Annotated in this window: 49 protein-coding genes (2 of these 49 only partly in view); 21 read left to right on the top strand and 28 right to left on the bottom strand. The window is 44.4% G+C overall.

Annotation, left to right across the window (positions count from 1 at the left end; genetic code table 11):
* From ACFOEK_RS15285 to ACFOEK_RS15240, 10 genes are all read right to left on the bottom strand, one after another.
* A protein-coding gene (locus ACFOEK_RS15285) for a glutamate synthase subunit beta (RefSeq protein ID WP_386722324.1) crosses the window boundary here: on the bottom strand, positions 1–14 show its 5' portion. The gene continues 1,399 nt to the left of window position 1, outside the view; the window shows 14 of its 1,413 coding nt (coding positions 1–14); its start codon is at positions 12–14; the stop codon falls past the left edge of the window.
* 61 nt (positions 15–75) lie between these two features.
* Positions 76–4,527 carry a glutamate synthase large subunit gene (gene gltB / locus ACFOEK_RS15280; RefSeq protein WP_386722323.1) on the bottom strand — a complete coding sequence of 1,484 codons (4,452 nt, stop codon included), beginning with the start codon at positions 4,525–4,527 and terminating at the stop codon, positions 76–78.
* A 255-nt stretch (positions 4,528–4,782) separates the two neighbouring features.
* Complete coding sequence (locus ACFOEK_RS15275) at positions 4,783–6,333, bottom strand: AAA family ATPase (protein WP_386722322.1); 1,551 nt, start codon at positions 6,331–6,333, stop codon at positions 4,783–4,785.
* Positions 6,334–6,388: 55 nt separating this feature from the next.
* Positions 6,389–7,462, bottom strand: coding sequence for a 3-dehydroquinate synthase (gene aroB / locus ACFOEK_RS15270; RefSeq protein ID WP_386722321.1), 1,074 nt, complete (start codon positions 7,460–7,462; stop codon positions 6,389–6,391).
* A gap of 30 nt (positions 7,463–7,492) precedes the next feature.
* Complete coding sequence (aroK, locus tag ACFOEK_RS15265) at positions 7,493–7,996, bottom strand: shikimate kinase AroK (protein WP_386722358.1); 504 nt, start codon at positions 7,994–7,996, stop codon at positions 7,493–7,495.
* A 23-nt stretch (positions 7,997–8,019) separates the two neighbouring features.
* On the bottom strand, positions 8,020–10,251 hold the full coding sequence (gene pilQ, locus ACFOEK_RS15260; protein WP_386722320.1) for a type IV pilus secretin PilQ: 2,232 nt from the start codon (positions 10,249–10,251) through the stop codon (positions 8,020–8,022).
* A gap of 33 nt (positions 10,252–10,284) precedes the next feature.
* The gene (locus ACFOEK_RS15255; protein ID WP_386722319.1) at positions 10,285–10,752 is read right to left on the bottom strand and encodes a pilus assembly protein PilP; all 468 of its coding nucleotides are present in this window, start codon (positions 10,750–10,752) and stop codon (positions 10,285–10,287) included.
* 84 nt (positions 10,753–10,836) lie between these two features.
* On the bottom strand, positions 10,837–11,472 hold the full coding sequence (gene pilO, locus ACFOEK_RS15250) for a type IV pilus inner membrane component PilO (RefSeq protein WP_386722318.1): 636 nt from the start codon (positions 11,470–11,472) through the stop codon (positions 10,837–10,839).
* Entirely contained in the window at positions 11,469–12,056 is a 588-nt protein-coding gene (locus ACFOEK_RS15245; protein ID WP_386722317.1) for a PilN domain-containing protein, read from the bottom strand. The genes pilO and ACFOEK_RS15245 overlap by 4 nt, the downstream gene beginning before the upstream one ends.
* Entirely contained in the window at positions 12,056–13,120 is a 1,065-nt protein-coding gene (locus ACFOEK_RS15240) for a pilus assembly protein PilM (protein WP_386722316.1), read from the bottom strand. The genes ACFOEK_RS15245 and ACFOEK_RS15240 overlap by 1 nt, the downstream gene beginning before the upstream one ends.
* A gap of 108 nt (positions 13,121–13,228) precedes the next feature.
* Here ACFOEK_RS15240 and ACFOEK_RS15235 point away from each other — a divergent pair, with 108 nt between their 5' ends.
* The gene (locus ACFOEK_RS15235; RefSeq protein ID WP_386722315.1) at positions 13,229–15,730 is read left to right on the top strand and encodes a penicillin-binding protein 1A; all 2,502 of its coding nucleotides are present in this window, start codon (positions 13,229–13,231) and stop codon (positions 15,728–15,730) included.
* A 95-nt stretch (positions 15,731–15,825) separates the two neighbouring features.
* Here ACFOEK_RS15235 and ACFOEK_RS15230 read toward each other — a convergent pair whose 3' ends face one another.
* The 3 genes from ACFOEK_RS15230 to rpmE form a co-directional block, all read right to left on the bottom strand.
* On the bottom strand, positions 15,826–17,088 hold the full coding sequence (locus ACFOEK_RS15230) for a malic enzyme-like NAD(P)-binding protein (RefSeq protein ID WP_386722314.1): 1,263 nt from the start codon (positions 17,086–17,088) through the stop codon (positions 15,826–15,828).
* Positions 17,089–17,247: 159 nt separating this feature from the next.
* The gene (locus tag ACFOEK_RS15225; RefSeq protein WP_386722313.1) at positions 17,248–17,871 is read right to left on the bottom strand and encodes a thermonuclease family protein; all 624 of its coding nucleotides are present in this window, start codon (positions 17,869–17,871) and stop codon (positions 17,248–17,250) included.
* A 151-nt stretch (positions 17,872–18,022) separates the two neighbouring features.
* Positions 18,023–18,238: a 50S ribosomal protein L31 gene (gene rpmE / locus ACFOEK_RS15220; protein WP_386722312.1), complete on the bottom strand. Its 216-nt coding sequence runs from the start codon at positions 18,236–18,238 to the stop codon at positions 18,023–18,025.
* Positions 18,239–18,430: 192 nt separating this feature from the next.
* On the opposite strand from rpmE, the gene ACFOEK_RS15215 reads away from it, so the two are divergent.
* The 5 genes from ACFOEK_RS15215 to ACFOEK_RS15195 all read left to right on the top strand — a co-directional run bounded on the left by ACFOEK_RS15215 (position 18,431) and on the right by ACFOEK_RS15195 (position 23,814).
* Entirely contained in the window at positions 18,431–20,680 is a 2,250-nt protein-coding gene (locus tag ACFOEK_RS15215) for a primosomal protein N' (RefSeq protein ID WP_386722311.1), read from the top strand.
* Positions 20,681–20,744: 64 nt separating this feature from the next.
* On the top strand, positions 20,745–21,392 hold the full coding sequence (locus ACFOEK_RS15210) for an SPOR domain-containing protein (protein WP_386722310.1): 648 nt from the start codon (positions 20,745–20,747) through the stop codon (positions 21,390–21,392).
* Between the two features lie 79 nt (positions 21,393–21,471).
* Positions 21,472–21,996: an ATP-dependent protease subunit HslV gene (gene hslV / locus ACFOEK_RS15205; RefSeq protein WP_386722309.1), complete on the top strand. Its 525-nt coding sequence runs from the start codon at positions 21,472–21,474 to the stop codon at positions 21,994–21,996.
* Positions 21,997–22,029: 33 nt separating this feature from the next.
* A complete protein-coding gene (hslU, locus tag ACFOEK_RS15200; RefSeq protein WP_386722308.1) occupies positions 22,030–23,379 on the top strand; it encodes an HslU--HslV peptidase ATPase subunit in 1,350 nt (449 codons plus the stop codon).
* A 63-nt stretch (positions 23,380–23,442) separates the two neighbouring features.
* Positions 23,443–23,814, top strand: a complete 372-nt coding sequence (locus ACFOEK_RS15195) for a gamma-butyrobetaine hydroxylase-like domain-containing protein (protein WP_386722307.1) — start codon at positions 23,443–23,445, stop codon at positions 23,812–23,814.
* Between the two features lie 12 nt (positions 23,815–23,826).
* On the opposite strand, the gene ACFOEK_RS15190 is transcribed toward ACFOEK_RS15195, so the two are convergent.
* Both ACFOEK_RS15190 and ACFOEK_RS15185 read right to left on the bottom strand, forming a co-directional pair.
* Positions 23,827–25,032: a patatin-like phospholipase family protein gene (locus ACFOEK_RS15190; RefSeq protein ID WP_386722306.1), complete on the bottom strand. Its 1,206-nt coding sequence runs from the start codon at positions 25,030–25,032 to the stop codon at positions 23,827–23,829.
* A 44-nt stretch (positions 25,033–25,076) separates the two neighbouring features.
* Positions 25,077–25,694 carry a phasin family protein gene (locus ACFOEK_RS15185; RefSeq protein WP_386722305.1) on the bottom strand — a complete coding sequence of 206 codons (618 nt, stop codon included), beginning with the start codon at positions 25,692–25,694 and terminating at the stop codon, positions 25,077–25,079.
* 309 nt (positions 25,695–26,003) lie between these two features.
* Here ACFOEK_RS15185 and ACFOEK_RS15180 point away from each other — a divergent pair, with 309 nt between their 5' ends.
* The 3 genes from ACFOEK_RS15180 (at position 26,004) to ACFOEK_RS15170 (ending at position 28,840) form a co-directional block, all read left to right on the top strand.
* Positions 26,004–26,873 (top strand): hypothetical protein, encoded by an 870-nt coding sequence (locus ACFOEK_RS15180; RefSeq protein ID WP_386722304.1) that lies wholly within the window; start codon positions 26,004–26,006, stop codon positions 26,871–26,873.
* Positions 26,874–27,148: 275 nt separating this feature from the next.
* Positions 27,149–28,051 carry an alpha/beta hydrolase gene (locus tag ACFOEK_RS15175; RefSeq protein ID WP_386722303.1) on the top strand — a complete coding sequence of 301 codons (903 nt, stop codon included), beginning with the start codon at positions 27,149–27,151 and terminating at the stop codon, positions 28,049–28,051.
* Positions 28,052–28,093: 42 nt separating this feature from the next.
* On the top strand, positions 28,094–28,840 hold the full coding sequence (locus tag ACFOEK_RS15170) for an FFLEELY motif protein (RefSeq protein WP_386722302.1): 747 nt from the start codon (positions 28,094–28,096) through the stop codon (positions 28,838–28,840).
* Positions 28,841–28,922: 82 nt separating this feature from the next.
* On the opposite strand, the gene ACFOEK_RS15165 is transcribed toward ACFOEK_RS15170, so the two are convergent.
* Positions 28,923–29,198 carry a polyhydroxyalkanoic acid system family protein gene (locus ACFOEK_RS15165; protein ID WP_386722301.1) on the bottom strand — a complete coding sequence of 92 codons (276 nt, stop codon included), beginning with the start codon at positions 29,196–29,198 and terminating at the stop codon, positions 28,923–28,925.
* A gap of 162 nt (positions 29,199–29,360) precedes the next feature.
* Here ACFOEK_RS15165 and ubiE point away from each other — a divergent pair, with 162 nt between their 5' ends.
* The 7 genes from ubiE (at position 29,361) to tatC (ending at position 34,450) form a co-directional block, all read left to right on the top strand.
* Positions 29,361–30,113 (top strand): bifunctional demethylmenaquinone methyltransferase/2-methoxy-6-polyprenyl-1,4-benzoquinol methylase UbiE, encoded by a 753-nt coding sequence (gene ubiE / locus ACFOEK_RS15160; protein ID WP_386722300.1) that lies wholly within the window; start codon positions 29,361–29,363, stop codon positions 30,111–30,113.
* Positions 30,114–30,127: 14 nt separating this feature from the next.
* Positions 30,128–30,817, top strand: coding sequence for a ubiquinone biosynthesis accessory factor UbiJ (locus ACFOEK_RS15155; protein ID WP_386722299.1), 690 nt, complete (start codon positions 30,128–30,130; stop codon positions 30,815–30,817).
* A complete protein-coding gene (gene ubiB, locus ACFOEK_RS15150) occupies positions 30,804–32,450 on the top strand; it encodes a ubiquinone biosynthesis regulatory protein kinase UbiB (RefSeq protein ID WP_386722298.1) in 1,647 nt (548 codons plus the stop codon). The genes ACFOEK_RS15155 and ubiB overlap by 14 nt, the downstream gene beginning before the upstream one ends.
* 124 nt (positions 32,451–32,574) lie before the next feature.
* Positions 32,575–32,904, top strand: a complete 330-nt coding sequence (locus tag ACFOEK_RS15145) for a phosphoribosyl-ATP diphosphatase (RefSeq protein ID WP_386722297.1) — start codon at positions 32,575–32,577, stop codon at positions 32,902–32,904.
* A gap of 15 nt (positions 32,905–32,919) precedes the next feature.
* The gene (gene tatA, locus ACFOEK_RS15140) at positions 32,920–33,144 is read left to right on the top strand and encodes a Sec-independent protein translocase subunit TatA (protein WP_386722357.1); all 225 of its coding nucleotides are present in this window, start codon (positions 32,920–32,922) and stop codon (positions 33,142–33,144) included.
* 65 nt (positions 33,145–33,209) lie between these two features.
* A complete protein-coding gene (tatB, locus tag ACFOEK_RS15135; RefSeq protein ID WP_386722296.1) occupies positions 33,210–33,680 on the top strand; it encodes a Sec-independent protein translocase protein TatB in 471 nt (156 codons plus the stop codon).
* Complete coding sequence (tatC, locus tag ACFOEK_RS15130) at positions 33,677–34,450, top strand: twin-arginine translocase subunit TatC (RefSeq protein WP_386722295.1); 774 nt, start codon at positions 33,677–33,679, stop codon at positions 34,448–34,450. The genes tatB and tatC overlap by 4 nt, the downstream gene beginning before the upstream one ends.
* Before the next feature lie 86 nt (positions 34,451–34,536).
* Here the strand turns inward: tatC and ACFOEK_RS15125 are convergent, their stop codons facing one another.
* Both ACFOEK_RS15125 and dtd read right to left on the bottom strand, forming a co-directional pair.
* Positions 34,537–34,719 (bottom strand): hypothetical protein, encoded by a 183-nt coding sequence (locus ACFOEK_RS15125; protein ID WP_284383936.1) that lies wholly within the window; start codon positions 34,717–34,719, stop codon positions 34,537–34,539.
* A gap of 174 nt (positions 34,720–34,893) precedes the next feature.
* Positions 34,894–35,331 (bottom strand): D-aminoacyl-tRNA deacylase, encoded by a 438-nt coding sequence (gene dtd / locus ACFOEK_RS15120; protein ID WP_386722294.1) that lies wholly within the window; start codon positions 35,329–35,331, stop codon positions 34,894–34,896.
* Positions 35,332–35,501: 170 nt separating this feature from the next.
* Here dtd and ACFOEK_RS15115 point away from each other — a divergent pair, with 170 nt between their 5' ends.
* Positions 35,502–38,276, top strand: coding sequence for a S8 family serine peptidase (locus ACFOEK_RS15115; RefSeq protein ID WP_386722293.1), 2,775 nt, complete (start codon positions 35,502–35,504; stop codon positions 38,274–38,276).
* Between the two features lie 94 nt (positions 38,277–38,370).
* Here the strand turns inward: ACFOEK_RS15115 and ACFOEK_RS15110 are convergent, their stop codons facing one another.
* The 4 genes from ACFOEK_RS15110 to thiI all read right to left on the bottom strand — a co-directional run bounded on the left by ACFOEK_RS15110 (position 38,371) and on the right by thiI (position 44,846).
* Positions 38,371–40,005, bottom strand: a complete 1,635-nt coding sequence (locus tag ACFOEK_RS15110; RefSeq protein ID WP_386722292.1) for a methyl-accepting chemotaxis protein — start codon at positions 40,003–40,005, stop codon at positions 38,371–38,373.
* A 95-nt stretch (positions 40,006–40,100) separates the two neighbouring features.
* Positions 40,101–41,078, bottom strand: a complete 978-nt coding sequence (pip, locus tag ACFOEK_RS15105; RefSeq protein ID WP_386722291.1) for a prolyl aminopeptidase — start codon at positions 41,076–41,078, stop codon at positions 40,101–40,103.
* Positions 41,079–41,278: 200 nt separating this feature from the next.
* On the bottom strand, positions 41,279–43,096 hold the full coding sequence (gene typA, locus ACFOEK_RS15100) for a translational GTPase TypA (RefSeq protein ID WP_386722290.1): 1,818 nt from the start codon (positions 43,094–43,096) through the stop codon (positions 41,279–41,281).
* 277 nt (positions 43,097–43,373) lie between these two features.
* Positions 43,374–44,846: a tRNA uracil 4-sulfurtransferase ThiI gene (gene thiI / locus ACFOEK_RS15095; protein WP_386722289.1), complete on the bottom strand. Its 1,473-nt coding sequence runs from the start codon at positions 44,844–44,846 to the stop codon at positions 43,374–43,376.
* Between the two features lie 396 nt (positions 44,847–45,242).
* On the opposite strand from thiI, the gene glnA reads away from it, so the two are divergent.
* The 4 genes from glnA to glnG all read left to right on the top strand — a co-directional run bounded on the left by glnA (position 45,243) and on the right by glnG (position 50,034).
* Positions 45,243–46,649: a glutamate--ammonia ligase gene (gene glnA / locus ACFOEK_RS15090; RefSeq protein ID WP_386722288.1), complete on the top strand. Its 1,407-nt coding sequence runs from the start codon at positions 45,243–45,245 to the stop codon at positions 46,647–46,649.
* Between the two features lie 126 nt (positions 46,650–46,775).
* A complete protein-coding gene (locus ACFOEK_RS15085) occupies positions 46,776–47,324 on the top strand; it encodes a DUF4124 domain-containing protein (RefSeq protein WP_386722287.1) in 549 nt (182 codons plus the stop codon).
* A 206-nt stretch (positions 47,325–47,530) separates the two neighbouring features.
* Positions 47,531–48,604, top strand: coding sequence for a nitrogen regulation protein NR(II) (gene glnL, locus ACFOEK_RS15080; RefSeq protein WP_386722286.1), 1,074 nt, complete (start codon positions 47,531–47,533; stop codon positions 48,602–48,604).
* A complete protein-coding gene (gene glnG, locus ACFOEK_RS15075) occupies positions 48,601–50,034 on the top strand; it encodes a nitrogen regulation protein NR(I) (protein WP_386722285.1) in 1,434 nt (477 codons plus the stop codon). The genes glnL and glnG overlap by 4 nt, the downstream gene beginning before the upstream one ends.
* Before the next feature lie 96 nt (positions 50,035–50,130).
* Here the strand turns inward: glnG and ACFOEK_RS15070 are convergent, their stop codons facing one another.
* The 6 genes from ACFOEK_RS15070 to ACFOEK_RS15045 all read right to left on the bottom strand — a co-directional run.
* Complete coding sequence (locus tag ACFOEK_RS15070; RefSeq protein WP_386722284.1) at positions 50,131–50,730, bottom strand: TatD family nuclease-associated radical SAM protein; 600 nt, start codon at positions 50,728–50,730, stop codon at positions 50,131–50,133.
* A gap of 118 nt (positions 50,731–50,848) precedes the next feature.
* Positions 50,849–55,720: a DUF6701 domain-containing protein gene (locus ACFOEK_RS15065; RefSeq protein WP_386722283.1), complete on the bottom strand. Its 4,872-nt coding sequence runs from the start codon at positions 55,718–55,720 to the stop codon at positions 50,849–50,851.
* Positions 55,721–55,823: 103 nt separating this feature from the next.
* Entirely contained in the window at positions 55,824–56,258 is a 435-nt protein-coding gene (locus tag ACFOEK_RS15060) for a hypothetical protein (protein WP_386722282.1), read from the bottom strand.
* A complete protein-coding gene (locus ACFOEK_RS15055) occupies positions 56,255–57,172 on the bottom strand; it encodes a type II secretion system protein J (protein WP_386722281.1) in 918 nt (305 codons plus the stop codon). Before ACFOEK_RS15055 ends, ACFOEK_RS15060 begins: the two co-directional genes overlap by 4 nt.
* Before the next feature lie 12 nt (positions 57,173–57,184).
* A complete protein-coding gene (locus tag ACFOEK_RS15050; protein ID WP_386722280.1) occupies positions 57,185–57,661 on the bottom strand; it encodes a prepilin-type N-terminal cleavage/methylation domain-containing protein in 477 nt (158 codons plus the stop codon).
* Positions 57,658–57,671 carry the 3' end of a Tfp pilus assembly protein FimT/FimU gene (locus ACFOEK_RS15045; protein WP_386722279.1) on the bottom strand. It continues 463 nt past the right edge of the window, so the window shows 14 of its 477 coding nt (coding positions 464–477); its start codon lies off the right edge, out of view — the gene reads right to left on this strand; it ends in the stop codon at positions 57,658–57,660. The genes ACFOEK_RS15050 and ACFOEK_RS15045 overlap by 4 nt, the downstream gene beginning before the upstream one ends.

The raw sequence follows: 57,671 nt of genomic DNA, 5'->3' as shown, positions 1-57,671 counted from the left end.
AAGCGTTCAGCCATTTCCGTTCAACCTCTTTTCTCAAGCTTCGTTCACGGGTTCTTGTCGAGATAACTCGCGCCCTTATTCAGGACGCGACTTCATGTTATCTAACAATTTACCCAGGCTTGCTGCTTTTGGTTTTACCAACCAGAACTTACCAACGAAGCCATCAAAATCATCTAGAATCTGCTGACCCCATGCACTACCAGTTTCAGCAACATACTCTTTAACCACCTCTCTCAAGTGACTACGATACTCTTCCATAGACTCTTGAGTAATACGGTGAATGTCGATCAACTCATGGTTATAGCAATCAACAAATGTGCGGTCTAAATCCAGTACGTAAGCAAAGCCGCCTGTCATACCTGCACCGAAGTTCACACCGACATTGCCAAGCACAGTTACGAAACCGCCTGTCATGTATTCACAGCAGTGATCACCAGCGCCTTCGATAACCGCATGGGCACCAGAGTTACGTACTGCAAAACGCTCACCAGCAGTACCCGCTGCAAATAATTTACCGCCAGTAGCACCATACAAACAGGTGTTACCAATGATCGACGTTTCTTGGGTTTCAAACTGACTACCTTGAGGAGGTCGAATTACTAGCTTACCGCCAGCCATGCCTTTACCAACATAATCGTTTGCATCACCTTCAAGACGCATAACCAAACCGCCAGCGTTCCAAACGCCGAAGCTCTGACCCGCAGTTCCTTTCAAATTCAAGGTTACAGGTGCATCAGCCATACCTTGGTTGCCGTAACGCTTAGCGATTTCACCCGACAAGCGAGCACCGACAGAACGATCACAGTTAGTTACTTTGTAGTCAAACTCACCGCCTGATTTAGCTTCAACAGCCGCCAACACATCCTCTACGATTTGAGCATTCTTAGCTGCTTCATCGTATGGTGCATTTCGCTCAACAGCACACGTTTGAGGCTTGTCAGCAGGTACAAAACTATTATCAATTATTGGGGTTAGATCCAACTTACCTTGACGCTCTGTAATACCATCCAGAACTTCCAGCAAATCAGTACGACCAACCAACTCTTCCATCGACTTCACGCCCATATCCGCCAATAGCTGACGAATTTCCTGCGCTACGAAACGGAAGTAGTTCATAACCATTTCAACGGTACCGATGAAATGCTTATCACGAAGCAGATCGTCCTGTGTTGCCACACCGGTCGCACAGTTGTTCAAGTGACAGATACGAAGAATCTTACATCCCAAAGCAACCATCGGAGCAGTACCAAAGCCGTAGCTTTCAGCACCTAGAATCGCAGCCTTAACTACGTCCAAGCCGGTCTTCATACCACCATCAGTTTGAAGACGAACTTTGTCACGAAGGTCATTGAAACGAAGAGCCTGATGCGCTTCACTCAACCCAAGCTCCCATGGAGAACCTGCGTGCTTAATAGAAGTCAGAGGACTAGCCGCTGTACCACCGTCATAACCAGAGATGGTAATCAAGTCGGCATACGCTTTTGCAACACCAGCAGCAATCGTACCTACGCCTGGCTCAGAAACGAGTTTTACAGATACATGCGCATCTGGATTCACTTGTTTCAAATCGAAAATCAACTGAGCCAAATCTTCAATCGAATAAATATCATGGTGTGGCGGAGGTGATATCAACGTCACGCCCGGCACGGAATAACGCAAACGAGCAATTAGGTCGTTTACTTTACCACCAGGTAGCTGACCACCTTCACCCGGTTTCGCACCCTGCGCAACCTTAATCTGAAGAACATCAGCATTCACTAAATAATGAGGTGTAACACCAAAACGACCAGAAGCAATTTGCTTAATCTTAGAACGCTTTTCTGTACCGAAACGAACAGGATCTTCGCCACCTTCACCAGAGTTTGAACGACCGCCCAGGCGGTTCATAGCTACGGCTAACGCTTCGTGTGCTTCAGGAGATAATGCACCCAAAGACATAGCAGCGGAGTCAAATCGAGGGTAAATACTTTCTAACGGCTCCACCTCATCAATAGAGATAGGGTTCACACCGGTTTTTACTTTAAACATGTCACGAAGTGTCGCAATCGGACGCTCGTTAACAAGCTCGGCATATTTATCGTAAGCACGCTGATCACCATTTTGAACAGCATCCTGAAGCAGTTTAACCACATCAGGGTTATAAGTGTGGTATTCGCTGTTATGAACAAACTTAAGGAAACCACCCTGCGTAATAGGCTTACGTTTACGATTAGCTAAATCAGCAAGCGCTTGCTGATCCGACTGTAAGTCAGAGAAATCAGCACCTTCAATACGACTTGCCACGCCAGTAAAGCACAAATCAACCACAGACTTACTCAAACCTACGCACTCAAATAACTGAGCACTACGGTAAGAAGCAATCGTTGAAATCCCCATCTTAGATAGGATTTTCAACAAGCCTTTATTGATGCCTTTGCGATAGTTCTTCTGAGCTTCGATAGGATCCATCACCAACTCACCAGAACGCACAAGATCACACAATGTCTCGTACGCCAAGTAAGGATGGATTGCCGTTGCACCAAAACCAATTAACACAGCACAGTGATGAGAGTCACGCGCCCAACCCGTTTCTACAACGATATTGGAATCACAACGTAAACCTTCGTTAATCAAACGATGGTTAACGGCACCCGTTGCCATGAAGGAGTTCACTGGCAGCTTACCTTCTGATATTTCACGATCAGAAAGGATAACTATGGTCACGCCAGATTTAACCAAGTCTACAGTTTCATTACAGATACGATGAACTGCAGCTTCAAGACCTTCATCCGCTGAGTACTCTAGTTTGATAGTCCCAGCAGTAAAGCGACTATCATCAATAGACTTCAGCTTATTAAGCTTACTGCTTGATAGAACTGGCGTAGAAAGAACAATTCGTGACGCATGCTCAGGAGAGAACTCAAAGACATTTCTCTCTGCACCAATACACGTCTCTAGTGACATTACGATAGTTTCACGTAATGGATCGATTGGTGGGTTAGTAACCTGAGCAAATTTCTGACGAAAGAAGTCACTCACTGGGCGGATTTTCTGAGAAAGCACTGCCATAGGGGTATCATCCCCCATTGAACCAACAGCTTCCTGACCACCCTCAGCTAGAGGACGAAGTACCTGATCACGCTCTTCAAACGTCACCTGATACATTTTCATATTCGCTTTCAGGACTTCTTGATCCAAGCTCTCTGCTTGCTGAAGCTCTTCACTCATCGAAGATTCGATACGAATCGCGTTCTCTTTCATCCACTGCTTATATGGATTTGAGTTTTTCAAGCGTTCGTCAACATCTTTTGTATGCAGAACTTTGCCAGAATCGGTATCAATAACCAACATCTGGCCAGGGCCTACACGACCTTTGGCTACGACATCTTCTGGTGCATAATCATATACACCGATCTCAGAAGCCAACGTAATATAACCATTCTTAGTCGTAACCCAGCGTGCTGGACGCAGACCATTACGGTCAAGCATACATACCGCATGACGACCATCAGTCATTACAACGCCAGCAGGACCATCCCATGCTTCACAGTGCATAGAAGTGTACTCATAGAAGGCACGTAAATCAGGGTCCATAGTCTCTGCATTTTGCCATGCAGGTGGAATGATTAGACGCAGAGCTTGAGCCAAATCCATACCGCCTGCCAACAACAATTCCAACATGTTATCCATGCTAGAAGAATCAGAACCAGTGGTATTAACAACAGGTTGAAGATCGTTCAACTCAGGAATAAGAGGAGTCGCGTACTTACTGCCACGCGCTTTAGCCCAATTACGGTTACCTTCCACGGTATTAATCTCACCATTGTGAGCCAAATAGCGGAACGGCTGAGCCAAAGGCCAACGAGGCAATGTATTCGTTGAGAAACGCTGGTGAAATACACAGATAGAAGTCGTTACACGCTCATCACCAAGATCCAAATAGAAGCTTGGTAAATCAACAGGCATCATCAAGCCTTTATAAGACAGAACTTCTGATGACATGCTACAGATATAGAAGTTCTCATGGCCTAGATTAGCCTGTTCTGCACGACGTTTAGCAACGAATAGCTTAACCATAAGCTCTTGTTGCGTCATACCTTCAGGCGCTTCGATAAACAACTGTTCGAAACGAGGCAACACATCGATAGCCATAGGACCAAGACAATCATTATTAGTTGGCACTTCACGCCAACCAACTAAATTCAGGCCTTGTGCCTTAACGGCATCCTCGACGTTTGTTCTTTGCTGACTTGCTAATGTTTCATCCAAGTCCAAGAACAGCATAGCAACAGCATATTGATCAGCTAAGCTTTTTCCAAACTGTTCATTTGCTACTTCTCTGAGGAAGGCATCCGGTTTTTTAATTAGGAGACCACAACCGTCACCCGTTTTCCCGTCTGCCGCAATACCACCACGGTGGGTCATACATGTTAGAGCTTCAATTGCCGTCTCTAACAAGTGGTGGCTAGCTTCACCGTTCATGTGAGCGATTAAACCAAATCCACAGTTATCTCTGACATCCCCAGGATGATAAAGACCTTTACTCATAAGCCACTCTCACCTAGCTAATCCAATTTCTGACAGAACCTTATAATAATATTTAGGTTCAAAATGCCTGCAAAATACTTCAGCGCAGGCAAAGGGGCGACAATTTTACACAAAACAGGAGCCAGTAACAAACTTTTACGTAAGATCTGTACAAAAATGCGACGAGTCTATTCAAATATGCGACTTAAATAGGAAGGAATAAAACAAGAGTAAGACTGGAAAATACAGCTCAAATTTCCTAATTTCTTTATTAAACTAGCGAATCATCTCCTTTTGAATTGCTGAAAAATCGCGAACCCAAAGGTCTTTCAAGCCGAGCTCCTCACCAGCTTTCTTGGCTTCTTGACGATTTTCATAGCTACCATAAATTAACACAAACCAAGGCTGGCCTCTCAAAACACCTTCATAAATGTGAAGTTTCTGGGTATCCCCTTTGAAACCATCAACATAGCCTTCTACATTTTTTTGTGAATGCGCGCCTAATATTTGAATAGTGTAATGATTTCCAGGCTGAGCAGAGATCCACTGCATTGACCCATTCCCCTCTGTCATCACCGCATTTGAGATCTTAGGCGAGGAAACGACGTTCTGTTCACTCTGAATATCATTAGAACTGACAGATTCAATACTTTCTACAATATCCGTTGTGGTAGCAGAAACTTCAGGCTCACTTTGTTGAACACTCTGCGCACTACCCTCTTTAACTGGATCATTCTGAACAGGCACAATCTCACGCTGCGCCAATAGTTCTTCTTGTTTCTTTCGCAACTGTTCCAATAAGCTGCTTGAAGCAGTAGGAGCACTTTCAGTAGAAATACTATCAACAGAATCATCTCCTACTCTATCAGGTGCAGAATCATCCGATCGAATCTCTGTAACCTCGGGAGCTAGCACCTCACCTTCAATAGAAAACGTCTCCTCAGCTTCTTTTTCCGATTGATAGAAAAAGATGACACCTCCCAACACCAAGATCACCAGACCAATGACTACATATTGATAAACAGGCATAAACGAGGATTGCCTACGAACAGACGGAGATTCTTTTTCAAGAAGTGACCTAATTGCAGCATTAACCTGCCCCAATCTCCCCTCAGACAACTGATGAATCATATTGATATCAGAACCAGAATACATAATACGTTCTGATTCCGGCTTAACAGCCTCTAAAAACTGTAGATACTCAGATAACACCTCCTGATCAACAGTCGGCATTTTCAAAGTAAAAACTTGCTCCCCACCAGCATCTTTGACAGAAGGATTAGATAGATGTTTTTCAATATAAGGCTCAGAAAACAAAACACACTTTACAGAATCACTATGTTTTTTATCTTGAACCACTCGAAACAGTGCTCTTAATCCTTCTTCACTGATTTCATGAGCATCATCAATAAGAAAAACGACTGTACTACCTGAATCAGACAGCCTAAGCAAATAAGAACTAATCAGTGAAAACAGAGACTCTTCATCACTGGTAGCTGGAAAATCAGGCAGATCGTGATGAAAACGATTAGCCATCAATTGGTGCAACAGCTGATTTAACAGTTCGGAAGCAGACATCAAAAGCGAAGCCTGGACCTCGACCGCATTCCCAGGAAGTGATGACTTGAGCGCATGAAGCAAGTGGGTTTTTCCTGTACCCGTATCACCACAAACATTAATCGTTAATGAACCAAAGCGAGTGAGATGAAGAACCTGATCTAGTAAATCACTGCGTTGACCACCAGAAAAAAAACGATTTATCTTAGCAGGCGGCACCACTTGCTCAGTTTTAAATCCCGTCATTTCCGGCTGGGTCGCTGTAGTCATACCACTGTCCTTAGCTCAACTGTTTCTCGCTAGATTAACACAATCTTTTCAATTATTAACAATCAGAGAGTGTCTTTAGAAAACTCTCTTGAGGGTAATCAGCCGTAATAAAAGCTTCACCAACACTCTTAAGCAACACTAAACGAATTCTATGATCCAAGTTCTTTTTATCCAGAGACATATAAGATATGAAATCATCCTTGGTCATCGATTCTGGGGACTTAATAGGCAACTTGGCACTCTCTACGACTTCGGAAACCCTCTGGAAAGCAACTTCATCTAGCCAGCCTAACTCTTTAGACATGTAAGCTGCCATTATCATACCGGCACCAACAGCCTCACCATGCAGCCAATTCCCATACCCTTGGTGAGCCTCAATCGCATGTCCAAAAGTATGCCCTAAGTTCAATAAGGCACGACATCCAGACTCAAGCTCATCTTCTGCAACAATTTCTGCTTTATTACGACAGGATTCATGTATCGCTTTAGTTAACACTTCAGGATTGCAAGCCAGCATATCGCTCATATTATCCTCAATCCATGATAAGAATGCCTCATCACGAATCAAACCGTACTTTATTACCTCAGCAATGCCTGCAGATAATTCTCTTTCTGGAAGAGTTTTAAGTGTATCTGTATCAGCTATAACAACTTTAGGCTGATGGAAAGCTCCTATCATATTCTTGCCTAAAGAATGATTAATCCCTGTCTTCCCACCAACAGACGAATCCACCTGAGATAATAGAGTTGTCGGAACCTGAATAAAATCAACTCCTCGCTGATAGGTTGCAGCAGCAAAGCCACACATGTCACCTACAACACCACCACCTAAAGCAATTAATGTGGTTTTTCGGTTATGGCGCTTCTTCAGTAACTCGGAGTAAATGAGATCAATGCTTTCAGAATTCTTATATCTTTCACCATCAGGAAGAATAACTTCGTCTACCTGAAAACCAATCAAAGAAGATTTCAACTTCTCTAGGTATAAAGGTGCTACCGTTTCGTTGGTAACAACCATAACTTGCTGACCAGCAATATAAGGAGTAATAAGCTCTGGATTCCCCAACAGCCCTTCACCAATAAAAATAGGATAAGATCTCTCACCCAAATCTACGTTTAGAGTTTTCATATACCTGACACTTAGAAAGTACGACTGATTCTAAATATTTAACACTCGACAAATTTCAGAAACTACAAGCTTAGGGTTTCTTTTATCCGTGGTTACCACATGATCACAGACTTCCTGATACAAAGGATCTCGAATATCCATTAGCTTTTGCAAAACCTGGGTTGGATCTTCTGTTTGAAGAAGTGGACGATTTTTATCCTTACGAGTTCTTTCGATCTGCAATTCGACAGAAGTCTTTAGATAAATCACAGATCCTCTTTCTTTAAGATAACTACGGTTTTCAGACTTAAGTACAGCACCTCCGCCTGTAGCAAGGATAATATTATTCTGACAAGTTAAGTCTGCAATTACAGCAGTTTCACGATCACGAAAGCCCGCCTCTCCCTCGACATCAAAAATCCAAGGAATATTAGCACCAGCTCGCTCTTCAATAACTTTATCAGAATCAAAAAAAGGAAGATCTAACTCTGTAGATAAGAGTCTGCCGATGGTGCTTTTTCCTGCTCCCATCGGCCCAACTAAAAAGATATTAATAACTAACCCCTTGAGAGCCCTTATTAACGAACAGACAAGGTATCCTTCACTAATTTAGGCGTAATAAACATCAACAACTCAGCTTTGTCTTCAGTTTGAGTTGTCCTTCTAAACAAAGCACCAATATATGGCAAGTCACCCAAGAATGGAGTTTTCTCAACTTGCTCTACATCCTCACCTCGGAATATACCACCAAGCACAATGGTTTCACCATTTTCTACAATCACTTGTGTTTTAAGGGCTTGTGTATCAATACTTGGTATACCATTGAAAATTTCACCTACTGAATCCTGGTTAATCTCCAAGTCCATGATAATACGATCATCAGGCGTAATTTGAGGTGTTACTTCCAAAGATAAAACTGCATCTTTAAAAGATGTCGTTGTTGCACCACTAGACGAAGCTTCCTGATATGGAATTTCTGTACCCGACTCAATTCGTGCTGTTTGACCATCTGCTGTGATAATCTTCGGCTGTGAAATAATTTCACCTTTACCCTCTGTTTCCAATGCAGATAACTCCAGATCAATCACATAATCAAAGGCTGCTATACCAAGAGCAAAAGTAGTTGCATTAGAATTAGTTGCGGCAAGATCTACCACCATACCATCATCAATTTCACCATCTTCATAGCCTTTCAACTCAACAAAATCAGGAACCGTCGCTGTACCCGCAGCCAAATCCTGTAAAAACTGATTTTGAGCCTCCAAAATACTTTGCTGATTTTCAAAATCTGTTTTATTTGTACTGTTATATATTTCTTTAGCTGAATTCAATCCTGTTAGATTTCCCGAAATGCCTTTGAACGTGTCAGAGTCTTGATCCCAGGCAGCACCACCCCAGCGAACCCCCAACTCTTTCCCTAGGTTTTTCGTTGCAATTACAATTCGAGCTTCAATAAGCACCTGACGAACAGGAATATCTAAAACCTTCATTGCATCACGAATTTCATCAAGTTTTTTAGCTGTATCCCGAACGATAATCGTGTTGGTACGTTCATCAACACTTGCACTACCACGCTCTGTAAGCAAACCCTGGTCGGCTTTCAATAAATTAACTACATCTGCAGCTTTAGCATACCTAATTTGTAAAAAGTCAGTTTCCAAAGGCGCCAGCTCAGCAACTTGCTTTTGCGCTTCTAACTCAAGCTTTTCACGTGCTGCAATTTCATCAGCTGGCGCAACTAGAAGCACATTACCAATCTTACGCTTGTCTAGGCCTTTAGTTTTCAACACTAAATCCAGAGCTTGGTCCCAAGGTACATTTTGAAGTCTTAACGTAATTCGTCCTGCAACTGTGTCACTTGCCACAAGATTAAGACTGGTAAAATCGGCAATCAACTGCAATACAGATCGAACTTCGATATCCTGAAAGTTCAATGAAAGTTTCTCACCACTATAAGGAAACTTCTGCTTACGACGTTCTTCAGCCTCCTCTTCAGTTATTGGCTTAATATTGATAGTAAGCAGGTTATCCGTTTGATAGGCAAGATACTCATGTGTCTGAGCCGTCTCGATGGTCAGCTTTGGCACACCATCTTCTTTTAGCATATCAACAAAGGTTACGGGGGTTGCAAAGTCAGTAACATCCAAACGACGCATTAACTCAGGTGGCACATCACCATCAGGAAAAGTAACAAATATTTTACTACCCAATGACTCCATATCCACCGCTAATGACGGATCTGAGACAGTAATCAACACCCGCCCTTCACCAGATTCACCACGTCTGAAATCAATATCCTGAATAACCTTCTTAAGATCATCAAACTGATGTTGACGCTCTCCTTTTGATAAAGAATCCTGAACAGTATCTCGTTTATCCCCACCGCCTAAAGCAAGAATCAAACTATTACCCGATACGGTTGCTTTATACTCAACCAGCTCTGTTAGATTAACAATAACCCGAGTTCGATCTTTCGCTTCAATTACTGTTAGGCTTCTTGCATTCCCAAAGCCAAGCTTATGATACTTTTCCTTTAAACCACTCTGAACACCCATGAGATCAAGTGAGATACGCGCAGGCTTTTCAATTGTATATCCCTTAGGTTGAGGAGGCGCTCCATCAAAGCTAAGCCGAACCTCTACACCTTCATTTGCTAATGAAGATACATCCAGTTTGTTGAGACTCACCGCATTAGCAAATGCAGATACTCCCAACGAAAAACACGTCAACAACATCCATTTAATGAACGAGCCCACACCTTCAGACTTATTCTTCATATTCATTGAACCGAACCCACCATAAAATTTCATAGCCATCACCGAATCTCAACTGTGGCACATTATTTATTCTTCTAATCCTTCAATCTGAATAGCACGAGGTCTCTGAATCCATCCCCCATCACCATCAGGAATGATTTCCAGAACCTGAATACCTAATTCAGTCACATCAGTAATCTGGCCATGATTTTGCCCTAGATAATTACCCACTTTAACTCTGTGCACATCACCATTTTCATCACTAATTAATGCCCAAAGAAAGCCTTGCTCTCGAGATAACGTGCCCACCATGGACAGAGTAGTAATAGCAAATCTTTCCAAATACTCTTTTGTACGGTCGAAATCAGGAAACAAATTTATACTTTCCTTCACTGTAGTTTCCATAACCTCAACGACAACCGGTTTAGAAAAGGGAGATCTTAATTCATTTGCTTGATAAGTGAATGCCTCATAAGCATGAAACTCAGGTAAAGGTTCAATTTGACCATGGGGCTTACTTTTAATATCAGCCATATAGGCTTTAATATCGTTCAAACCTTTCTGACCATAACATCCAGCCAAAAACAATGTTAAAAATAACAAGGTAAAGCATCGAGGGAATAGAATATTGAATCTCACTTATTTCCCTCCCTTTTTATTTTTTTCATTATAGCGATACGTCTTCGCTAAAATATTCATCACCAAGACATCAGGTTTAGCGTTATCCGCCTTGCCATACTTAATATCTAGATCATGTAGAGTTACGATACGGGGCAACCCCGCAACGCCACTGACAAAAGACCCCAACTCATGATAAGTTCCCTCTACAGAAATTTTAAAAGGCAACTCAATATAGAATTCTTTAGTGATCTCTGGTTGCAAATCAATCGTCTCAAATTTAAGACCACTGCCCAAACCTGTATGAGTAATATCCTCAAGTAAGCCAGCCACCTCAGTGTCACTAGGTAATTGTCTTAACAAGGCACCAAAGGTTTCTTCCATTTCCACCATTTGCTGTTTATATGCTTCTAGGTTTGCAACCTTAAAGGCTTTTTGTTCAAAGTCATCTTTTAGTGTTTTTTCTTTACGAACCTCTGTTTCATAAGCCTCACCAAGGCCTTTGATATGAAACCAATAACCACAAAAGACAACTAATACCGAAATCAAAATTAGAACAAATAAGCGACCAGCTAAAGGCCAAGACCCCATATTATTAAAATCGATATCATTAAGATCGAGATCATTTAGCTTTTCCATAGTTTCAGCGAAACTCATGAGCGTTTCCTCCGACCTTTAGTTGCCTCTTCCTCTTCAGCATTTGGCGTAGTTTGGTTCACAGTTAAATTAAAGCTACTTGATGTATCAGAGTCTTCTTTGATGGCTTTAACTGAAGTCAGGTTCGGATCTTTAAACCACTGAGAGTCATCAAAATTACGCATTAGGCTTGAAATACGATTATTTGATTCCGCTACCCCTGATATATTCAAAACAGAGCCATCCAAACCAACCTCTTCGTAATACACCCCATCAGGTATTGTGCGCACTAGCTCATCAAACACCTTCACAATCACAGGACGATTACCCTGAAGCTCCTGAATCACCTTCATCCTGTCAATCAAACGTTTACGTTCTTGCTTTAACTTATCAATCTCTGCAATCTGCTCTTTCAACTTATCAGTTTCTTGTTGAATAAATCGGTTTCTAGAACGCTGATCGTCGATAATTCCATTAAGATACTGGTGCCAGAAAAATAGAACAGCAAATGACAGAACAAGCACACCAACCAATGTCACCATAAACTGTTGTTGCTTTTCCTGCCTTAACTCTTCACGCCAAGGTCTGAGGTTAATCTTCGCCATTAATCAAAACTCCTCAACGCTAATCCACACGCAACCATTAATGAAGGAGCATCATTTGATAGAGCTGTAGCATTTACTTTTGGAGCAATCGACATATCAATAAAAGGATTAGCAACAATGGATCGCGTTCCCAGCTTCTCCTGAACCATCTCATCCAATCCTGGAATAGATGCACTACCTCCAGACAAAACAATATAGTTCACATCATGGTACTGAGAACCATTGAAAAATAGTTGAAGTGAGCGACTAATTTGCTGAACAGCGGCTTCTTTAAACTGCTGCAGCACTTCTACTTCATAATCATCAGGTAAGCCACCTTGTTTCTTGGCCAAACCTGCTTCTTCCATAGATAAACCATAGCGACGCATGATTTCTTCGGTTAACTGCTTACCACCAAAAACCTGATCTCGGTTATATATGGTCTTGCCTTCATTCAAAACACTCAAAGTAGTCGTAGTCGCACCTATATCAATAATAGCGACTAACATGTCACTTATATCACCATCCAACTGACTTTGAATTAATTCAAGAGAGCGCTCTAATGCATAAGCTTCTACGTCAACAACTTTTGCTGTTAAGCCACCTAATGTACAAACGCCTTCGCGGACTTCAACATCTTCTTTGCGACAAGCAGCAAGAACCACTTCGATTAAATCATCATTATCAGGATGGGTGCCTTGCACTTCAAAATCGAGATAAACATCTTCTAATGGAAAAGGAATATGTTGATGCGCATCTAGCATGATCTTATTTTCTAGATCATCTTCGGAAAGGTTCGCATTTTCTTCAATGGTTTTTGTTATGACGGATGATCCAGACACAGCAACCGCAGCAGATCTTGCGCGACACTTAGCACGAGTAACTACTCTAGAAATAGACTCCCCTACAGCATCCGCATCCTGAATATTTTTCTCAACCACCGAGCCTTCAGGCAGAGGCTCTACCGCATAACTTTCTACACGGTAACGATTGCCTTGCTGCCCGAGTTCGATAAGCTTCACTGTTGTTGAACTAATATCCAACCCCAACAGTGTTGTTGTTTTTCTTTTAAGTAATCCGAACACCGAGAATTCCCTATTAGTACGAGCACTTACGAGAACAATATATTAATGTACATTAAATAACAGCTTTGCGGATATAGCAAACCTTGAACTAAAAAAATAGACCCCATAATGCTATCATTCCAGCTCAAAGCGAAATTTAAATTTTTATTCCTAAAACTAAATACAATTTCTATGATCCAGACCACATTTAAAACGTTAAAAATTACCGGTTATCTTGCATTTTCAGCCATATGCTTTGTCACTTTAATTTTTTCCGGTGTCACACTTTGCCTGATTCCCAATCTTCCACCCGTTGAAGAAATTCAAGACATCCAACTACAAGTTCCATTAAAAATATTCACTGAAGACGGGAAGCTCATTGCTGAATATGGAGAAAAGCATCGCTCCCCCATTGATTACCATGAAATTCCATCTAATTTCATAAACGCTCTTATATCTGCTGAAGATAATCGCTTCTGGGAACACCAAGGGGTTGACCTGATCGGCCTAGCAAGAGCAGCCACACAGCTAGCCACAACAGGATCCATACAGTCGGGCGGCAGCACAATCACCATGCAAGTAGCTAAAAACTACTTTTTATCCCGCGAAAAAACCTTTTCAAGAAAATTCAATGAAATATTGCTTGCTCTTCAAATTGAACGATCACTGACCAAAGAGCAAATTCTCGAGCTCTATCTCAATAAGATATACTTAGGGCACAGATCCTACGGTATTTCAGCCGCTGCCAGAACCTACTATGGCAAATCAGTACAAGACCTAACACTGGCACAAACAGCAATGATTGCTGGTCTACCAAAAGCTCCATCCGCCTTTAACCCCTTAAGAAACCCAGAAAGAGCTATTGAGCGACGAAATTGGATTTTGGAACGCATGTCCGCACTCAACTACATCTCCAGCTCCCAAAAGGTTGTAGCTCAACAAAGCCCAGTCACAGCCAAGTACCATGCACCAAAATCAGAAATAGACGCATTCTATGCAGCCGATATAGCCAGAACAGAAGCCTTAAAGCTCTTTCCAAAAGATATCTACACTGGCGGATACAAGATATTCACCACCATCAATAGCACACAACAACAGGCCGCACTAAACTCAATTGCCACCCATCTTGAAAACTACAGCAAACGACACGGTTATTTTGGACCTGAAAACAACATAGACATCTCAACTGTTCTTAACAGCCAAGAAAACTCTGCAGACGTGCAACCACTTACTGCATTACTAAAAGACTACCGTCAAATAAACCACCTTATACCCGCATTAGTTTGGGAAGTAACCGATAAAGAAGCGAACTTTATTACTCGTGACGGAGAACTTATTACCCTATCAACCAAACAACTCACCTGGGCAAGACAACACATTAGCACCAACAAGAAAGGCCCTCGAATCAGAAAAGCCAGTGATGTAGTAAAACAAGGTGACATTGTCCGAGTTTATCAAGACAGCGACAGTAACGACTGGAAACTCGGCCAGCTCCCGAAAGCGCAAGCAGCATTAGTTGCGATCAATCCAAATTCAGGCGCCATCAATGCCCTACAAGGCGGATTCGAGTTTTATGCCAGCAAATTCAACCGAGTCACATCAGCTCGACGCCAGGCCGGATCCGCATTCAAACCCTTCATCTATTATTCAGCATTAGAAGACGGCTTTACCGCCGCCTCCATAGTGAACGACGCCCCCGTGGTATTTCAAGACCGTCAATTAGAAACCGCTTGGCGCCCTGAAAACGCTGGCGGAAAATTTTACGGTCCAACAAGACTAAGACAAGCGCTATATCAATCACGAAATCTGATTTCGATACGCATTGTGCAAACTCTTGGAATTCAACAAACCATTAACACTATTAAAAAGTTTGGCTTCCCGGAACAACACCTCCCCAAAGACCTATCGATCTCATTAGGTAGCGCTGCCGTAACGCCATTAGAACTTGCCACTGCCTACAGCATCATTGCAAATGGCGGGAAGTCAATCACGCCTTACCTCATCGACCATATTGAAGACTTTAACGGCAAAATCATTTATCAGAATCCAAACGCACACAAAGCAATAACACCTATCACGCCAGAAAGCTCAGAGCAAATCACTGAGTCAACTGACAACACACGTTCATCTAAAACAAGCTCAGATATTGATCCGCGCAGCATCTATATTATTACCGACATGATGAAAGACGTAATCAAGCTTGGAACAGGTAGACGCGCCAAAGAATTGAGAAGAAATGATATCGCAGGAAAAACCGGAACAACCAACGATCAAGTTGACGCATGGTTTTCTGGATTCAATGGAGACCTAGTAACCACTGTATGGGTAGGCTTTGACACCCCATCCACCCTAGGCATCAATGAATACGGTGGACGAGCTGCGTTACCAATCTGGGTTGATTTCATGAAAAAAGCACTCCCCCCTTATGAAAACACCTTAAAACAGCCCGAAGGAATAGTAACAATCCGCATCAACCCAACCACTGGCCACAGAGCTCTACCTGGTGAGAAAGACGCTATCTTTGAAATCTTCAGAAGCGAGCATGTTCCACCACCACCAGAAGAAGACAACGCAAGACCCGTCCTTATCGATCAAGGCCATCCGACTGATGTACTCGATGAGCTGTTCTAACAGCTCATCAATTTCAATCTATATACCCCACCACCAAAATTAAGGCATAAAAAAACCTCCCGAAGGAGGTTTTTTATATCTTAAGAATCAATCAATTAGATATCTTCTACAGACTTAAGCGGGTAGTTTGCTGGAAGCTCTTTAGTAGCAACCCCAGAATCAATCGCCGCCTGTGCAACTGCATTAGAAACCGCACCAAGAAGACGCGGATCAGTTGGCTTAGGAATAATGTAGTCCTTACCAAACTCAAGAGAATCAACACCATAAGCAGTCAAAACTTCTTTCGGAGTCTCTTCTTTAGCAAGACCAGCAATGGCATATGCCGCTGCAAGCTTCATTTCTTCGTTAATTGCTGTAGCACGAACGTCTAGAGCACCACGGAAGATGAACGGAAAGCCAAGAACATTGTTTACCTGATTCGGGAAGTCCGAACGACCAGTAGACATGATCAAGTCATCACGAACAGCGTTAGCCACCTCAGGCATAATCTCTGGTGTTGGGTTAGAACACGCAAACACGATTGGGTTTGGCGCCATTTTCTTAACCTGATCAGCAGAAAGCAAATCCGGACCAGAAAGACCCAAGAAGATGTCAGCACCTTCAATCGCATCATCAAGAGTACGCTTGTCAGTTTCAACAGCGAACATTGACTTGTACTCGTTCAGATCATCACGACCAGAATGAATTACACCCTTACGATCCAGCATATAGATATTCTCTGGTTTCATACCAGCAGAAATCAATAGCTTAGAGCAAGAAATCGCTGCAGCACCTGCACCTAGACACACCATAGATGCATCTTCGATTTTCTTACCTTGAATCTCAAGCGCGTTCAGCATACCTGCAACAGTCACAATTGCTGTACCATGTTGATCATCATGGAAAACAGGAATCTTACACTGTTCAATCAAAGTGCGTTCAATTTCGAAACACTCTGGCGCCTTGATATCTTCTAGGTTAATACCACCAAAAGTATCAGCAATGCGCTTAACAGTATCGATAAATGCTTGTGGGCTTTCGCAGTCTACTTCGATGTCGATAGAATCAACACCAGCGAAACGTTTGAACAGAAGACTCTTACCTTCCATTACAGGCTTAGAAGCCAAAGGACCTAGGTTACCAAGACCTAGAATCGCTGAACCATCAGAAATAACAGCAACAAGGTTACCCTTTGCAGTGTACTTGTATGCATCTTCTGGGTTTTTCGCAATTTCTTTAACTGGCTCAGCCACACCTGGGCTGTAAGCTAGGGAAAGATCACGTGAAGTTTCAGCGGGTTTGGTTAGCTCTACGCTGATTTTACCTGGCTTTGGAATTGCGTGGTAATCTAGAGCTGCTTGTTTTAAATCTTCAGACATTGTGAATATATCCAATCTCTAACAATAAAAATGTCCGAGAAGCATATATAAATTGCGATTATTGAACAAGCGATAATCAAGAAGATTCCTAGAAATATGATATTTCTCAGACAATCATTAGAAATTTTTTCATTCAAAGAAAAAGTGCATTAACGAAAGTTAATTTTTTAATAGAATTTGAGGACTTCTAAGAGGCAGCATATAAGGCTCATAGCGTGTCTTTTTCCGATGAATAACCCAACCACGCAACTCAATTAAATCGCCCTTCTTTTTTGTCTCTATCCCTAACTCATCCAACCATAACTTAGGCACACGAACCACCCTGGAGTCAGACAAACGCCACCAGTAAAACTGCTTGGACTTTGAAACCTTTTGCAATCGCCCCGACCACAATGCAAAGCCACCACGCTCGACATTCAGCCAATAGTCAGAATATTGCCACACACCCAACTTATTACTTCTCGCTTTAAGTTCAGCCTGCTTTAAACAGGCAGCGTATCGAGAATCCGACTCAAAGATCTGAAACCCTAAGCCATTAGCAATCAAACGTTCCGACAATAGAAAACTATGATCTCGCCCAGCCTCCTTTATCCACACATTTCCGAGACGACGCTGATACCTATCAACTCCCATCTCTTCTAAATAAAGTTGCTTATTTGAAATCCGATCTTTCACATAACGGGTTGCGTCTTCAGCAATGGGTTCCGGTACGCGTTTATTCCCGAAATTCATTTCGGGTGTATTCACAGTCACTAAGCGGAGATCACTATTCGAAAGACGCAAGGTATCTCCGTCCAAAACACTTTTAACAATTATCACCTGAAGTCGGGATAAATCAGGAGAAAGACAATCAGCCTGAAGACAAGTCGAAAATAAAAAGACACAAACAAAAAAGGCGCCTGAAATCAGACGCCTTTTTGAAGTAATCGCTAAATTACTTAGCAACACCACGGTTACCGAAACGCTTCTTGAAGCGATCGATACGACCACCAGTGTCAGTAACTTTCTGCTTACCAGTAAAGAATGGGTGACAGCTTGAACATACGTCCAAGTGAACATCTTTACAAAGAGTAGAGCGAGTTTGGAAGCTATTACCGCAAGAACAAGTAATAGTCACTTCTTCATAATTAGGATGGATATCCGCTTTCATAACGACCTCAACTATCAATACCGCAACCTGAAGAACGTTTTCAAACAGGCACCGCATTGCAAAATGGAATTTAGTTGTTCACTTTTCGGCTAAAAATCACCCGAAAAATTAAGAGGCGAAATGATAACAGACCTTTTACAAAGAACAAACCTATTTATAATAGAGATCTTCATTTATTCGACAGCAGACCGCATGGCCGTTCAAAACGACTTACAACTTCAAGAAACACACCCCTTACATTACTATGAAGTAGCGGTTAATCGACCACTCTTTCAAACCTATACCTATGCTAGTTTTCAGCCGATCTCTCTTGGCTGCCGAGTTCAAGTCAAATTAGGCCATAGCACAGAAGTTGGGATCGTAGTTGCTCAATCCACCAAAGCACCAGATTCAGACTTTACCATCACTACGATTGATAAAATCATCGATCCAACACCTATCCTCTCTGCTGAAATTTTAACACTGTGCCACTGGGGCAGTAGCTACTACTTTCAGCCTCTAGGTGAGTTCATTTTCACTTTCATCCCTAATTATTTGAAACAAGCAAAATTATTGGAAAGCTTGTATATCGAAGCTTTTGAAATCACCTCAAAAGGTAAGTATGCAAAGTTACCAAGCCAAGCCATCAAACAAAGTGACGCATTAGCCACCATCCAAACATTGGCCACAACGTCGAATTCCAACTTGGTTGCGAAGACCACCCTCAACCAACACGACATTAAAAGTGATACATTAAGGCAACTACTCAAGAAAGAGCTCATTCAGAAAAGCTTGATTCCACCCTATGCATACACAACAGCTCCTACTCAGACAAATGAGAACTCATTAACACTTAACCAAGAACAATCTGACGCCGTCAGTACCGTCATCAAGAACCAGAACACCTTTAAAAGTATTTTATTGGAAGGGGTAACTGGCAGCGGCAAAACCGAGGTATACCTCAATATCTGTCGCCACTTCCTCAATCAAGGCCAACAAGTGTTGTTATTAGTACCTGAAATTGGACTAACGCCACAACTGTCAGAGCGACTGCAAACTCAACTTCCCTATCCAATGATTACCCTACATTCGGATTTAGCAAATAAAGAACGCGCATCTCGCTGGCTGCAAACCAAACACAGCACATCATTGGTTGTTATCGGCACTCGCTCTGCAATCGCTTGCGACTTGCCTAAGCTGGCCTGCATTATCCTTGATGAAGAACATGACTCTTCATTCAAACAGCAGGAAGGCATTCGTTACCACTCTCGAAGTCTCGCGATAAAACGCGCACAACTAAAAAGCATTCCAATCTTATTAGGCTCTGCAACGCCATCACTGGAAACATTGACGAACGCCGAGCAAGGTCGTTACCAACATCTTCGCCTAACAAAGCGAGCAACAGGTGCCAACCTCCCTGAAATAGAGATTCAAGATTCATCACGTCTAACTGCAAATCAAGTATTTACAGACTCAACCTCCGAAGCCATTAGAAATACACTACAAAAACAGCAGCAAGTTCTTGTATTCATTAACAGAAGAGGCTTTGCTCCAACCCTGCAATGTTCCCAATGCCATTGGGTTGCGGATTGCGAGCACTGTGATGTTGCACTCACCATACACAAAGCTACCAATTCTCTGGACTGCCATCACTGCGAGCATAAGCAGCCGATTCCTAGGCGCTGTCCTTCTTGTAACTCCCCGTATATGTCACCACTGGGTTTTGGTACTGAACGCATTGAAAGCGAACTCATTCAACACTTCCCTGACCACCCAATTATTCGCATGGACAGAGACAGCACACAAAATCGAGGCAGCCTAGAAAAGATTCGACAGACCTTACTCGAAGGAACGCCTTGTATTTTGGTCGGCACTCAGATGGTCTCAAAAGGACATGATTTTCCGAACCTAACCCTTTCTGTGGTACTGAATTGTGATAACGGTCTGCATAATCAAGACTTCCGCTCGAAAGAACACCTGTTACAAAACCTTATCCAAGTTGCAGGAAGAAGTGGACGCTCCAAATTACAAGGACAAGTAATCATTCAAACCAACTACCCGGACCATCCGTTGTTTGTTCATTTTAAAGAACAAGATTTCCCCGGGTTCGCCAAAGAAGAACTCACGCACAGGAAGAAACTTGGGTTACCTCCCTTCCATCATCAAGCCGCCATTCGGATGCAAAGCCTGATGGATAACCAAGCATTTCAAAAGTTATTAAGTCTAGAAAAATACCTCAAAGACTGTGTTTACGCCCAAGGTAATCAGAACCTTGATATTTCGTTAACCATGCCAGCAGCCATAGAACGAAAATCGAATTGGTATCGTTATTTGATTGTGGTATCTTCGCCAAGCAGAAAACATCTACACCAATACCTCAATATTGCCCACGAGTATTTGCTCAAGATTCCACGCACTAAAAAGCTCAAGTGGGTCATTGATGTCGATCCTCTGGACACTTAAAATTTTGCGCTGCTTGCACCGCATCATCCCAACATAATTTCAATATAGAGTTAACGAGTTTCCAATGGCCGCCCACGACTTTGCATCCAACAAAAAGACAGCCAAAGCCAAGAGCACTTCATCATCCAAAGCGCCCAAAAGGAAACCAGCCAAGACATCAAGCAAAGGAGCAAAACCAACCACTCCTGCACCTCAACCAAAGAAGAAAATCCCAGCCATTGTTTGGATTATTCTTGGTGTATCTATTGCCTTTGGCGGACAGCATATTTTCAAGTATTTAAAAAACACCCCCGAAGTCAGCTCGGTTTTGGAAAAAGCCAATGAGAGCATTGCCGAAACCACTCAAAAAGCCATTGAACCGATTAAAGAAATTCAAGAAGAAGCACCTCGTTTTGAGTTCTATGAGTTACTCAAAGAAAACGAAGTTGAAGTGACAGTTGAACCTACTCCCGCATCAGAGAGAAAGCGGTATAAATACATAGTCCAAGCGGGTTCATTCCGAAACAAAGAGGACGCTGAACGCATGCGTTCAGCATTGATTTTAAACAATCTAACCAACACATCCACTGACAGCATCAGCACCAAGAACGGTACCTGGTATCGAGTTAATGTTGGCCCGTTTACTAATCGCTCCAAACTTGAAAAAGCCAGAGACACCTTAGCGTCCATGAACATTCAAGGGCTTGTAAAAAAGATTCCTTTGAAAAATTAATTCCTTTTCTAATAGCAGCCTTGATTTTCAAAAATCCACCCATAGATAGCTGTTATTCATCAAAGAAAAGGGATAGAAAATGACCACAATTTTGTCAGTAAGAAGAGACAATAAGGTCGTTATGGGCGGAGACGGACAAGTGTCCCTCGGCAATACCGTAATGAAAGGTAACGCTCGTAAAGTTCGTCGACTTTACAACAACAAAGTGATTGCAGGCTTTGCAGGCGGCACCGCTGACGCATTCACCTTATTCGAGCGCTTTGAAAGCAAACTCGAAATGCATCAAGGGCACCTCGTTCGAGCTGCTGTAGATATGGCCAAAGACTGGCGAACCGATCGCGCACTCAGAAAGCTTGAAGCCTTACTGGCCGTTGCCGACCATACATCTTCATTAATTATTACTGGTAACGGCGATGTCATTGAACCGGAACAGGACTTGATTGCTATCGGTTCCGGTGGTCCTTTTGCTCAAGCAGCCTCAACCGCACTCCTAGAAAATACCGACCTATCAGCTCAGGAAATCGTAGAGAAAGGTTTGAAAATAGCAGGCGATATCTGCGTATACACCAACCACAATCAAACCATCGAAGTCCTTGAATATTAATTGCCAAGCACATCAACGCTTCAGGAAAATACAATGTCCAACATGACTCCTCGCGAAATCGTTCATGAACTCGACAAACACATCATTGGTCAGGCAGGAGCGAAACGCGCAGTTGCCATCGCCTTACGAAATCGCTGGCGCAGAATGCAGCTCGACGAAGAGCTACGCAATGAAGTAACCCCAAAAAACATCCTAATGATTGGCCCAACAGGTGTCGGTAAAACCGAAATTGCTCGTCGCCTTGCGAAGCTGGCAAATGCACCTTTCATTAAAATCGAAGCCACTAAATTTACCGAAGTGGGTTATGTCGGTAGAGATGTTGAATCCATCGTCCGTGATCTTGCAGATATGTCCATCAAGATGCATCGCGAACAAGCAATGAACAAGCAACGTCATCTTGCGGAAGATGCTGCCGAAGATCGAATTCTTGATGCTCTATTGCCACCAGCTCGCAATGCAGGCTTTGGTGAAGAAGAGCAAAATACCGAAGACAATTCAAAGACACGCCAAGTGTTCCGTAAGAAATTACGTGAAGGCCAGCTGGACGATAAAGAAATTGAATTAGAAGTAAGCCAGCAACCGGTAGGTGTAGAAATCATGGCACCTCCGGGTATGGAAGAAATGACTAATCAGCTACAAAGCATGTTTTCTAATCTTTCTGGCGACAAAAAGAAGCGTCGCAAACTGAAAGTGAAAGACGCATACAAAATGCTGGTCGATGAAGAAGCAGGCAAGTTAGTCAACGAAGACGAGCTAAAACTAGAAGCCATCAAAGCCGTTGAACAAAACGGTATTGTCTTCCTTGATGAGATCGACAAGATTGCTAAACGCTCAGAAGGTTCCAATGCTGACGTCTCACGTGAAGGCGTACAAAGGGACTTACTTCCTCTGATTGAAGGTAGTACGATCAACACCAAATACGGCATGATTAAAACGGATCATATCCTGTTCATTGCGTCAGGGGCCTTCCATCTGGCTAAACCGTCAGACTTAATCCCAGAACTCCAAGGTCGTTTACCAATTCGAGTGGAACTAGAAGCCCTATCGACTGCAGACTTCAAACGCATTCTGGTAGAACCGAACGCGGCGATCACTACTCAGTATGTTGAGCTAATGAAAACAGAAGGCTTGAACATCGAGTTCGCTGAAGACGGCATTCATCGCATCGCTGAAGTTGCATGGCAAGTGAATGAGAAAACCGAGAACATCGGTGCTCGTCGTCTGCATACCGTCATGGAACGATTGCTAGAAGAGATTTCCTTCGATGCAACTGACCTTAGCTCAAAACACAGCGACAATCCGTTAAAGATTGACGCCGCTTATGTTGATAACTCTTTGGGTGAACTGGCCCAAGACGAAGACTTAAGCCGTTATATTCTTTAACAATAAGCCTTTGTTAAACTCGACTCTCGCTAATCCATTGATTAGCGAGAGCTCTGGAAGATTATGCAAAAACCGACCAAGATCCAGTACAAGAAAGCCAGCAAAACCCTGGTATTAAGTTATCAAGATCAAGAGTTTCAGCTGACAGCCGAATTTCTTCGTGTTCACTCACCATCAGCCGAAGTTCGTGGCCACGGCCCGCAAGAAGCCATTCTACAAATAGAGAAAAAAGACGTAGCCATTACCGCTATAGAACCTGTGGGTAATTATGCCCTTAAGATCAGCTATGATGATGGACATGACTCAGGCTTATATACTTGGGATTACCTTAAAGATCTTGCTGAGAACCAGACAAGTTATTGGGAGAAATATCTTTCAGACCTGGAGGCCGCTGGCGCCCAAAGAGAACCGAAAGTATTCTTCAAGAGCCAGTAACAACAGGTAATATTATCCTGCTATCCAATTGAATAATTGACGAACCATACCCAACTGCTCAGAAGAGTGATAGCCAAAGGTTCCATAGAGCTTATCCTGAAAGCTACGCCCGGTATCCTCTAACACCGCTTTATTCAACTTAATACCATACCGCTCAAACACCGGTGCCAATTCATCATAGCGTTCCAGTAAATCCTGACGTGTCATTTGATAAGCATGCTCACATACTTTCTGCCGCCCTTCGAAACTAAACACACTCGACAACAACATGGTTGCATCATCACGTCGTGGTTGAACCAATACGATGTCTGAAGATGGATATTGTTCTTCATAAGCCGACATTCCCAACTCAACACGAGAATGAATAAAGGTGCGTAAAGTTTGCCCTAATACGGCAGTTAATCCACCATTCCTAAGTGTTGTTGATTCCATGCTACCACAGTCAGACGCGGCTTCAGTATCAATAGGTACCAGAGGATTAATGCCTATCACTAAATCTGCCCCTTCATCCAAGGCTACCGATGCATGCATAGCTTTGAGCAAAGTACCATCTGCGAAATAACGGCCTTCAATTTCAACTGGGGTATAAAACCCTGGACACGCTACACTGGCCTGAACGGCTTTAGAAATAGGTATATGATCATAGCCGGCTTCACCAAAACGCACCGCTTCGCCTGAATCCAAATCCGCAGCCACTAGAAATAGCTTTCTTCGCAACTCACGAAAATCATCAGTACGACCGTGCCCGTCATAAAGCACACTCAGATATTCAGACAACACTTCGTTGCTGAAAAGACCGTTCGGTAACGCCTCTATTAGACCTGTAAAAGCTTCTAGGATGGATTGATCACCAGGACGTGACAACATATGCGCAACTTTGCGACTAATGATAGAAGGGACTTTTAATAAGCTCTTTCCATACTCTTTAAATGCAGGCTGAAAAAAGACTTGAGGATGAAATGGATGGCCATGCGGCTCATTAATAATAAAGATACGACACATTTGCGCCGTCGTAATTTGGTTTGCTAGATTAGCAGCGATTAGTGCACCACTGCTCACCCCAACATAGACATCGATGTCGTTGAAATTGATGCCATCAAGACACTCATCTAAGGCTCTCAGAGCACCAATTTCATAAATACCACTTAAGGGGCCACCCCCTCCTAACGCAAGACCAATTTTAAATTCTCTAGAATTAGTAGGGGTTGGTTTAATCACTCGTTATCTCTCTAATACTAAGTTAACAAGCTGTTATTAAAGCATTATTCTGCTTTTGTTGCAGTGGTTTTAGCAGACGTTCTAGGCTTACGAGTCGTCGTTGTTTTTTTAGCCGCAGGTTTCTTAGCTGTCGTAGAAGCCGGTTTTTTCGCGGCCGTTGCAGTCTTAGTCGCCGCCGGCTTTTTCGCAGCAGTTGTACGCGCAGGCGCTTTGGCCTTCTTCAACGTCTCAATATTCTTCTTAAGCGTCTCAATTTCTTCTTTTAATACGTCGATATCAGCTTTAGAAGGAATCCCTAAACGAGTTAACGCACGCTGAACACGCTCATCAAACACACGCTCAACTTTGTCCCATGTGGTATTCGCTTTTTCACGTACATCTTCTGCACGTTGAATTACATCGTTTTTTACATCTTCAACACGGTTGTTCGCATACTCAACCTGACGCATTACGCCTTCACGCCCGCGTTCTTCAATTTCTTTACCTGCAGTAACCAAAGCGTCGAAGTATTTATTCCCTTCACCGTCTGCTTTACTAAAAGCCCCCAGACCCGCCAACCAAATCTGATTGGTGTATTTTTTAATGTCTTGAGCAATTTTCATTTCTGATAGCGCCTTCATACGGTTATCAGTTGCTTCTGCAGCGTCTTTAAGCTTACCCATAGTTCAAAACCCTTTTCGATTCATTACTTACTGCCAAAAGGCAGCTTAAATGCAGAACCCGAAACATCATGGTTTACTCCATTACGGTTTAATACCAAGGCTTGAAACGAGTACCGCCAGTCCAAAGATGTGTTAACGCACCCTAATAAAGCTAACAATGGCAATTAGAATATGCATACTAAAGATGTTCAGGATTCCCTCATAAGGTATTCACATCCCCATAACAAATGACTATTCTTGAACGACTAAATTATTGACTCCAGAAAACCGTCAAATAAAAACAACATTAATCAGAACAATAGTTTTCGAATGAATCAATTACTAAGAACCCAATGGCACCCCTATGAGCTGTCCTCATTTCAACTAACCACCCAATCATTATCAAAGCATTGGACACGATTGCACATAGGAAACGCCGAACAATATCCTTCTGTCGAAGCGCTTGAAAGCAACCTCAACGAATACCCTATTATTGCTGCTTCCTTAGGCATAAATTCAATTAATGAAATTTCCGGCATGCTGATTCAGGGTTGGTTGCACTTTCATTTAGGAAACTTTCAAGAAGCGACTCAATTAGCTATTGCATCAGGCTTGCCCGGTTTAAACCTAGCGTCTAAATCCATGGCTATCTATGCCACGCATCTAGAAACGGACGAAACAACTAAGCTTGAATTATTTCAGGAAGCTATTCGATTAGCAGAACATGCCATAGAAGTTATGCCTAATCATCCTGACGCTCATTACAACCGTGCTTACGCCATGGGCCGCTACAGCCAAGGCATCTCAATCACAAAAGCCTTAGCAGAAGGCTACGGAAAAGAAGTCAGAAAGAGCCTTGAAAAGACGTTAGAGCTCGCACCGGATCACGCCGAAGCCCACATTGCATTTGGCACTTATCACGCAGAGATTATCAATCAGGTCGGCAAACTGGTTGCCAGTATTTCCTACGGAGCCAGCAAAGACTCAGGTCTGAAACACTTCAGAAATGCCATCCGAGTTGCGCCGGATTTTCCCATTGCCTATACACAATACGCCGATGGTCTATTAATGATGTATGGCCCAACAAAGTTAAAAGACGCCAAACAGCTCTATGAAAAAGCCGCAAAAAGCGATATTGCTGATGCAATGGAACGCTTAGATCAACAAAATGCGATTGATGAATTAAACGCCATCTCCTGATTCCCACCTTAACTCACTGCCGAATTGTTTCCCGATAATTCGGCAGAAACGTCCAATTCCTCGGATTCCACGACAAGCAGATCTACAACTGGTCGTATTTTCGTCTCGGCAATGTAACATTGTGCTACGATTTACAACAATGCGTTTCTAGTATCTAGGACGAATTTGAATAATGTGGCATAAAGTACTGACTAGAATGATAAATATAACCAATCAATCAACGTTCACCGTTGAAGTATCAGTCAGGTGTCCGATTTATGTTGGAAACGAGTCATATGCATAGACTTATCGAACCTATTCAACAGAGCTATCAAGAGCTTTTCAGTGGCGAAGTATATCTTTGTGGAAAAGCTGCCGTCTCAGTCAGAAACCACAGTGGCGTAGCACGCCATACGGTAATAGCTGTGCACGGTTTTCTGGAGAATCATTGCTACTTTACAGAAACCTACTCTCAATCAGACATCGAACTCATTCTACTTACATGCAGTAACTATCACATTCCAGTGACTGGGCCAGAGCATACCCATGCTGATTGGTTCGATCATCCAGAATATCCTGAGTCATCCATTGAATACGACGCATCCATTTTAGTTCAATCAATGGAACGTCTGGCCAGCTCAAAGAATGTCCGCATTCATGGTCATTCACGTGGCGGCGCGGTAGTTCTGGAAGCGATCCGTCAAAACCCTGAGTTATTTAAAGATGCCGAGGTGCTGTTAGAAGCGCCGGTACTGCCTCAGGGGAAGATTCACCCGATCCCGAAAGCCTTGATTGACAACATGTCACCAAGAATGTGGCCTTGGGCGCTACGCTTACTGGAAAAGACGCCTCTTTCCACCTATTCCCAAACCTTCTTTGGTGAAACACAAGGCCGGAAAAAGCTGTTACTAGAGCATCTGTTTAAAAACCCACAGAACGCAATGACCATCATCAACAACATTCATTCGATTGAAAGTTGGATGGACAACACCTCTACAGATATTTACAAGAACATTAAGCGCGGCACCATATTAATTCCCGAGCGGGACCGCATTCTGTGTAAAGATCATATGCTTAAAAGTGCCCTCTCCTCCCCCAATAACATTAGGGTGGTCGAAACCAAAGGAACCAGTCACTTTATTACGTTGGATGACACGAACAGTCTTCCACCTTTGACGATTCCTCTGTCACTTCAGTAGGGTTAGCTCGGAATCACAAAAGGTTATAAGAGTCTGAGCAACATGATCAAAGATAAGCTAGCGAAGCCAGTATCCGGAAAACACGGAGAAGCCCTTCGCCAGCTCTTACTTCAAAACCGAGATCGGCATAACACCGCTAAACCAGAAGACCAGCAGCTGGCGTTACAGCACCTGATGGTCTGGCAAACAGATCGACTCCGACAGACACATCAAGACCTCTTCCTTTCAAACCGCTATCAAGCCGCCGCACATTATTTTGTTGATGACCTGTACCTGTCTCCCAGCGCCATTCAGCGAGACAAAGACCTAGAGCGCGTCTTTCCAACGCTGGTAAAACTCTTACCCGATGACACTCTGGAAACCGTTGCGAACGCCATTGAGCTAAACATTTTATCTGCAGAACTGGATCAGCAACTGGCAAACATCATGTTTCTCCAGGATAGATCCTTGACCATCTGTGCGTCTCAAATTACAGAAGAACGCTATACCGATGCTTATTTAGCCACCGGGGCAAAAGATCTTCGACAACGACAATTAAACCTAATCGAACAGATCGGTCACGATCTCGACCATCTTGTACGCTTTCCGTTTATTTCCTTAACACTCAAACTGATCAGAAAGCCGGCTCACAAAAAAGGCCTGGGCAGCTTACATGACTTCTTAGAGCGAGGATTCAACACCTTCAAAGCATTAGGCGGCGCTGAAGAATTCATGGAAATTATTGTGAAGAGAGAAGGTAAGATTTTAGAGAACTTAAACGCAGGCAAAGCAAGCCCGTTTGAGATATAAACCGTCTAACAAAGAGCCTTCGGCCTAGAATAAGAGCTTCAACCAATAAAGCAAAGAGCCTTCAGCCCAAAAAAAAGAGCCTCTAACGAAGCTCTTTCTCGAAATAGTTATGAATCTCACGTTCAACAACCGCTTTAAACGGTCTCATGAGTAGAGACAACTCAACGTTCACCTCAAGCGTGTCTTCAGTGACATCCAGAAAGCCTTTTACACCGGTACGATGAAATTCCAGCTTATTGCCTTTCCATTGATACTTAGCATCAAATCTGTCAGCCAGCATCAACGCCAACTGCTCAGCGTCTTTCAGTGCTTGTTCAAGACCTAGCTTATGATTTTTCTTTACGTTTATTTTAGCCATACCACCTAACCGACTAGGATATCAGGCGGAGCATTCTACCCCAAAGCCAATGAATTCAACAAATTGACCTTTATCAAAAGACAAACCCCTGCTTTCAAGGTTAGAATAGCCCGAATTTAAAGCTTCCACAGGACAACTTTCGTAGACCGAAAGCATAGCGCTATGACAGAACAAGATAAAACAACGCACTTTGGCTTCAAACAAGTGCCAGTCAATGAAAAAGCAAACAAAGTCGCAGATGTATTCCACTCAGTAGCCAGCAAATATGACATCATGAATGACCTGATGTCTGGCGGCATTCATCGATTGTGGAAGCGTTTTACCATTGATCTAAGTGCAGTGCGTAAAGGTCACCGCGTATTGGATATCGCAGGCGGCACGGGCGATCTCACTAAGCAATTCTCGAAATTAGTGGGCAGCGAAGGCCAGGTGGTACTTGCGGACATCAATAGCTCAATGCTGGAAGTTGGCCGTGAGCGTCTAACTAATCTGGGCCTGACAAATAACATTGAATACGTTCAAGCGAATGCAGAGTCACTGCCTTTCGATGACAATTCATTCGACGTCATTACCATTGCGTTTGGTCTTCGTAACGTTACAGATAAAGATAAAGCACTGCGTTCTATGCTTCGCGTGCTTAAGCCAGGCGGTCGCCTTTTGATTCTGGAGTTTTCCAAGCCGGCTAACCCTGTACTAGAGAAAGTTTACGACACCTACTCATTCAGCATTCTTCCTAAAATGGGTCAACTTGTGGCTGGTGATGCCGAAAGTTACCAATATCTGGCTGAATCCATTCGTATGCACCCGGATCAGGAAACACTTAAGGACATGATGGCCGACGCAGGTTTCGTACGCTGTGATTATCACAACATGACGGGCGGCATTGTCGCGCTTCACAAAGGCATCAAGCCTTAGGTTTCAGTCTCACTATGCTGAACATGGTATCGACAGCGACACTTGCGATGATTGAAGGCCTAATCAATCAGGCCCTCAAGCAAGATCCGGTAACACAAGCAAAACTTTCCAAACTAGAAGGTAAGGTCATTGCCTTGACGTTGAAACAGCCCAAAGTCACCATCTATGGGTTATTTCAGCACGACAGTATTCGACTGATGAACAACTACGAGTGTGTGCCAGAGCTTGCGATTACAGGTGCCACGTTCGATTTTTTACAACTGGCGTTAGCGGATGACCACAACAGCGCGCTGTTCAGCAGTCGAATCCGAATGGACGGTGATGAACATCTGGCTCAAAAGTTAATGACCATTGCCTTAGGTTTATCCATCGACTGGGAATATCTTCTTTCGAAAATCACCGGCGACGTTATTGCTCATCAAATTGGTCAAGGCGTTCGCGCTTCCACTCGATGGATCAAAGATACCCATCAGAGTATGACGGCCAATCTGGAAGAATATATTCATCACGAATTACGAACTCTTCCACACGCCAGTGAAGTGGATTACTACTGCGAACAAGTGACGTCCCTACGTCTTGCCAGCGACCGATTAATGGCTCGAGTTAAAGCGCTCGAAAGCCCATCATCGAGCAATAGCAACAAAGAATCCCCATCTATCGAACAAAACATTACATCCCAAGGAGAATTAGGTGACGAGTCTTAAACGAATTTTGGTGATCATCTGGGTTATCAGCAAATATCGTTTAGATCAGCTTATACCCTTAACCCTAGTCCCTTGGTATGTTCGAGCGCTATTGATGTTGGCGCCTTGGCATTTTTTCCCTACGCCTAAAAAACTCTCCCGCGGTGAACGAATTCGTTTAGCGCTGCAAGAGCTAGGCCCTATCTTTATTAAATTCGGTCAGATTCTTTCGACTCGACGCGACTTAATGCCAGATGACATCGCCGAAGAACTGAAACTCCTTCAGGATCGTGTTCCGGCATTTTCATCTGCCATCGCCAAATCCATCATCGAAAACTCGCTAAAAACCAAAATTGATGATGTCTTCGATGAATTCAGTGAAGAAGCCTTAGCTTCTGCGTCGGTAGCTCAAGTACATACTGCGAAATTAAAGAATGGTGACGAAGTCGTGGTTAAGGTCATTCGACCTAACCTAGTGCCAACCATCAGTAAAGACATCTCTGTCATGAAACTCATGGCAAGCCTGCTGGAAACCTATTGGTCTGAAGGCAAACGACTGCATCCTAAGCAAATTGTCGAAGACTATGAACACACCATCTACGATGAATTAGATCTTCAAAAAGAAGCCGCCAACGGCTCTCAACTAAGACGGAATTTCGAAAACTCAGAGCTGCTCTACGTTCCTAAAATTTACTGGGATTTTACCCGTACCAGCGTGTTAGTTATGGAGCGTATTTCAGGGATCCCTGTCGCCGATGTGGATGAGCTGCTTGAACAGAAGACCAATATGAAAATCTTGGCTGAACGCGGTGTGGAGATCTTCTTTACACAGGTGTTCCGTGACAGTTTCTTTCATGCCGATATGCATCCTGGCAACATCTTTGTTTCTCGCCAGCATCCGCAATCCCCCCAGTATATTTCTGTCGATTTTGGCATCATTGGCTCACTCACCGAGAACGATCAAATCTATCTTGCCCGAAACCTCCTGGCTTTCTTTAACCGAGATTATCGACAAGTTGCACAGCTTCATATTGATTCGGGCTGGATTCCAAAACACACCCGCGTCAATGAATTTGAAGCCGCCATCCGAAGCGTTTGTGAACCCATCTTTGAAAAGCCTCTGAGTGAAATCAGCTTTGGTCACTTCTTACTAAGGTTGTTCCAGGTAGCTCGTCGTTTTGACATGGAAGTACAGCCGCAATTGGTGCTGCTACAAAAAACACTCTTGAATATTGAAGGCCTGGGCAGACAACTCTACCCTGAACTGGATCTATGGCAAACCGCCTTACCTTATCTTGAAGGCTGGATGAAGAACCGAGTGGCGCCGCCTAATGTACTAAAAAATATTCAACTGCACGCTGCTGACTGGGCCGAGCAGACACGCCAGCTGCCGCAATTAATGTTTCACGCCATCAGCCAATTGCAATCAGCGGAGCAACATCGATTAGAGCAGAGCCAGCAACTTCATCAGCTACAAAACGAATTACACAACCAAGCCAAAGCAAAGCGTAATCGCATGATTGGTTTGGTACTGGTTTCTGCAGCTGGCTTATTAAGCTTTCCTGCAGCAAGCGAGCTGATCACTCAAATGAATACACCCACTGCGCTTCTCTTAGCCGGGGGAATATATTTACTGGCACTGAAGCGCTACTGATGTGCATCAAGATAGGGGATGTTATCCATTTGTATGTGATAGACATCCCCCATCAAACCCATTAAAGTGATCACCATATTAAACCGACTCCATTCTTTCATATTCATGAAGTAACCTATTCTCTATGAGCGACGTATTAACATCCTTACAAAAGGTACTCGAAGAGCGTAAATCCGCCTCTCCAGACTCATCCTATGTAGCTAAACTACATAGTAAAGGACTCAACAAAATCCTTGAAAAAATAGGTGAAGAGGCAACCGAGACCATTATCGCGGCAAAAGACATCGAACCAGGAAAGGATCATTCAGACTTAGTCTATGAGACGGCTGACCTTTGGTTCCATTCAATGGTAATGCTCAGCCATCTGGATATTGATGTGAGCGAAGTACTTAACGAATTAGAGCGTCGCTTTGGCCTGTCAGGCCTGGAAGAAAAAGCGAACAGAAACAAATAACTTCAGAGGTAGCTTATTATGGCTGGTATTAGCATTTGGCAATTAGTAATCATTCTTGGCATTGTGGTTCTTTTATTCGGAACGAAGAAACTAAGAAATATTGGTTCTGACCTGGGTGGCGCAATCAAAGGCTTTAAAGGTGCAATGAAAGACGGCGAAGAAGACGCTAAAAGCATCGAGAAAAAAGAGTCTGAGACAGTCAATACCAACACAGCGACAAAAGAAGAAACTAAACATTAATAGTCTTATTTCTTCTTATCTATGCACTTGGCTGAGTTGTATTAACCCTAAGGTAGTTAGCCTCTATGTTTGATATTGGTTTCTCCGAATTATTTATTGTCGCGGTGATCGCGCTGCTTGTACTTGGGCCTGAGCGTTTGCCAGGCGCGGTACGAAAAGTGGGATTTATTCTTGGGAAGGTCCGCGCCAGCTGGAATGGTATCCAAGATGAAATCAATCGCGAACTGGAAGCTGAAGAGCTCAAAAAGCGTATTCAGGACGAAACCAACAGTGTCCAACAAACACTGAACAACAGCTTTGACATTGATGCCTACAATGAACGGATTTTGGAACAAGAACGAAAAATCCGTGAAGGTATTCAGCGCGAAGTAACAGATCCGAGTCAACCGCCGGAAGCAGCTCCGACAGCACCTTTAACAAACAACGCATCATTAACAAATGACGCATCATCAGCTCAAGAAGATACTGATAACACCAATAACATTGAGTCAGCTTCGACGACCAACGCGTTAGTTCAAGATTCTAATAAGTCATGACCAACCCAAACACTCAGGAAAATCCTCAAGAGGATCAACACGGCCAACCGCTGATTGCACACCTCACGGAACTTCGAGATCGACTACTACGATCTGTTCTTATTATTTTGGTGGTATTTGTCGGCCTCTACTCTTGGTCCAACGAGCTTTACTTATTCGTATCAGAACCGTTGAGACGCTTCCTGCCTGAAGGCACCAGCATGATCGCTACGGGCGTTGCATCTCCCTTCCTAACGCCGTTTAAACTCACTTTAATGAGTGCCATTTTTCTTTCTGTACCGTTTATTTTGCACCAAGCCTGGAGCTTCATTGCCCCAGGCCTGTATAAACACGAGAAAAAATTTGCGGTTCCACTGTTAGTTTCTAGCGTACTTCTGTTTTATAGCGGTATGGCCTTCGCCTACTACGCCGTGTTTCCGATCATCTTTGGTTTCTTCACCAGCATTGGCCCAGAAGGCGTCGCTATGATGACCGACATCAACCAGTACCTAGACTTCGTACTTAAGCTATTTTTTGCTTTTGGTGTTGCCTTTGAAATTCCTATTGCCACATTTCTGATCATTGCCGCAGGCTTAAGTGATGTGAAAAGTATCGGCGAAAAGAGACCCTATGTGATCGTTGGCTGCTTCACCGTCGGCATGCTAATTACACCACCGGATGTAATATCTCAAACACTACTGGCTGTCCCTATGTGGCTGCTGTTTGAAGTGGGATTATTGTTTGGTCGCTTGGTAGACAAGCCTGAGGACACGTCCAACCAAGAAGCATAATAAAACGGTATAGATAGATATAACACACATAAAAAAAGCGCCATGACCGAAAGATCATGGCGCTTTTTTATTGATTCTGTCGAGTATTACTCAGCAGATAGCTTCTCGATGTCAGCTAGCAATTTTGCAGCACGCTGCTCAAGATCTTCAACCACTTCTTTATGAACGTGCGTTGACATTGCTGCAACACGGTTTTTACCCATACGGAAAAGACCAAACTTGATTGCTTCGGCATTTTCTTTTAGTTCAGCCAACAATTTAGCGTCCATTGACGATATCCCCTACTGAGTACAGTTAAAACATGTACTTTTGAAACCTGCTATTTACGCACGTCCAAAATAAGTACGTTTAAAATTTGCTGGGCATTGTACCCAAAAAGGTTAGCCAATGACCAGTTGAAATGCCGTTTTAACGGCATAGATCAATAAATAAGATGCCTTAAATTAGACTTCCAATAAAAAAGTCACCGGCCCATCATTCAGTAGCTCAACCTTCATGTCTGCACCAAATCGTCCGGTTTCAACTATCGAATGCTGCTTTTGGGCTTGCTCTACAAAATAGTTATACAGGGACTCTCCCTGTTCAGGCGACGCACCTTTACTGAAGCCAGGGCGAGTTCCCTTTTTAGTATCTGCCACCAAGGTAAATTGTGACACCACCAACAGCCCACCGCCGATTTGCTCGAGGTTCAAGTTCATCTTGCCCTCTTCATCAGAGAAAATTCGATACGACAGCACTTTTTTTAACAACTTCTCAGCCGTTTGTTGATCATCGTCTTTCTCAACACCCAAAAGCAGTAAAACACCCTGATCAATTGCTCCGGTGATTTCACCTTCAACCGTCACACTCGCTTTACTGACTCTTTGTATTAACCCTTTCATCAGTTCCTCAATGCCCTTTAGCCTAAGCTATGAAAAACCACTATTTTTACACAATTTAAACAATGAAACCTTTTATACTTAATAAATCAGAGGGACAATTAGCAGCTTGGCGGATAATCACAATCACCGCCAATATCGAATGGAATCACGTCTAATTGAGAGGTATTACTTTGATACGCCAAATACTCCTAACCCTATTTTCTCTTTCACTCATCGGATGCGGTGGCGGTGGGGGCGGCGGTAGCTCATCTGGCCCCAAAGCGTCGTTTTCAGTGTCGAGTACATCAGGCCAAATACCTTTTACAGTAACGCTCGATGCCTCTTCATCATCTGGCGCCTCAAGCTACAGCTGGACCTTTGGTGATGGCACCAGTGCAACCGGCGTTAATCCAAGTAAAACCTATACCGAACCTGGGGTTTACACCATCATCCTAACGGTAACCAATGACGGGAAAACCAACAAAACCAATCAACAAGTCACCGCATTGGGATACAACATTTCAGGCACAATTACAGCACCTCAGACCTCAGTGGCCGATTCTGACACCGCCGACCCTAACATGAATGTGTCCAACAACAGCTTTGCCATCGCTCAACTCTTACCAACCCCAGCCATCGTCGGTGGCTTCGTTAATGAGTTTTCAACCGATTCGACGGATTTTTACCGGATTGAATTGAGCGCTAATCAAACCATCAATCTTACGACATATAGATATCAGAATAATGTAGATACCAATCCGGACCTAGATCTGTACCTGTACGATGAAAACCAAAATGCCGTTGATTCCGCAGTAAGCCAGGATGCGTCTGAGAGCTTAACTGTCGCTCAAGATGGTATTTACTACCTTGAAGTCAGGGCCTACAGCAACAGTGCTAACTACCTTTTAAACATCGGCGGCAGCACCATAAACCATGTATCTCAAACACTGTCCTCCGAATTCGTTGTTGGTGAAGCTCTCTTCAGGAATAAACAGAACGCCATTACCGCTTCGGGCACCAGTGTCCCTGATATCGGTAAATTAACCATGTCAGACACCGCAACTGCCACCTCAAGCAGCATCAGCTCTAAAGCCATCACTACCAGCAAAGCCAGAACCGCGTCCAGTTCCGCAGTTGGCCATTGGACAGAAGAACAGCTCGATAAACTGCAGACACTTCTTTGGATCAAACAGCTCAATAAAGCAGATTCCTATCAATACGTTGAGCCGAATTTCTATCGAAAAGCGTCTCTCACACCCAACGACCAATATTTTAATTTCCAATGGCATTACGACAACATTCAACTGGAAGATGCTCTCGATCTGGAAACCGGTAATAACAGTGTGATCGTTGCCGTCGCTGATACTGGCGTTCTATTAAATCACCCTGACTTACAAGGGCAATTTGTCGCAGGCTACGACTTTATTAGCTCTACAGAGTCCTCACAGGATGATGATGGCATTGATAACGATCCAAACGACCCCGGTGATGATTCCAATTTCGATGGTTCCAGTAGCTTCCACGGGACACACGTCGCTGGCACGGTTGCCGCAGCAACGAATAATGCCGTAGGTATCTCTGGAGTCGCGGGCGGAGTAAGAATCATGCCGCTTAGAGTGTTAGGAAAGAATGGCGTTGGCACCAGTTCGGACATCATTCAAAGCTTGAGGTTCGCAGCGGGCTTATCAAACAGCTCAGGAACAACACCCGCTCAAACCGCCGATGTGATCAACCTAAGTCTGGGCTCAACCAGCTCATCTCAGGCAGAACAAGACCTGTATAATACGTTAGCAACCATGGACATACTGGTTGTTGCTGCAGCCGGTAACAGCAACTCATCTACACCGGATTACCCAGCCGCCTACAACAACGTCATTTCTGTGAGCGCTACCAATATCAGTAACCAAAGAGCCTACTACTCAAACTTTGGCAGCACCATTGATGTCGCAGCCCCCGGTGGAGAACTGACTTCGGATCTGAATGGCGATGGTTTCCCCGATGGTGTGCTAAGCACCCTTGGCGATGATTCAGGTAATACCTTGCAATACATCTACGGATATTCAGAAGGGACTTCAATGGCGGCTCCGCATGTCGCCGGCGTTGCTGCACTGATGAAGTCAGCCAATAGCAACCTAACCGTGGCGCAGTTCAATACGCTTTTACAGAACGGCGATCTCACCGACGACTTGGGCGCAGCTGGCCGTGATAACAGCTTCGGCTACGGTTTGATTAACGCCCGAAAAGCGGTTTTGGCCGCGACAGGTGCGGTCAACGCATCAGCGAATATTGTTCTATCCAGTAATTCACTGAACTTCGGAAGCTTCAGTGATACCACCAGTATTACCGCTGCAGATAGCTCTGACGGTACACTCGCTATTGCCAGTGTCACGCCTTCAGAAAGCTGGTTATCCATCACATCAGACACCATCGACGCCAACGGCTTTGGTACCTATCAGGTCTCTGTTGATCGGACATTGCTTGCAGACGGGCTCTACACCGCATCCATCGTATTCGACGCAACCAGCACCACTGAAACGCTTAATGTCCTAATGCAAGTTACGACCACCGCCCATACCGCTGACGCCGGTTATATCTATATTTTGGCGATTGATCCAGAAGAAAGGGAGACCCAAGGCTTCACTGCAGCCAGCAGTGTTAATGGTTTGTACACTTATACCATTGAAAACCTGACATCAGGCGAATACCAAGTGGTTGCAGGAACAGACCTTAACGCCGACAGCCTGATTTGTGATCAAGGTGACAGTTGCGGCGCATTCCCGACACTGGATCAGACATCAATTCTCACGATTAATGGTGATGCTGATAACATCGATTTTACGGTCAGCTTTGAAAACTCTATTTCAGCCAGCTCATCGTCGAATGAAACTCAGCAATCAACAGAGTTATTTCAAGTGCCATCCTCTCAGGAGCAAGCAGGTTCAAATTCACCTTCATTAGCTCAATAGAGAGCCAGGCTAAAATAAAGAGCCTTGCTAAATAGAGGGCTTGGCTAAATAGAAACACAGTGCCGAGTAATTTAACGATTACTCGGCACTGTGTTTACACTTTGAAGTTCGCTACTTGGGCACTGAGCCGCTCGGATAAATCACTCATTGACTTAGCCGCTTGATCGGTTTCATGAACAATTTCTTCGGCGCTGGCCGCCGTTTCGGCAACGTTAGTTATATTGCCCTCGATTTCCTGAGCAACACTACTTTGCTCCTCAATACCACTGGCGATTTGAGTGTTCATCGACAGAATATCATCCACCATTTGTGCAATTTCTTCGAGCGCAGCCCCGGCTTCTGCCGCTTTTTCAGACGTCGATGATGTGTACTGCTGACTGCTCTCAATCGCATTCACGGCTTCCTTAGAGCCTGCCTGCAATCGACTAATCATTTCATTAATTTCTTCAGTGGATTGCTGTGTGCGACCAGCCAAGGTTCTCACTTCGTCCGCCACCACAGCAAAGCCCCTACCTTGCTCGCCTGCGCGTGCGGCCTCAATCGCCGCATTCAACGCCAATAAATTCGTTTGCTCAGCAATCCCTCGGATCACCTCAACCACAGAGCCAATTTCGTCGGTGCTGCTTGCCAGGTTATCAATGACTTTCACAGCAGAATCAATTTCTCCCGATAGCTGTCTAATGTCAGCGATTGAAGCATTTAACACACCTTGACCCACTTGCGTGCGTTCATTTGCCGTTTGTGCTCGCTCAGCTGCATCGGTGGCATTTTCTGACATACTGACAGAAACTTGATACATTTCCTGAGCCGCCGTCGCCACCAGTTCAGTATCGCTTTTCTGTCTGGAAACACACTCAATGGAACGAGTACTGTTCGCGCCTAAATTCTCGGTGGCCTGGGTTAACTCAACAATGCCTTGTTTTACATCCGAAACCAATTCATGGATTCGTACCACGAAAGAGTTAAAATTTCGTCTAAGATCCGAGATTTCATCATTGCCCGAGATGGACAGTCGCTTGGTCAAATCTCCATCCCCTTCAGCAATGTCTTTCAATGCTTCCGCCGTGGTTCCCAACGGACCAATAATGCTCTGGGCAATCAACACCACAACCCCCACGGAAACCACAACCACAATCAAGGCAATCATCAACATTTTGATCAATGCCTGTGCAAACAACTGATCAACGTCGTCTAGATAAATGCCCGAACCAACAATCCATCCCCAAGCCGAGAAACCTTTGACGTAGGAGATCTTAGCCACCGGATCATCATTACCTGGCTTTGGCCACAGATAAGGCACAAAACCACCGCCTGATTTCCTTACAACGTTAACCATTTCGTTAAAAAGAAAGGTGCCTTCCGGATCTTTAAAACCCGATAAATCTTTGCCTTCCAGTGCAGGCTTTATTGGGTGCATGACCATCACTGAATCCATATTGTGAATCCAGAAATAATCATCCTCTTCGTATCTAAGATTACGAACGGTCGCTTTCGCCAAGGCTTTCGCTTCAGCTTCATCCATTCGACCAGCTTGCGCTTCTTTATAGAAATGCTCGATCACATGCCAAGCCGACTCGACCACATGCCGTGTTTTTTCATAGCGATCCGCAAGCAATCGCTCGTGAAATTGATTTGATACCGAAAAAGTAAAGAACAAGAAGCCTATGGTAATAACAACCGGTAAGACCCATAGGCGATGTGATATTTTAAATTGACGCAAAAACTTCATAGAAAGCACCTTTTACTTCAAACCAGAGCTACTTCAACTAGCACTTTCTGATAAGACTAGACAATTCTTAGAAGTACATTAGCCAAAAATTGCACTTACTCGCCATTTTCCTCCGGCGTTTCATTGGTTAAGCGTCGGTACATATCATCAGTCGCTCGAACCAAAGCGTCTGTCAGCGGAGCATCCATTGCGGAGTGCCCGGCCTCTCGAACAATCAAGAGAGTGGAATCAGGTAAGGCATCATGAAGCGCTTGTGCGTTATCCATACAACAAACGATGTCGTATCGACCATGAATGATAACGGTAGGTATGTTCTGAATTTTATGACAGTTTTCGATTAACTGATTTTGTTCTAAGAAGCCACGATGCTTAAAGTAATGTACACACATAGTTGCCATAGACAATGCAAAGTGCGGGTCAATAAAGTGCTCAACCAACCCTTGATTCGGCTTTAGCGTTGAACAACTGCCTTCCCATTTACACCAAGCTTTTGCCGCGGCCATACGCGCCAGTTCATTCCCTCCCGTAATGGCCTCATAATAAGCATTCAACAAGTCATGGTGTTGTTCTTCTGGTATTGCAGCGAGAAAGCCTTTCCAATGATCAGGGAAAATCCGACTGGCACCACGCTGATATAACCATTCAAGGTCTTCATCACGGCATAAGAAAATCCCCCGAAGAATCATCGCTTCCACTCTATTCGGATACGCTTGGGCATAGGCCAAGCTCAACGTGGAACCCCAAGAACCACCAAAGAGCACCCACTTTTCGACACCCAAGGTTTCCCGAATATGCTCTATGTCTTGAATCAGTAATTCTAAAGTATTGTCTTTAATTTCCGCATGAGGCGTCGATCGCCCAGACCCCCGCTGGTCAAACAACACAATGCGGTATTTTTCAGGATCAAAGAATCGACGCTGAAAGCCTTCACATCCAGCCCCTGGCCCACCATGCACCACCAACATCGGCATGCCTTCCTTATTGCCACACTCCTCCACATGAAGTGTATGCAAATCAGATACTTGCAATGCATGTTCAGCGTAGGGTTTTATCTCTGGGTATAAGGTATGCATGAATTCAATCCTTGATCATTAGCAACGAACGGTTAAGCAATCAACACGACTTAGATTCATTAGTTTAGAGCAAATATCAAAGCTCGTCGGAGCCACTTACAGATTCCAAACATAAAAAAGCCGCATCCCCCAAGGGGGATACGGCTTTATAGCATGTGATTATGACTTTCTATCGAACGCCTAATCGTTAACCGGCAGAATTACTTCTTGCTGCGGCTTTCACGCTTACGCTCATGCTCTTTCAAGAACTTCTTGCGCAGACGAATGTTGTTAGGTGTTACTTCTACCAACTCATCGTCTTCGATAAACTCAAGCGCTTGTTCCAGAGTCATTCTAACTGGCGGCGTTAACTGAATGTTTTCATCCGTACCAGAGGCACGAACGTTCGTTAACTGCTTACCTTTAGTCGGATTAACCACCAGGTCGTTATCACGGCTGTGAAGACCGATGATCATACCTTCGTACACTTCGATGTTTGGATCGATAAATAGACGACCACGATCTTGAAGCGCAAACAAAGCATAACCCAGTGCTTTACCTTGAACCATAGACACCAATACACCATTAATACGGCTGGTTACTTCACCTTGTTTCACTGGGCCCCAGTGATCAAAGATACTGGTTAAGATACCGCTACCTGAGGTCAACGTCATGAACTGGTTACGGAAACCAATCAAACCGCGAGATGGCATCACGAATTCCATACGAACTCGACCTTTACCGTCTGGCACCATGTTGCTCATTTCTGCTTTACGGTAACCAAACTCTTCCATGATTGAACCTTGATGCTGTTCTTCAACATCAACAACCACAGCTTCAAATGGTTCTTCGATTTGACCGTCTACTTCACGCTGAACAACTTCCGGACGAGAAATACCCATCTCGAAGCCTTCACGACGCATGGTTTCAATCAATACCGACAAGTGCAGTTCACCACGACCAGACACTTTAAATTTCTCTGGTGTGTCACCTTGCTCAACACGAAGCGCAACGTTGTGGATCAGTTCTTTTTCCAGACGCTCAGAAATATTACGGCTGGTTAACAGCTTACCGTCCAAACCAGCAAACGGTGAATCATTCACCTGGAAGGTCATGCTTACAGTTGGCTCATCTACAGACAAGGCCGGCAATGCTTCTGGCGTAGAAGGATCACAAATCGTGTCTGAAATTCCTAAACCGTCGATACCTGTGATACAAACGATGTCACCTGCAGTCGCTTGTTCAACTTCTACACGCTCAAGCCCCATGTAACCCATGAGCTTCAGAATCTTACCGTTACGTGTTTTACCTTCACGATCCACAACCGTTACTTGTGAACCTGGCTTCATAGTACCGCGCGTGATTCGACCAACACCGATAACACCTAAGTAGTTAGAGTAATCCAGTGCAGATACTTGCATTTGAAGCGGGCCGTCGATGTCTACGTCTGGCGCAGGCACTTTATCCACGATCATTTCAAATAATGGTGTCATGTCATCCGCAAGATCGTCTGGATCAAGACCCGCAAAACCATTCAATGCAGACGCATAAACAACCGGGAAGTCCAACTGCTCATCAGTTGCACCCAAGCTATCAAACAGATCAAACACCTGATCCATTACCCAATCAGGGCGAGAACCAGGACGGTCGATTTTGTTGATCACAACAATTGGCTTCAAACCTTGTTCGAACGCCTTTTGCGTTACGAAACGTGTTTGTGGCATAGGACCGTCTACGGCATCAACCAATAGACATACGCAATCCACCATAGAAAGAACACGTTCTACTTCACCACCAAAGTCGGCGTGTCCCGGTGTGTCTACGATATTGATGTGGTAATCATTCCATTCGATAGCCGTGTTTTTTGCAAGAATCGTAATTCCACGCTCTTTTTCCTGGTCGTTTGAGTCCATGATGCGCTCTGCACCTTGGTCTTTGCGATCCAACGTCCCAGACTGTTGAAGCAATTTATCAACAAGCGTCGTTTTACCGTGGTCAACGTGCGCAATAATGGCAACGTTTCTTAATCTCTGTATCAAAGGAATCTCCAGAACAATATCGTTACCTCAGTTATGTAGATGAGGCAGGATTGCTTGTAAATCTTCAGATTTTTAGGCCCAAAGCGGTCATTTGGCGCGCATTTTACATGCTTTTGAAGGGTATTAACATAGGTGAGTGGTTAATATGGAACCAGCTGTAAATACGGCCATTTGGTTATATTTTTGAAACAAAACCATAGTATTTTCAAAGACAAAAAACGGCCTCCAATGGAAGCCGTTTTTATCACACCAATTAATTCGTTACAGAGACTACAAATTAATTATTTTTCTTAAACACTTTTACATTGGTGTAACCATCCGCCTGCAACTGCTGCGCATGCAACTGGCTCATCACACCACGATCACAATATAAAAGGTATTCCGTGGTCAAACTCATCTCTTTAAAGGCTGAATGCAACCGATAGAACGGAATTTTTTCTACAGTCATACCATCTGTGGTTTGATCATCAAGAATGAGCGGTGACTTTTCTTCTTCATCCGGGTGACGAATATCAATCACCACCGTTTCACCAGAAATCTCGGTAACCTCTTCAACCTTTACGTCTTGTTGAAAATCTTCAACCACGTTTTTAATGTGCTGGATAACGAGACTCTCAAGTGCCTGCTCTAATACGGCAAAGTCAAACTTCTCTTCAACCTCAAGCACACGCTTCATTGATGCTTTGGTGGTCGGCTTATCAGAAATTACGCCGCAGTATTCCGGCATATTCGCTGCGAATTCGTAAGTGCCGATCTCGGTCGCAATATCAACAATCTCTTGCTTGTGCGTCGTAACCAAAGGTCTTAAAACCAACGTATCGGTTACACGATCGATCACCGACAGGTTCTTCAGAGTTTGACTGGACACCTGCGCCACACTCTCACCGGTGACAATGGTATCCAACTCCATCTTCTCAGCGACCGCACTTGCAGCTCTATACATCATGCGTTTCAACACTACGCCCATGTAAGAGTTATCAACTTTTTCCAGAATCTCAGCAACAACGCCCTCAAACGGGACACTGACAAACTTTACACCGTGGGAACTGCCAAATTTCTCCCAAATATAGTGCGAGACTTCTTTCACACCCAATTCATGCGCTTTACCGCCAAGATTGAAGAAACAGAAGTGTGTTTTGATGCCTCGACGCATCGTTAAATAACTGGCAACGGTAGAATCGAACCCACCTGACATTAAAGAAAGTACCGACTCTTGAGAGCCCAACGGAAAGCCACCTAAGCCTGGATGTTTTTGATGCACGAGATACAACCACTGATCTCGAATCTCCATATTGATCTGTATTTCAGGGTTCTTCAGATCAATGCCTCTGGCATTACAGTGTTGACGCAAACCACCACCTAAATAACGCTCTGCATCAATGGATTTAAAATCATGCTTACCTGCACGCTTAACCCGCACGCACAAGGTTTTCCCTTCAATCTCATGACCATAAAGCGCTTTAGCTTTTTCCAAAGTATCGTCAAAGCTTTCATAAGGATATTTTTGAACGCTTAGGAAATAAGCAATACCCGGGATATGGCCCAATGCTTCCGTCACCTGATCCACAATCACGGAATCTTCCGAAGCCGTTTCTACTTCCACCGAATCCCACTGACCAGTCACAGTTAGCTTAGGGTCAATGCGTTTCAGAACGTTTCTTAGATTCGCTTTCAGTTGCTTAATGAGTTGCTTTCGAACAGGGCGACTTTTAATGGTTATTTCAGGAAATAGCTTAATGATGTACTTCATGAGTGAGCAAAATACCGGGCAGAAGGAAAAATGAGCGGCGATTATACCTGACCCTTTATAGCGGTACAAAATATGTGCTTCAGTATAGACAACCACTCATCCAGTTCAATTTTCACACACCCTATTTACCGCACCAAACAGACGCATAAGCACCATTTTAGTGCAACATAAAAAGCGCTTGCACTAATAAAAAGCATAGCTATAGTAGCTTCATCGGGCGAATGCAGTAATCTTGCGGTTTAGCTCAATCAAAGTTAATGGCACACCATTTGCTTTATTAAAAACACAAGATACGGGTACACCCGAAATCTAAAGGATTAATGCTGGTTCGATTCTTATAATAAGCGTCTCTTATTAGGAACGATCCGGTTAAATTTATGTGTAGCGGAGAGACAAATGTCTAGCAATACAATTGAGCTAATTAAAGAGCATAATGCGAAGTGGGTTGACCTTCGTTTTACTGACACGCGCGGTAAAGAGCAGCACGTAACTATTCCTGCGACCGAAGTTGGCGAAGAGTTCTTCGAAAACGGTCAAATGTTCGATGGTTCTTCTATTTCTGGTTGGAAAGGCATTAACGAATCAGACATGATTCTTATGCCAGACGACGAAACGCCTGTACTTGATCCTTTTACTGAAGAAGTAACTGTTAACTTGCGTTGCGACATCATCGAGCCTGCTACTATGCAAGGTTACGAGCGTGACCCACGTTCTGTAGCTAAGCGCGCTGAAGCTTACCTACAATCTACTGGTCTAGGCGATACTGCATTCTTCGGTCCTGAGCCAGAATTCTTCATCTTTGACAGCGTTAAGTGGAAAGCTGACATCTCTGGTGCTAGCTACTCAATTGAATCAGAAGAAGCTGACTGGTCTACTCACGCAGACTTCGAAGGCGGTAACACTGGTCACCGTCCACGTGTTAAAGGCGGTTACTTCCCAGTTCCACCAATCGATTCTTGCTACGAAATCCGTACTGCAATGTGTGCTGCTCTTGAAGCAATGGGCCAAGACGTTGAAGTACACCACCACGAAGTTGCGACTGCAGGTCAGAACGAAATCGGTGTTCGTTTCAACACACTAGTTAAGAAAGCGGACGAAGTTCAGGTTCTTAAGTACTGCGTACACAACGTTGCTCACATGTATGGTAAAACTGCTACCTTCATGCCTAAGCCACTAGTTGGTGACAACGGTTCTGGTATGCACGTTCACCAATCTTTCTGGAAAGACGGTGAAAACCAATTCGCTGGTGACGCATACGCTGGCCTAAGTGAAACTGCTCTTTACTACATCGGCGGTATCATCAAGCACGCTCGCGCGATCAACGCATTCGCTAACGCTTCTACTAACTCGTACAAGCGTCTTGTTCCAGGTTTCGAAGCACCAGTTATGCTAGCTTACTCAGCGCGTAACCGTTCTGCTTCTATCCGTATTCCTTACGTTGCATCTCCAAAAGGTAAGCGTATCGAAGCTCGCTTCCCGGATCCAACCGCTAACCCATACTTGGCATTCGCAGCTATGCTTATGGCTGGCCTTGACGGTGTTAAGAACAAGATCCACCCTGGCGATCCAGCAGATAAAGATTTGTATGATCTTCCAGCGGAAGAAGCAGCAGCTATCCCAACTGTTGCAGAAACGTTCGACGTTGCTCTTGCAGCACTTAACGAAGACCGTGACTTCCTGAAAGAAGGCGGCGTATTCACTGACGATATGATCGATGCATACATCGAGCTTAAGCAGGAAGAAGTTGAGCGTTTGAACATGACAACTCACCCAGTTGAGTTCGACATGTACTACTCTGTTTAATCCTTTCGTAAGAACGGAATAAACTAAAAAAGCCTCCCTCATGGGAGGCTTTTTATTTACTATACTAAAATCAATTTTTATACGATCATAACCCCCTATGATTCTTGAATAGGCAGTTGATTTACCATGAAAAAAACCGTCCTACTGAGCTCAGTCCTAGCCCTGGCATTCGCATGCACCAACTCAGTGCAAGCCAAGGTTTACAAATGGGTTACAGAAGATGGTACTGTGGTTTATTCTGATCAACCGCATCCTGATGCCGAGATTCTAAATATTGAACCGCTTCATCCTTACAAAGCACCAAGCTATAACCTTCCAGAAACAACAGAGGAAGAAGAGGATAAAGCCCAGGTCAATGCCACTGCCCGATACAGCAGCGTTACCGTAGATTTCCCTGAACATGAAGCCAACATTCATGGCACCGCTGGAAGCTTCACCGTAGCAGTAAGTTCTAACCCTTCGCTGAAAAAAGGCGATAAATACCAACTACTGATTGATCAACGCGCTATCGGAGAGCCTACCTCTCTCACCCAATTCAATGTTCAAAATATAGATCGCGGCGAACATTCAGTTGCTGTTCAAATTCTGGATAAGCAAGGCAGCAATATAATGACCAGCCCCGCCATCACTGTCTTTATCCACCGCCCAATGGTTAAACGCAAAACACCAAAATAAGCGTTCTTATCATCACAGAAACTAAAAGCACCAATTTAGTGCATCAATACCAATATCGCCCTAAAATAAACTTAGGAAATCCCATTTTTCGGGATTAAAACTCAGATAAATCGCACCAAGCGTGTTGTTTTACTGTCTATGTAGCATACCTAGAAGCTGGCTTGCTTCTTGCTTTTGCTTAGTATTGGTCATTGTTGTGCACTATTATGGATAATCAAACCTCATATAAACGAATTCTTGATAACCTAAACACCTCTGTCATCGAGTTAGCGAATGATCTAACGATCCGCTATATGAATCCGGCTGCAGAGATGTTGCTACAGGTTAGTGCTAATCGCATGAAAAATGTGCACATCAGCAGCTTGTTCCTTGAGGATGAAGAAAATCTCGCGCTCCTCGAACAATCCGCTAAGAGCTGCCACCCCTTCACTAGACGTGAAACCACACTGCATCTTCCAACTCGTACTCCGATCACACTCGATTACATTGTTACCCCAATCACCGAGGTAAACAGTCAGACCTTCCTGATCATGGAGTTGCAACCCCGCGATCGTTTAATTCGAATTTCTCGGGAAGAAGAGCTGATGGCCAAACAAGCCACCACTCAAGTGTTGGTAAGAGGGCTCGCCCATGAAGTCAAAAACCCTCTTGGCGGAATTCGCGGTGCAGCACAGCTATTAGAGCGAGAATTGAATGATCCACAGCTGGCGGAATTCACCAATGTCATTATTGAAGAGACGGATCGCCTTCGCCGTCTTGTGGATAAAATGTTGGGGCCTCGTAAATTACCGGAACGAATAGAAACCAACGTTCATGAAATCATCGAACGCGTCTGCACGCTGATTGAAGTGGAGACAAAGGGCTCGATTAAACTGATTCGTGATTACGACCCGAGCATTCCTGAATTTGCGGCTGACCCATCTCAGTTAATTCAGGCCATTCTTAATATCAGTCGTAATGCCATGCAGGCGCTACAAGAGAACAATGTAGAGTCGCCTTCTATAAGCTTTAGAACCCGAGCGTTACGACAGTTTACTATTGGTGCGCAACGCCACCGCCTAGTCTGCCAGCTGGACATCATCGACAACGGCCCAGGTATTCCAGAAGACATTCTCGAGAACATTTTCTACCCAATGATCAGTGGCCGAGCCGAAGGCACTGGTTTGGGGCTCTCCATTTCTCAGTCCATCATCACTCAACACGAAGGCCTGATCGAATGTAAGAGTGAGCCAGGGAAAACGGATTTCACAATTTATCTACCTTTGGAGTTATCATCATGAACAAAACGAATAACGTCTGGATCGTCGACGACGACCGTTCAATTCGTTGGGTATTGGAAAAAGCGCTATCTCAAGCCAATGTTCCCACCAGCAGTTTTGAATCCGGTGACGAGATTTTAAAGAAACTCCAATACAGCCAACCCGAAGTGATCATCAGTGACATTCGTATGCCGGGCGTGGATGGCTTAGATCTACTGGATCAAATCCAGACAGAACACCCTGAAATTCCTGTGATCATCATGACCGCCCACTCTGATCTCGACAGTGCCGTAAAATCATATCAGCGTGGTGCCTTTGAATACCTACCAAAGCCGTTCGACATTGATGATGCCGTTACCTTGGTTAAACGTGCATTAACTCACGCTCAAGAGCAGAAAGAAGAAGAGCTGAAATCCGTCGAAGAAGCCAGCACCGAAATCATCGGTGAAGCGCCTGCGATGCAGGAAGTGTTTCGTGCCATTGGTCGTTTATCTCAATCGAATATCACAGTACTGATTAACGGTGAATCAGGAACCGGTAAAGAATTGGTTGCTCATGCCCTGCATAAGCACAGCCCTCGTCGTGCGAAAGAATTTATCCCGTTAAATATGGCGGCGATTCCAAAAGACTTGATTGAATCCGAGTTATTCGGCCATGAAAAAGGCGCCTTCACCGGAGCCGCAGGTCAACGTCGAGGCCGCTTCGAGCAAGCCGATGGAGGCACACTGTTCTTAGACGAAATCGGTGACATGCCAGCTGAAACCCAAACACGGCTATTACGAGTTCTGGCCGATGGCGAGTTCTACCGTGTAGGCGGACACACGCCGGTGAAAGTGGACGTACGCATCATTGCTGCAACCCACCAAAACCTGGAGCGTTTGGTAGAAGAAGGGAAGTTCCGTGAGGATTTATTCCACCGTTTAAACGTCATTCGCATCCATATTCCGAAGTTGGCAGATCGTCGCGAAGACATTCCGAAGCTGGCTGAATTCTTCCTACAAAAAGCAGCAACCGAATTGAACGTTGAAGCCAAGCTGCTTACCGAAGAAGCCGTTGAGTACATGGCCGGTTTACCGTGGAATGGTAACGTTCGTCAGCTAGAAAACACCTGTCGCTGGCTAACGGTTATGGCGTCAGGCCGTGAAGTTCATATCGGTGATCTTCCTCCTGAGCTGTTAGATGAGCAAGAAGTTCAAACCTCCACCAGCAACTGGGAAGCCGCACTTAGAAACTGGGCGGATCAGGAACTGTCAAAAGGTAAGAAAGGCGTCCTCGATGATGCGGTTCCTACGTTTGAACGCATCATGATTGAAACCGCGTTAAAGCACACGGCAGGCCGTAAACGTGATGCCTCTATTCTGCTTGGCTGGGGTCGCAATACTCTGACTCGTAAAATTAAAGAGTTGGAGTTAGAGACCAAAGATCATCCTGATGACGACGATGAACACTAAGTAATAAGTAGAACCTAAAAAGCCGATCCATCATGGATCGGCTTTTTCTCTCTAATAGTCAGGGCTACTCTGATCTAGTTCATCTACCCTCTTCGTCTAGCCTACTACATCCAACACTCGCCTCTTAAATTTCGCACCTGACGCTTCGGCTATTCGCTGGCACTCAACAACATCCACATCCTCCAAACCATCAATGGCAGACACTTCCACTTTCTGAATGTATTTCGGAGCCAACTCTATAAAGTCTCGAACCGCTTGATAAGCACCCGGCTTCTTAGGATGACAATGACGGTTATAGACAGCTTCGTTCTGGGCGTTCAAAGAAATCGACAGCGCATCCACCACTGAGGCTAAGTCCGGCAGGATATTTCGCTGATGAACCAGATTGCCCAACCCATCGGTATTTACTCTAACTGGAACACCTTGAGCTTTCACATACGCTGCGATCTCAAGCAAAGGCAACAAGCGCAGCGTTGATTCACCGAAACCGCAGAAGACGACCTCTTCAACCTTCGACAAATCGCCTAACTCAATAATAATGTCGGAAGTACTCGGCTGCTTTTTGATGTGAAGATCAAACTCATGAACCTGAGTCGAACCGTTATGCTTGGGGCAGAACTGGCATTCTAAAGTGCAAGCATTGGTCAGATTAATATAACGCTTGTTACCAATGTCATAGACAAGTGTTAAAGCCATCGACAACCTCCTAACAATATGAGGTCAGATTAGACCACAACGCCTTGGAAGGTTTTGATACACATCACTGGAACTGAGTTAAAAACAAAAGTAGATCACCAGTCTACTGTAAAAGGTACTAACGGTAACTTTCTCTTAAATAAAACACCGGCTCGCGACCGGAAAAAATGCCGAAGGTGCCGGTTCCCACCGGGTTTTCATTCGGAATGTTAGTAGGGGTTTGGATTAAGAAATCGTACTTTAGCCAATCCTCCACATCCAAAGTGACATTAACACTGCCTTCATTGCCTTGCCCCGGGCCTTGATTCGGCTGGGTAGGTTTATTTAACCGAATAATACCCTGCCCCTGATCGAAAACTCCCAAACTGGCACTGACATCGCCCGGAGAGCCAGGATTGAGTTTGCCTGTGTATTGATCCAAGGACAGATCAGTATCAGACCACACATCATCAGAGCACGAATCATCCGTATTAACGACAAAAGCATAGCGATTATTAGCGGCAGACACTTCCGACCAATATTCAGTCCTTAGTACCAGCTCCAAAGGCACCAACTCAGACCCTGAATTATTGCCGATCCAGGCACGACCGTAGCGAATTTCAGTCCCGGTCAGATTCGCAATAGTGTAATCTTCACATAAGCTCGGATTGTTCAAACAGGCTCCATCCAAATCAGTTAACTGCCCCTTGTCCAAAATCCAGTCCAGATTAGCCTCGAACGGCATATCCCCCGCATCACCAAACAATAATGCATCACTGGAACCAACCTGATTATCTTCTCTTTGATAAGAAAATAAGAAGCCACTGAAGGTAATGACTGCATCACCATCATAATCGTCAGCTTCTGTAATCAGAGCAGAAGAAATGCTTGGATCAAAGGCTAATGTCGGATTCCTGTTCGTCACATTATTCGCGACGGTGACATTTGTTGCGCTCTGCGGATCAAGTGCAGCTAATTTGAAGTAGTCCTCAGCAGTCCCTTCCCCACCATAATTCTCAGTTATATCACCACCCACTTCGTGAGCAGTTAAACTAAGTACGATGTCACTTTCTAATTGGAAGTCCTGGCTTTGATAAGTGAAATCACATGCCCAGCCTGTGGCATCATCCAATACCGGAGGAGTCGGCGAGTGAGAGACTGTAAAATGATTTGGAATAAAACGACCAACATTTAGAAGGGATACAGGTAGGTTAATACCACTGCCCAAATAACTTCCGGAGGTCAGCGCTCCCGAAAGACTAAAGATACCGACCTCATCATAATTAGTAGTATTAGTACTGACACCAGCACTAAAACCACTGAACACCAAGTTGCCAGCGACCTCACCTAACAACTCTCCTTGTACACCTGCAACAGGTAAAAAATTTGAAATCGAGGTGGTTACTGTTTCTGCTGTATTTTCCTGGCCAAAACTATTGGTGCATGCATTATCGTACAAATCGCTGCCACTATCAGGAACACCATCGCCTAGACCACTGTTCTCGGCATTATCATCCACACTTTCCCAAAGCACCGATCTCACCGTTAAATGAAACGATTCACCTGCTTTTTTATATGCAGAGTCAGATGGTCCTGCTGCATAAGAAACACCTGTCAGAGCAGTATTCCTGCTACCTGATGTAGAGCAAGTGGGTGTAACACTCGCATCATGAAGGTCCATCGTCAAACCAAATGGCCTCACAATGGCATCTGAACTCGTGCCAGTTACTTCAACGACACTCCCATCTAATGATGAGACATAACCAGATTCATCAGACACACTTATCGAGAACTTACCAACATCGGTAGTCCCTAAACTCACACTTGCCACACCGCTGGTGAAATTGACGCCTGTAAAATTCACCGTCCCAGGTTTACTGGACGGCAACAATACTGTTGATGATGCCGACACAGACGGTGCAGGTGGTAGAGGACTGGAAAAAGCGCCTCTATCTGTATACCAAGCATACAAGTCTTTTGAACCCTCATAGTCAGTCACCACACCGCATTGATCCATAGGGTCAGCCGTATCACGGTCTCGGCGAACATAGCTGATCGTTGCTTGATGTGCTCGGCCAGCAACCGCGACTGTTGGTAAATTATCCGAGGGGTCGGCATCAATAGGGTCTGTCCACTGAATCAGAAATGCGTTATCAGAAAAGCTAATATCATCCGAATCGGCGGTTCGATTGTTTACACTGTCAGACACCCTGAGTTTAATTTGATCCGCGTATATATAACTTAACTCAACAACCGCCTGCCCCTGGTCATTGATGTGAAACTGATAGTTTGCAGCACCATCATCGGCCGTGGGATCAGTGAGCGTGCCTTTACCACTTCCGACAAACCAGCTTCCGCGACTAATTGCTGCCCCACTATTATCAATCACTTGTAAAGAAACCGTTTCAGCATAATCAAGTAGTCTACTTGTGCTGTTACAAGGTGAAGAACTATCTGCACAGGCGGTGATAGTCACTGCCAGATTTGAACACGTATTTCCCTCTTCAACCGCGCTGATTTCCAAGTGATCCAAAGCAGAAACACAAGGGTGGGTATAATCCATAATATCCTGGATACCCGCTTCAGAAATGGCGCGGGAATATATTCTTACCTCATCAATCAGACCGTCCCAATATCTTTGTGGTTGGGTCGAGCCAGATTGATCATCCGCGCCAATTTGCAAAGTATCCGAGTTTAACGTTAATGCTCCCAAGTCTTCGGTTTTAGCGACATCCAAGGTGCCATTAACGTAGATGGCTTGGTACGGTTGAGATTGCGAATAAACGATGGCCACATGTGTCCATTGATTCAGAGGAATGAGGTCATTACCCGTTAGCTCACGGTTGCCACCGCCCCACCACCAATTGATTCGGCCGCTGGAATTTAAATGAAACTCAAAGTTTTCATCTTTTGAGACGATAGACTTTAATTCCGAACCATAGGAATTAGGATGAATCCACGCCGTCACCGTCAACTCGTCGGAGATATCCAAACTGTCATCATCAGGAATACTGAGGTACGCCGGAGAACCATCCAGATTGGCCCCATAACAAACACGAGCAGGCGTACTGCTAGCACCACCAATAGCCTGACCATGCAAACCACTGGTATTGGCGCTGTTTTGCACTTCATTGGCAGAGCCATTCCAAACGGTTTCATCGAGCTTGTAATAAGCTCGATTCGAGAAGTCCGCAACAAATGAGTCCGAAAACGCAATAAACGACACAACTTCTGTTGTGTGGGAACGGTCATTGTCGCTATCTGTATCCTCATCAATCTTTAGCTGAACGTCGCTGTTGGAAACCGAGCATCGTCTTGTCCAGCCGCCATCGGCACCATCCCGCGTTTGCTTATTACCAACAACCAACGGCGGCCCCGAGTAGCTCTGCTGAAAGCCAATACTCGTGCAGTCATGAGTAACTGAGTCTGAGGAACGAAGCACTTCGCCAGAAATGACATTACCACTTAAATCTTTGAAATCTGGAATAATGCCATTCTCAATCGCCAAATAAGCCACTTGTTCTTCAGAGGAAACACTTCCCCCTTGAACTTCGGCTCGATCCATACTGATTTGAGCACCGGTAGAAGTCACATTGTTTGCAAAGCCGGTTAACCATGGCGTATTAGAGGTGGATGAGCCATTCACTTTCGACTGAACCTGTACCAGCACACTCGGCGCCGATGAAAAATCAGTACGGCTAAACGGTAGATTTAAATAAGAACTGCCTGACACTGACTTACTCTGAAAGTTAGTCATCGAGAGAATATTCACTTCCAACTTCGGCCCATTATTCGGAAACTCAAACTGCCCCACTGGAAACACCACATAATGCACTTCCATATCAGGAAGTGTCGCATTATTTGCTCCCGGCGGTTCCAGAGCAATCACCTCAAAACTGTCCTGGGTCACATTACGAATACGGAATGCCTGAGGGTCTGGGTTTGCATTATCCGTTAGCACAAAAACGGCCGGGGTCGATTCGTACGATTGATTGAATTCAACCGTTTGCCAATTGCCGACCGAGTTGACCGTGACACGCCCCGCTTCCACCACCAAATCATTGGCAGGCGTCGGCGGCACATACTCCGAGTCATAGGAAAAGTCAGATGAAAACACCAACAGGCTGGCCGCTTCCGCAATGTGGCTACGTTCAGAATCCTGACGTTGGTCTTCATCCACCAACAAGCCAACCGAAGTATTCGAAAGACTACAACGACGAAACCAGCCGCCGTCCGCTTCATTTCGAGTCACCTTACTGGCGATGACTAAAGGAGGGGCCGAGTACGTCCCCGAAAAGTTGTGAGTCGTACAACCATTACTGTAACCCACGAATTTTGATGAAGTATTTTGTGTTTCATAAAGAATGCTGGTGTTTGATGTTGATATAAATGAACCCTGAACATCTGATGGTAGATAGAGATACCCTAATGACTCATTCGATATGGCATCAACTCTAAAGTTAGGGCCGGACGTAGAGTCATAATCCTCACTGCGATCAATGGTCACATTAAACTCATCATCCGCTTGACTCGTCACTACCGCGCCCATCCAGGGTTGTAGTTCCCCACTGGGTGCATGAGCCGGCGAATTGTTCATTGTTTGCAACTGAACAAAGGTGGCTGCACCAGTCACACCGGGGGTGGTCAAGGTGGTACTGTCATTTCTATCCAATCCACCGCCTGGGCCGGTATTGTTAAAGCTCTGGCCATTATAGGAAAACATACCAGCAGTAATCTGATGCCCACTAGGTAAGGTATTGGTTCCGGGTTCAATGGCAAAATAATGTACCGTCATACCAACGTGAGGGCCATCCTCAGATTCAGGCTCAACAGCAGCTACCTCAAAGCCAGTCGTAGTTACGTTTCGGATACGCGTCATTGCGCTATCACCGCCATCGGTGGTTGCCATAACAAACACTACTGGAACAGAAGTAAACGGCTGATTAAATGTAACGGAAGTATAAGCCCCGGTGTCGAAGGTACTATCAAGTGTGACTGTCCGAGCTTCCATCTTCCAAGCGTGAGCCCCGCCTGAAAACAAAAGCGCGCAACAAAACCAACACAGTGAAATCAAATAACGTGACAACAAAGAACAGCTCCTCTCTGTCTTACGATTAATTTTCAATCATCATAGATACGGTCAGTTCCCGCGAAGCAAAATCCGGGCTCACACCCAACTGCCCCTGACCACCGTAAGTAGCAAGTACTCGAATTTCGTAGATGAAGACATTATCGGTACTGGAACCCTCTTTATACGGGCTTTGAGTACAAGATTCTAAAGAAATTGTGAATCCCTGAATACCAGAACCAATGCTTCCGGTAGCAGGGCACGCATTATTATTAATGACCTGATATGCCGCCCATTCAACGCCACTATATGTGGCATAATAGGCTCTTGAACTTTGAAGTCCCATTGACGAGGTCGCCGTTTGATTGCTGTTAATCCGTTCTAACGCCGCAATGATTAATGCCACGATCACAATCAGAAACGCAACAGCAGGCAGGGCAAAACCACGATTGATGGAACGAACGCCAGACACTTCAATCATGGCGCATTATCCACATGTATTTGATGAACCAAACGTACTCGTTCACCATCGTCAGCGACAGTCAAAGTAATGGTTAACAAACCAGAGCGCTGTGCATTGCCTGGTTCATAAGTGAAATCACATTCTGTGACATTTTCAACCAATTGGGACTTCACACTCGCACCTGATAATGGGGGATTACTTAGATCATTCGCTTGAGCAGCTTCAAAATCATAATCTTGATACCGCCAAATCGTTTCCTGGGAAACATCACAAATGTAAGACATAGCTTGATCCACCAGATAGAAACGCTTCTGGGGTGACTGAAAAGCAAACTGATGCCCCGTATTCAACGTCATTACATTGCTGTCCGTACCGGTATAAGACAGAGCATTACCAGCGCCTGAAATTACATGACTGCCCAGTACCGGAACAGCCGAAGAAGCTGGATTGTCAGCCGGATCAGCATACACATTGGCACCATTGACCGGGTTATCAAATGCATCCACTTGCCCAATATTATAGATCACCAAGCGGTCATCGGCGCCAATCACCGGCAAACGTCCTAACACTTGAAAATCAGTGTCCTGAGTTGAGAAGTCCAAGACTTTATCGTCATCATTGACCGCCCCATCACCCGCTAATAACCGATAACGTCCAGCGTCTTTAATAGGGATAAACTCAAGATACTGATCTGCACCAACACCTCCGGTCACACGCAAACTGTTAGGTAACGCATGACGAACATCTCGAGAAATCTGACGTACCGCTGTTTCAGCTTGATCCACCAACACCGCTCTACGACTCAAATCGACAAACGCCGTCATTTGATTCCCGATCATGGTGGCAGCCAAAACGGCTACGATCCCGGCAATGGTGATTACAATCACCAATTCAATTAAGGTAAAGCCATTAGCGGGTTTAAATCTCATCATACTTATCGACCTCTAATAATTCGTTCGATAAGCCGAAAGAACAACATCAGCCCCTAACGGACTAGTAACTGCAACGGTGACTAATAACGCATCAGCATCAGCAATGGTAATTCCACCAAAGTCAGAGAAAGTTACAGTGACGGAAACCGTGTAGTTCTCCAACCCACTAGTAGCAGTACCGGTTTGGTCTTCAACACCAGAAGACGTGTAATTATGAAAATCGCAGACATCGTCTTTGTCTTGTCGAGCTGCTTCGACATCAGTACACACGTTTCCGGAATCAGGATCGGCAAATGGCTTAAGCAGAATTTCTTCCATTAAAGATTCGGCGGCAACTTGAGCTTGCGTTTGAATCATAGGGTCAGCTGTACGAGTGACTATCGATGAAAACGCTGCGGCCAGTCCAGCAATGGCAATGCCTGCGACAGCAATGGCAATGACCATTTCGACAAGTGTCATGCCTTGAGCATTGAGTTTTAGAAAAGTCACCGGATATACC

This window comes from Litoribrevibacter euphylliae, assembly GCF_042646085.1.
GTDB classification, from domain to species: domain Bacteria; phylum Pseudomonadota; class Gammaproteobacteria; order Pseudomonadales; family Litoribrevibacteraceae; genus Litoribrevibacter; species Litoribrevibacter euphylliae.
The sequence above is the reverse complement of the archived record's forward strand: the minus strand, read 5'-3'. Positions and strand labels throughout refer to the sequence as shown.

Excerpts from the sequence above, each read along its gene's own strand:
- ubiE (WP_386722300.1), top strand. The coding sequence starts at position 29,361 with ATGACAGAACAAGATAAAACAACGCACTTTGGCTTCAAACAAGTGCCA.
- ACFOEK_RS15185 (WP_386722305.1), bottom strand. The coding sequence starts at position 25,694 with ATGGGTAAGCTTAAAGACGCTGCAGAAGCAACTGATAACCGTATGAAG.
- ACFOEK_RS15235 (WP_386722315.1), top strand. The coding sequence starts at position 13,229 with ATGCTATCATTCCAGCTCAAAGCGAAATTTAAATTTTTATTCCTAAAA.
- dtd (WP_386722294.1), bottom strand. The coding sequence starts at position 35,331 with ATGAAAGGGTTAATACAAAGAGTCAGTAAAGCGAGTGTGACGGTTGAA.
- ACFOEK_RS15065 (WP_386722283.1), bottom strand. The coding sequence starts at position 55,720 with ATGGAAGCTCGGACAGTCACACTTGATAGTACCTTCGACACCGGGGCT.
- hslV (WP_386722309.1), top strand. The coding sequence starts at position 21,472 with ATGACCACAATTTTGTCAGTAAGAAGAGACAATAAGGTCGTTATGGGC.
- ACFOEK_RS15110 (WP_386722292.1), bottom strand. The coding sequence starts at position 40,005 with ATGAAGTTTTTGCGTCAATTTAAAATATCACATCGCCTATGGGTCTTA.
- pilQ (WP_386722320.1), bottom strand. The coding sequence starts at position 10,251 with ATGAAATTTTATGGTGGGTTCGGTTCAATGAATATGAAGAATAAGTCT.
- tatB (WP_386722296.1), top strand. The coding sequence starts at position 33,210 with ATGTTTGATATTGGTTTCTCCGAATTATTTATTGTCGCGGTGATCGCG.
- ACFOEK_RS15155 (WP_386722299.1), top strand. The coding sequence starts at position 30,128 with ATGCTGAACATGGTATCGACAGCGACACTTGCGATGATTGAAGGCCTA.
- ACFOEK_RS15195 (WP_386722307.1), top strand. The coding sequence starts at position 23,443 with ATGCAAAAACCGACCAAGATCCAGTACAAGAAAGCCAGCAAAACCCTG.
- aroB (WP_386722321.1), bottom strand. The coding sequence starts at position 7,462 with ATGAAAACTCTAAACGTAGATTTGGGTGAGAGATCTTATCCTATTTTT.
- ACFOEK_RS15275 (WP_386722322.1), bottom strand. The coding sequence starts at position 6,333 with ATGACTACAGCGACCCAGCCGGAAATGACGGGATTTAAAACTGAGCAA.
- rpmE (WP_386722312.1), bottom strand. The coding sequence starts at position 18,238 with ATGAAAGCGGATATCCATCCTAATTATGAAGAAGTGACTATTACTTGT.
- glnA (WP_386722288.1), top strand. The coding sequence starts at position 45,243 with ATGTCTAGCAATACAATTGAGCTAATTAAAGAGCATAATGCGAAGTGG.
- ACFOEK_RS15145 (WP_386722297.1), top strand. The coding sequence starts at position 32,575 with ATGAGCGACGTATTAACATCCTTACAAAAGGTACTCGAAGAGCGTAAA.
- ACFOEK_RS15215 (WP_386722311.1), top strand. The coding sequence starts at position 18,431 with ATGGCCGTTCAAAACGACTTACAACTTCAAGAAACACACCCCTTACAT.
- hslU (WP_386722308.1), top strand. The coding sequence starts at position 22,030 with ATGTCCAACATGACTCCTCGCGAAATCGTTCATGAACTCGACAAACAC.
- ACFOEK_RS15170 (WP_386722302.1), top strand. The coding sequence starts at position 28,094 with ATGATCAAAGATAAGCTAGCGAAGCCAGTATCCGGAAAACACGGAGAA.
- glnG (WP_386722285.1), top strand. The coding sequence starts at position 48,601 with ATGAACAAAACGAATAACGTCTGGATCGTCGACGACGACCGTTCAATT.
- ACFOEK_RS15070 (WP_386722284.1), bottom strand. The coding sequence starts at position 50,730 with ATGGCTTTAACACTTGTCTATGACATTGGTAACAAGCGTTATATTAAT.
- ACFOEK_RS15210 (WP_386722310.1), top strand. The coding sequence starts at position 20,745 with ATGGCCGCCCACGACTTTGCATCCAACAAAAAGACAGCCAAAGCCAAG.
- thiI (WP_386722289.1), bottom strand. The coding sequence starts at position 44,846 with ATGAAGTACATCATTAAGCTATTTCCTGAAATAACCATTAAAAGTCGC.
- tatC (WP_386722295.1), top strand. The coding sequence starts at position 33,677 with ATGACCAACCCAAACACTCAGGAAAATCCTCAAGAGGATCAACACGGC.
- glnL (WP_386722286.1), top strand. The coding sequence starts at position 47,531 with ATGGATAATCAAACCTCATATAAACGAATTCTTGATAACCTAAACACC.
- ACFOEK_RS15245 (WP_386722317.1), bottom strand. The coding sequence starts at position 12,056 with ATGGCGAAGATTAACCTCAGACCTTGGCGTGAAGAGTTAAGGCAGGAA.
- ACFOEK_RS15230 (WP_386722314.1), bottom strand. The coding sequence starts at position 17,088 with ATGTCTGAAGATTTAAAACAAGCAGCTCTAGATTACCACGCAATTCCA.
- ACFOEK_RS15055 (WP_386722281.1), bottom strand. The coding sequence starts at position 57,172 with ATGATGAGATTTAAACCCGCTAATGGCTTTACCTTAATTGAATTGGTG.
- gltB (WP_386722323.1), bottom strand. The coding sequence starts at position 4,527 with ATGAGTAAAGGTCTTTATCATCCTGGGGATGTCAGAGATAACTGTGGA.
- ACFOEK_RS15125 (WP_284383936.1), bottom strand. The coding sequence starts at position 34,719 with ATGGACGCTAAATTGTTGGCTGAACTAAAAGAAAATGCCGAAGCAATC.
- ACFOEK_RS15165 (WP_386722301.1), bottom strand. The coding sequence starts at position 29,198 with ATGGCTAAAATAAACGTAAAGAAAAATCATAAGCTAGGTCTTGAACAA.
- pilO (WP_386722318.1), bottom strand. The coding sequence starts at position 11,472 with ATGAGTTTCGCTGAAACTATGGAAAAGCTAAATGATCTCGATCTTAAT.
- ACFOEK_RS15175 (WP_386722303.1), top strand. The coding sequence starts at position 27,149 with ATGCATAGACTTATCGAACCTATTCAACAGAGCTATCAAGAGCTTTTC.
- ACFOEK_RS15085 (WP_386722287.1), top strand. The coding sequence starts at position 46,776 with ATGAAAAAAACCGTCCTACTGAGCTCAGTCCTAGCCCTGGCATTCGCA.
- ACFOEK_RS15180 (WP_386722304.1), top strand. The coding sequence starts at position 26,004 with ATGAATCAATTACTAAGAACCCAATGGCACCCCTATGAGCTGTCCTCA.
- ACFOEK_RS15060 (WP_386722282.1), bottom strand. The coding sequence starts at position 56,258 with ATGATTGAAGTGTCTGGCGTTCGTTCCATCAATCGTGGTTTTGCCCTG.
- pip (WP_386722291.1), bottom strand. The coding sequence starts at position 41,078 with ATGCATACCTTATACCCAGAGATAAAACCCTACGCTGAACATGCATTG.